Raw genomic sequence first — 57,671 nt, 5'->3', positions numbered from 1 at the left:
CCTGGGGGACGACGCCGAGGCGTCCGCGGTACGCGCCGAGCGGGTACCGGCGGAGGTCCACGTCGTCGACGAGCACCGCGCCGGACGTCGGGTCGTAGAAGCGGGCGAGCAGTTTCACGATGGTCGACTTGCCCGCGCCGGTCCGGCCGACCAGGGCGACGGTGGTGCCGGCGGGGATGTGCAGGTCGATGTGGGTCAGGGCGTCGCTGTCCGCCCCCTGATAGCGGAACCCGACGTCGCGCAGGCACAGCTCGCCGCGCAGGTGCCCGTCGATCGGCTGGAGGTCCTCGCGCGAGGTCGCCCGCTCGATGGAACTGGGTGTGCGGAGCAGGTCCCCGATCCGGAGCAGGCCGACACTGGCCTGCTGGTATCCGTCGAACACCTGCGACAGTTGCTGAATGGGGCCGAACAGGAGCCCGAGGTACAGCACGAAGGCGACGAGCGTCCCGGTCGTCGTGTCGCCGCCCGCGACCTGGCGCGCACCGACGAACACCACGGCGGCCAGGGCGAGGTCCGAGAGGAACGCGATGAACGGGAAGTACAGCGAGATCGCCCGCTGCGACCGCATCCGGCTGCGCCGGTAACTGTCGGCCCGCTCGGCGAACCGGCGGGCGGCGAACCCTTCGCGGCGGTATGCCTGGGCCGCACGGAGCCCGGCGATGTTCTCCTGGAAGTCGGCGTTGACGAGTGAGATGCGCTCACGCGAGACCGTGTACGCCACCGAGGAGATCCGGCGGAAGATCAGCGTCGCGACGACGAGCGGCGGGATGACGGCAAGCGCCACCAGCGCGAGCGTGACGTCGGTGGCGACGAGCGCGACGGTGATACCGAGGACGGTCAGGACGCTCACCACGGCGGTGGACATTCCTGTCTGGATGAACGACGACAACGCGTCGACGTCGGTGGTCATCCGGGTCATGATGCGACCGGACAGCTCGCGCTCGTAGTAGTCGAGTCCGAGCCGCTGCAGGTGGGCGTAGCTGCGCACCCGCAACCCGAACAGCACACGTTCCCCCGCTCGGGCGGTGAGGACCGTCATCAGGGCGACGACGAGCCAGCCGGCGACCACGAGAGCGACGCCCACCCCTGTCGCGGTCCACAGCGTCGCGGAGTCCTGCGGGACGACACCGCGGTCGATCGCGAACCGGACGATCGACGGGAACGCGATCCCCGCGAGCGAGTCGAGCGCGAGGCAGACGGCGACGGCGACGAGGAGGGCACGGACCGGCCGCAGGATCCGCGACAGCCGGAAGTCGGGCTCGGGCAGGCGCAGGTTCCGGGTGTCGATTCCCGGGCTCTCGACGGCGGGCGGAAGCGCCTCCACGGCCTGCCGAAGTTCCGGGGTCGCGGCTACGTTGCCCAGCGCTCCCGCCATCGGTCCGCCGGCGGCGCGGCCGCCGCCGGGTCCCGCGCCGGGAGCCGGGGTGCGGCCGGACGCGGCAGGCACGTCCCACTCCTCGGCGTCCTCCGGCCACAACTCGGACTCGGACGGCATGCGCTGATACGGCATCGGCTCGCTCGGTGCGGGAACGCTGACGTCGATCGGGCCCGCGTTGTCGGGGGAGGCGAACAGTGCGCGGAAGAGCGGGCACCGTTCGTCGAGTTCGGCCACCGTGCCGGAATCGATGATCCGTCCGCGGTCGAGCACGGCGACTCGGTCGGCGAGCGACAGGGTCGAGCGGCGATGCGCCAAGATCAGAGCAGTTCGGCCACGATTCGCGCGCAGCGCCGCGAAGATCGACGCCTCGGTGGTGGCGTCGACGGCGGAGGTCGCGTCGTCGAGGATCAGCACTCTCGGGTCGGTGAGGAGTGCGCGTGCCAGCGCGATCCGCTGCCGCTGCCCGCCGGAGAGGGTGAGACCGCGTTCGCCGACCACGGTGTCGTAGCCGTCCGGCAATGCGGAGACGAACTCGTCGGCGGCCGCCATGTCGGCGGCGGCGCGGATCTCCTCGGCGCTGGCGTCGGGCCTGCCGAGGGCGATGTTGGCCGCAATGGTGTCGGAGAAGAGGAACGGCTCGTCGAACACGAGGCCGACGGCTTCGCGCAACTGCTCGGCGCTCAGCTGCGCGACGTCGAACGACGCGCCCGCCGACGTGAGGGACACGGAGCCCGAGGACGGGGCGTAGAAGCGGGGGAGCAGCAGCGACAGGGCGGTCTTGCCGGAACCGGCCATCCCCACCACCGCGACCGTCTCGCCGGGTGCGATACGCAGGTCGAGTCCACGGAGGATGTGCCGGTCCGATTCGAAGCCGAACGTGACCGCGCGCAGGTCCACACCCAGCGGTCCGCCGGGCAGGGCGGTGGGGTGCGGCGGGTCCGCGACCTCCGGTTCGGCGTCGATCACCTCGTACACACGCTCGACGGCGGCCCGGGACAGCTGGGCCATGATCACGACCGACGACAGCGTGCGGGTGACGCCGGTCATCGTGGCGACGTACGTCGCGAAGGCGAGGAACGTGCCGATCGTGATGGAGCCGTGCAGGGCGAGGTAGCCGCCGACCGCGATGACCCCGACGAGACCCAGTTGGGGCAGTGCCGCCATGGTCGGCGCGAAGCGCGCATTGATCCGGGCGGCTCGCAGGCGTTCCGCGTACAGCATCCGGCTGTGGTCCTCGAGCTGGTCGACGGCCCGGCGCTCCTGGCCGAAGCCCTTGACCACGCGGACGCCGGTGACGGTCTCCTCGACGTGCTGGGCGAGGTCGGCCGCGCGTTGCTGCGCCGACCAGGTGGCCGCGAACAGTTTCGGTCGCATCGCGTAGACGACGAGGCACACGGCGGGGACGATCACCAGCGCGACGACGGTCAGCAGCGGCGACAGCCAGGCCATGATGGCGAGCGCGAGGACGAATTGGAGCAACGCGCCCGCCGACAACGGGACCATCGCGAGCAGGCCCTGCACCAGCTGGAGGTCGGTGATGGACCGGGAGACCACCTGACCGGTGCGGATCTGATCCTGCCCCCGCCCGTCGAGCCGTTGCAGCGCACTCAGCAGTCCCAGCCGCAGATCGTGCTGGACGTCGAGCGACAGCTTCCCGGCGAGCATCCGGCGGCCGTACTGACAGCCGAAGCGGACGCACGCGAGCAATGCGATGAGCAGCGCGGCGATGCCGATCACCTGGGTGTCGTGACCCGAGCCGGCGGCGTCGACCGCGTACTTGGTGAGGAGGGGGAACGAGATGTCGATACCCGCGGCGACGATTGTCACGGACAGGGCGCCGAGTGCGACGCGGCGGTGCGCCCAGCACTCACCGCTCAGCCGTCGAATCCAGCCCGGCCGTGCCTGATCCTGCTCCAGCGTCTGCTCCCGTTCGATCACCGAACCGGATGCACTCTCACTTGCCACTGGATCCACGTTAGCGCCGGGTACCGACAGGGACGGCACCCGGCGCCGTGTCAGGTGATGTCGCGCTGCCGGGTGAGCGCCCAGCCGCCGCCGACGAAGACCGCGGTCCACACGAGCAGGGCGAGGGGTGCCGTGGGCCAGAACGTCAGCCAGTCGATCTCGTTGCCGGCGGCCGCGTTCGCGACCGTCCCGAGGGTGGCCGACACGGGGAGGACACTGCCGACGGCGCCGATGCCGATCCCGCTGAGGATCGAGCGGAGGATCATCTCGCCGAGGGTGTACCAGACCACCAGGGCGATGCAGCTTCCGACGGACGAGCCGGTGAGCATCGACACCCCGCCGCCGATGAGCGCCCACAGCGCCCCGCAGATCAGGGCGGCCCCGAGCATGGCGAACAGGGATCCGCGCAGTTCGAAGGTGTCACCGCCGAACGTCAGCAGCAGGGCGACGCTGACCACCTCCACCACGAGGCAGTAGAAGAAGCCGAAGGCCGCGGTGACGGCGAGCTTGGTGCCGATCACCCCGTCCCGGCCGCGAGCGGTGAGGAACGTGGTGGTGAGCGTCTTGTACCGGAATTCGGTGCCCACGTTCACCGCCCCGAAGAGCGCGGCGAACAGGACGACGAGGGCGACCGCGACCGCCAGCCCGAACAGGGTGGCGGCGAGGTTGGCCTCGCTCGGATCGGCCTCGAACGCGTCGGTGAACGCACGCATCACCGGCAGGGTGATCGCGCTCGAGAACATCCCGACGATCAGCGGTGCGAGACCGAGCATCCACCAGAACCGCAGGGTGGTGACCTTGCGGAATTCTGCGGTGAGCAGCGCTGTCATCGCGGACCTCCGGAGATCGGACCGTGCTGAGGGTGTGCGGGTGGTGGACCGTAGCCCGGTGGTGGGGCGTACCCGGGAGGCGGACCGTAACCCGGCTGTGGGGCGTACCCGGGAGGTGCGTACCCGGGCTGGGGTGAGTACGTCGGCGGTGGGCCGTACCCCGAGGGCGCCGCGGCGCTCGCTCCGGCCACGTACTGACCCGCAGTCATCGACAGGAAGAGTTGCTCGAGGTCGATGTGATCGCCGACCGCGCCGAAGATCGTGACCCCTGCTTCGGCGGCGACGGACTCGACGAGTTCGAGGGACGCGCCGACGACGGCGAGGCGTCCGTCCGCGAGCGACCGGGCATCGACGATGCCCTTGGCGGCCAGGGCGGTCGCCAGCGCGGGCGGGCTCGAGGACGCGACGAGCAGCCGGCTCTGCTGCGACTTGCGCAGTTCCTCCATCCGTCCCTGATAGACGAGGGAGCCGCGGCTGACGATCACGAGATTGTCGACGGTCTGCTCCACTTCGCGGAGGATGTGACTCGAGATCAGCACGGTCCGGCCGGATGCGGCGAAGCCCTTCAAGAACTCACGCAGCCAGGCGATGCCCTCGGGGTCGAGTCCGTTGGCCGGTTCGTCGAGGATCAGGATGCGCGGATCACCCAGCAGCGCCGTCGCCAGCGACAGCCGCTGACGCATGCCGAGGGAGAAGCCGCCCGCCTTGCGCCCGGCGACGTCCTCGAGCCCGACGAGCGCGAGCACCTGCAGGGCGCGTGCGTCCGGTACCCCTATCGCGGACGCGTACACCTTCAGGTGGTCGAGTGCCGTCCGGTTGGGGTGCAGGCTCTGCGAATCCAGGACGGCGCCGACTGTGCGCGCGGGGTCGACGAGGTGGCGAATCGGGACACCGGCGACCGTGGAGGCGCCGGACGTCGGCTTCACGAGACCGAGGATCATCCGCAGGGTCGTGGTCTTGCCGGACCCGTTGGGCCCGAGGAATCCGGTGATCGATCCCTGCGGCACGGTGAAGCTGAGGTCCGTGACCGCGTCGACGTTCTTGAAGCGTTTCGACAGCCCCCGCACCTCGATCGGTGCTGTGAAACTTCCCGGGATTGCTGTGGTCAACCCGTCCTCCCCTGCCACAATCGAATGGAACTGTTTCGACCCTACTGGGCTGCCGTGCCGAGATTCACCAACTGACGTACAGGGCGTCTGCGACGGCGCATGCTGAAACCAATCGATTGGGGACGCACATGAGCAAGCACCACCATCACCATCGCGACGTCATTTCTCCCGCCTACACGGGGCGCCTCTCGATCGATCCGTTTCCGGCGCTGCGGCTGCCGGACGAGGAAACCGATCCCGAGGCCGCGTACCGGTTCATCCACGACGAGTTGATGCTCGACGGCAGTTCGCGGCTGAACCTGGCCACGTTCGTCACCACGTGGATGGATCCCGAGGCCGACAAGCTGATGGCAGAGACGTTCGACAAGAACATGATCGACAAGGACGAGTATCCTGCGACCGCGGCGATCGAGTCCCGTTGCGTGTCGATGGTGGCCGATCTGTTCCACGCTCCCGACCTGTCGACCACCGACCCGTCCAGCGCCACCGGCGTCTCGACGATCGGTTCGAGCGAGGCGGTCATGCTCGGTGGTCTCGCGCTCAAGTGGCTGTGGCGGGCGAAGCGGGAGGCGGCCGGGAAGGACACTGCGCGACCGAATCTGGTGCTCGGCAGCAACGTCCAGGTGGTGTGGGAGAAGTTCTGCCGGTACTTCGACGTCGAGCCGAAGTACCTGCCGATGGAGAAGGGCCGCTACGTCATCACGCCGGAGCAGGTTCGGGATGCGGTCGACGAGAACACGATCGGAGCGGTCGTGATCGTGGGCACCACCTATACGGGGGAGCTCGAGCCGGTGGCCGCGATCGCAGACGCTCTCGACGAACTTGCCGCGTCCGGCGGCCCGGACGTGCCGATCCACGTGGACGCGGCGAGCGGTGGCTTCGTCGTTCCCTTCCTGCAACCGGAGTTGCTGTGGGACTTCCGGGTTCCGCGCGTGGCCTCGATCAACGTGAGTGGTCACAAGTACGGATTGACGTATCCGGGGATCGGGTTCGTGGTGTGGCGCGACAAGGAACACCTTCCCGAGGGGCTGGTGTTCCGGGTGAACTACCTGGGCGGCGACATGCCGACGTTCACCCTGAACTTCTCGCGGCCCGGCAATCAGGTGGTGGGTCAGTACTACAACTTCCTGCGACTGGGCCGGGCCGGCTACCGGTCGATCATGGAGACGTTGCGCGACACCGCAGTTCGCGTGGGCAGACGCATCGCCGAGATCGACGGCTTCACCCTGATCACGGATGGCACCGACATTCCGGTGGTGGCGTTCGAACTCGTCGGCGACCCCGGGTTCACGGTCTTCGACGTGTCACACGAGCTGCGGGCGCGGGGGTGGCAGGTGCCCGCCTACACGATGCCCGCCGACGCGGAGGACGTGGCGGTCCTGCGCATCGTCGTGCGCGAGGGCTTCAGCGCCGATCTCGGATCCCTCGTCGCCGAGGCGATCGAGGAAGTGTGCGCCGAACTCCGCGAGAAGGGTGGCGGGCGTTCGACGGAACAGCACTTCGCCCACTAGGTCAGGCCTCGATCGCGCGGAGTTCGTCCGGCCAGCGGGCCGGGGCGGGCCCGAACGCTTCGCGCGCGTTCTTGACGACACCCTTGCCGATGGCCCGGTTGCCTGCGCCGCCGATGGCCGCGCCGATGCCGGCGGGCACGAGTTTGCCGAGGACCAGCGCGCTGCGGCGGGCGGCGTACTTGGTGATGAACTTGCGCACCAGGGTGTTGTTCATGCCCTTCATCGTGGGGCCGGGGATGCGGCTGGTGATGGCGCTGGCCCAGTTCTTCGCGGTCACGCCCGTCGCCTTCTGGACAATTTCCATGCCCGATTCACCGAGCGCCACAGACAGGACGAGTGCGCGCCGCTGCTGGTGGTCGACGGCGGAGACGCCGTGCACCGATGCGACAGCGAGAGTGAGCAGCGCCGCCGCTTCCAGGAAGAACGCCGATTCGGCGCCCACCGCCGCGATGGACGCGATGGTGCCGACTCCGGGAATGGCGGCGGTGGCCCCGACCGCGCTGCCGCTGCCCGTCACGGCCAGCAGGAACATCTTCTCCATGCGCTCGATGATCTGCGCGGGCGACTCACCGGGGTGCGAGCGCCGGACCCATTCGACGTACCTGGCCACCGCGGGAGCCTGGAGACGGCTTCCGTTGTCGAGGACCGAGACCAGTACCTTCTCCACCGGTCCACCATTGCCAGCCATCGGGACTCCCGTCTCGCCGTGTGTTTCGAGTGTGCTGGCACCGACTGTAGGTGAGTGAACGGTGTGGCCGGTGCCGGCACCGGTGCCTAGGCTGGTTTCGTGAGCGTCGCCGACAGCGATACCGCGGTGTCGTCCGGGGCCTTCCGGCGCCCGGCGGCACCGTTACGCGCGCTGGTCACGGGATACGACGGCTATCGGCTGGCCGGTTTCGAGCCCGGAATCCACCTCGGTCTGCCGTCGCCCTGCCTCACGGTGATCGTGACGATCGACGAGCCGCTCGACATCGCCGCCCAGGCGACGCCCGAGCAGGCGCCCGGTCGTTACGACACACTCGCCAGCGGCATCGCCACGGCACCGGTGACGATCCGGCACGACGGCAACCAGCACGGCGTCCAACTGGCGCTCAGCCCTCTCGGCGCCCGGGCGCTACTGAGGGTGCCCACCGCCGCCCTCGGCTCCTGGGTCGTCGGGCTCGAGGAACTGCTCGGTCCCGACGCGCGGGAACTGACCGAACGGCTGTCCCTCGAACCGGGCTGGGACGAGCGGTTCGCGATCCTCGACGACGTCCTGACTCGCCGCGCGGCGCCGGCCGAGATCGACCCGCACCTCACCCGCGCCTGGCATCTGCTCGTCGCCGGCGAGGGCACCCGGGTCGGTGACGTCGCGCACGAGGTCGGCTGGAGCCGAAGGCATCTGGTGAACAAATTTGTCGCAGAGTACGGCGTGACGCCCAAGGATGTGGTGCGGTTGTCGCGTTTCCACCGTTCGCACCGGATGCTCAAGGGTGCTGCCGGGGCGACGCTCGCCGACGTGTCCGCGGTGTGCGGCTACTACGACCAGGCCCACATGGCGCGGGACTGGCGCGACCTCGCGGGCGTCGCACCGTCGCGGTGGCGCGAGATCGACCCGTTCTCATTCGTCCAAGACCCCTACCACGACGACGGCGCAGAGTGATGACATGACTACTTCGACGCAATCCACATGTGTGTGGCCCACCTTCGTCTACCGCGATGCGCGGGCCGCGATCCGCTTCCTCGTCGACGCCTTCGGATTCGCCGAGAAGGCGGTGTACGGCGAGGGCGACCGGGTCGATCACGCCGAACTCGGCTGGCCGAAGGGCGGCGGGATCATGCTCGGCTCGCCCAGTGAGGACTCGGTCATCAGCGACCTGCCGCCGGGGACCGGCTCGGTGTACCTCGTGGTCGACGACCCCGACGCCCTCCACGAGCGCGCGGTGGCCGCCGGTGCCACGATCGTCCGCGGACTCCGGGACGAGGACTACGGATCGCGCGGATTCACCTGCCGCGACCCCGAAGGCGTGTTCTGGAGTTTCGGCACCTACACCGGCTCGTAGACCGGCCCATCACGCCCCGTGCCCGGCCGGGACGTCCTCGCCGGGCTTCGGCGGAGGTGGCGGTGTGCCGTCCCCGAACGGCCTGCCGCCCAGCTGTTCACGCCCGTGTGGTTCGAGCCAGCCGGACAGGTCGGGACCCTTCGGCACGATCCCGGTGGGATTGATGTCGGTGTGCACGATGTAGTAGTGCTGCTTGATCTGGGTGAAGTCGATGGTGTCGCCGAACCCGGGTGTCTGGAAGAGATCGCGCGCATAACCCCACAGCACGGGCATCTCGTCGAGTTTGTTCCGATTGCACTTGAAATGTCCGTGGTAGACGGCGTCGAAGCGGGCCAGGGTGGTGAACAGGCGCACGTCCGCCTCGGTGATCGTGTCCCCGACGAGGAACCTGCGGTCGGTCAGTCGGTCCTCGAGCCAGTCGAGGCGGGCGAACAGGCGGTCGTACGCGGAGTCGTACGCGTCCTGTGATCCGGCGAAACCACACCGGTACACCCCGTTGTTGACGTCGCGGAACACGAGATCGGCGACCTCGTCGATCTCGTCGCGCAGCGGCTCGGGGTAGAGGTCGGGCGCGCCCTCACGCTGGTACCGCGTCCATTCCGAGGACAGATCCAGGGTGATCTGGGGGTAGTCGTTGGTGACCACCTGCCCGGTGGGGACGTCGACGATCGCGGGCACGGTGATGCCCCGCGAGTAGTCGGGGAAACGCGCGAAGTACGCGTCCTGCAGGCGCGGGATCTTCAGCACGGGGTCGAGCCCGCCCGGATCGAGATCGAAAGTCCAGCTGCGCTTGTCGTGGGTGGGGCCGCACAGCCCCATCGACAACACGTCCTCGAGTCCGAGCAGTCGCCGCACGATGATCGCGCGGTTGGCCCACGGACACGCACGGGCGGCGACGAGACGGTAGCGGCCGGGTTCGACGGGATAGCCGTCGCGGCCGTCGGCCGTGATGCGGGTGGGGATGTAGTGGGTGTCGCGCGTGAACTCGGCGCCGGATTCGACGTAGGCGCCTTCCGTGCTGTGCGGTTCCGCCGTTCGGTCTGTCATGGTCGACTCGTCCCCGTCTTTCGATGTGTCTCAGAGCGTACTTCGGGAGATCGTGACCGCAGCGTACGTTCCCAGTTCCCGGTACCCGGCGCGGGCGGCGAGCGCGCGCGAGGCCAGATTGTCGCGGGGTGAACGGCATTGGGCGATCAGGCCGCTGTCGAGCGCGTCGTCGGTGGCGATCCCGGCGACCGTGGCGCCCAGTCCCCGGCGCCGGAACTCCGGCGCCGTCAGCACGCCGACATCGGCGAGGAAGCCCTGGAACTCGGCGTACCCGGCGGAACTGACCGGTTGCTGCGCGTCGTCGAGAATCGTGAACCATCGGTCGCGGTCACCCAGATGGGCCTCGGTAACGTCGTCCGGGGGACACGCCTGCTCGACCTGCCGGACGTGGTCGTGTTTGTGGGAGACGAGCGGTGGCTGCCCGGTCGCGGGATCCTGGTAGTCGGTGCCGAACGCGAGCACCAGGGGACCGGCGCACCGTCCGGACCGATCCTGGGTGAGGGCGAGCAGGGTCGCGGATTCGGTCAGTTCCGCCGACGTGTGCCCGTCGGCACGCTCGATCGCCCACCGCGGTCCGACGAGCGCGGACGTATCGCCCAGGCGCAGGAATCGGATCGTGTCCGTGTCGTCGTCCACCCGGACGGCGCGGTCGTCGGCACCCGGCCGGGTGGACAGTGCGTCGTCGGGCAATCCCAGTTCGCGTGACCAGGCGAGTCGAATGATGTCGAGGTGATGGGAGTCCACGGGACCCACGGTAACCGCTTGTTCCCCATCGGCCCGGACGGTATATTCCACGTGGAGTATTCGCCTTGGAGGAGTGGAAGGTGGTGACCGTGACACTCACCCCGCTCGGTGTCACCATCCTCGGTCTGCTGTGTGAGCGCACGATGCATCCGTACGAGATGTACCAACTCGCGGCCGCCCGGCGTGGACGCGTCGTGAAGATCCGGCCGGGTTCGCTGTATCACACCGTGAGCAGGCTCGAAGGCGAAGGGCTGGTGCGCACCACCGGTACCGACCGGGCGGGAAACCGGCCCGAACGCACCATGTACGAGGTCACGCATGCGGGCCGGGAGGCGCTCGTCCAACGGGTGAGCGACATGCTCGCCACTCCGGTGCACGAGTACCCGCAGTTTCCCCTCGCCCTGGCGGAGGCGCACAACGTTGACGCCCCCGCCGTGGTGGAACTGCTCCGGGAACGGCTCGATCACCTCACCCGCGAGATCGACGAGCTCGAGACCGCCGCCGCTCTCGCCTGTTCCACCGAGACTCCCAGAATCTTCCTCCTCGGCAACGAATTTCTCGTCACCGTCGCCCGCGCGGAGCACGAATGGCTCAGCGCCCTGGTGGCCGACATCGACTCCGGAGCCCTCCCGTGGCTTTCGCCGGAACTTCTCGAACGACTGACACACTCACGCCGGATCCCATCCGGTTCAGCAAAGGATTGACGATGGACACCGAGCGCACCGCACCACCCACGTCGCCACCCGAGCATCGAAATCCGTGGCCGGCCCTGTGGGCCCTCGTCATCGGCTTCTTCATGATCCTCGTCGACAGCACCATCGTCGCGGTGGCCAACCCGGCGATCATGAACGACCTGCACACCGACATCAACAAGGTCGTCTGGGTCACCAGCGCGTACCTGCTGGCCTATGCGGTGCCGCTGCTGGTCACCGGTCGACTCGGTGATCGGTTCGGTCCCAAGAACATCTACCTGATCGGGCTCGTCCTGTTCACCGGGGCGTCGCTGTGGTGCGGCCTGTCCGGCACCATCACCATGCTCATCGTCGCCCGGGTCTTCCAGGGACTGGGCGCCGCACTGATGACGCCGCAGACGATGGCCGTCATCACCCGCACGTTCCCGCCGGACCGCCGCGGCACCGCGATGGGTCTGTGGGGTGCCGTCGCCGGTGTCGCCACCCTGGTGGGACCGCTCGCGGGCGGCGTGCTCGTGGACAATCTCGGCTGGGAGTGGATCTTCATCGTCAACGTGCCCGTCGGCGTGATCGCGTTCGTGCTGGCCTGGCGGCTGGTGCCCGCGCTCGAGACCCACGAGCACAAGTTCGACATCCCCGGTGTCGTACTCAGTGCGCTCGGCATGTTCTTCCTCGTGTTCGGAATCCAGGAAGGCAGCTCCTACGACTGGTCGGCGACCGTGCTGGCGTCGATCGGCGCCGGCCTCGTCCTACTCGGCATCTTCGTCTGGTACCAGTCCTGGAACAAGAACGAGCCGCTCCTGCCGCTGGGCCTGTTCACGGACCGCAACTTCTCGCTCGCCAACGTGGCGATCACCGCGATGGGGTTCGCGATCACCGCGATGGTCCTGCCGCTGATGTTCTACACGCAGGCGGTGCGGGGTCTGTCGCCGACGAAATCGGCCCTGCTCCTCGTGCCCATGGCCGTTCTCACCGGTGTGTTCGCCCCGTTCATCGGCAAGCTCGTGGACCGCACCCACCCGCGGTACATCGCGGGCGCCGGATTCCTGCTGTTCTCGATCGCACTCGGCTGGCTGGCCATGGTCATGTCGCCCGACGTGGCGATCTGGGAACTGCTGCTGCCGATCGGTCTGATCGGTCTCGCCAACGCGTGTATCTGGTCGCCGCTCGCGGCCACCGCCACGCACAACCTTCCGCCCCATCAGGCGGGCGCCGGAGCCGGCGTCTACAACACGACCCGCCAGGTCGGCGCCGTCCTCGGCAGCGCCGCGATCGGCGCGCTCATCACGGCCCGCCTGTCCGCGCAGGGGCTGAACAGCGACAGCCAGGAGGCCGGCGTCGGCGAGATGCCCGAATTCGTGAAGGAGCCGTTCGCGACGGCGATGTCGCAGTCGATCTGGCTGCCCGCCGCCGTCCTGCTGATCGGGTTCATCGCCTCGGTGTGTTTCGCGCGACCGTTGCGCGAGAAGAGGCCTGGAGTCAGTGCGGGCGACGCAGCCAGTCGGGAAACATCACTGCAGGGTTGAGGTAGTCGGCGGGATCGAACGCCCGCTTGATCGTCCACATCGCGGTGATGTCCTCGCGGCTGAGGGCGAGGTCGAGGTAGTTGCGCTTGTGTGCGCCGACACCGTGTTCGGAGGCGATGTTGCCGCCGTGATCGCGGATCAGTTCCGTGACCGTCCGGTACAGCACGGACTCGTCGGGGCAGCGCAGCACGTTGAGGTGGACGTTGCCGTCGGCGACGTGCCCGAACAGCACCGGGATCGCGTCGGGGGCCCGGCTCGTCACCAGCGCGACCGCGTCGGCGACGAACGCGGCCAGGGTGTCCAGCGGGAGGGCGGCGTCGAACTTCAGCGGGGGCCCGAACAATCCGACCACCTCCGCGAACGCATCCCGCGCCGCCCACACCCGGGCGCGGCCTGCGGGATCGATCCCGACGGCGGGTTCGTCGTCGGGAGCGCACTGCGCCAGGGCCTCGGCCAGTTCGTCGGTGAGATCGCGGTGGCCGGCCAGTTCCACGAGGAGGTACCACGGCAGACCCGTGGGGACCGCGAAACCCAGCCGCGAGGAGGCCAATTCGAGCCCGCGGCCGTCGAGCATCTCCACGGCGTCGACCCCCTCGAGCCGCCGGACGACGCGAGCGGCGTCGATCAATCCGGGCAGTTGCGCGAAGCCGGCAAGGGCGGTCACTCGGAACTCGGGCACGGGGCGGAGCGTGAGGTCGACAGTGGTGACCACACCGAGAGTCCCCTCGCTGCCGACCCACAGCGCGGGCAGGTCGTATCCGCAGTTCTCGGCGCCCACCCGCATGCTGCGCCGCACGATCGCCCCGTCGGGGAGCACGACCTCCAGGCCCAGCACCTGCGCCGACATGTGTCCGTACCGCACGGTGTGCAGCCCACCGGCATTGGTCGACACCATGCCGCCGATCGTCGCGGAATCGCGGGACGCGATGTCGACGCCGAACAGCAGTCCGGCGTCGGCGGCGGCGTTCCGGAGCGTCGAGAGGGTGACCCCGGCGCCGACGGTGACGCGCAGGTTCTCGCGGTCGACGGCGCCGACCGCGGTCAGCCGTTCCATCGACAGCAACACGTCGTCGTGCTCGGGCACCGTCCCTGCTTCGAGTCCGGTGCGGCCACCCTGCACAGTGACCTTCACCCCGGCTCGGCGGCAGATGCCCAGCACGGCCGAGACTTCCGCGGCATCCGCGGGCCGGACGAGTGCGCTCGCCCGCCCGCTGTAGCGCCCCGTGTGGTCGATGGCCCGGGCGGCGAGCACGTCCGCGTCCACGGTCACGAACCGTTCTCCGACGACGTCGGCCAGCGCCGCGCGCAGCGAGTCCACACCCCGATCGTAGGCGGAACACGTGTGGCAGTCTGGCGGCATGACTGAGCCTGCAGCCGCGCATCCCACCCGACTCGAGCGTGTCCATACGGACGCCGGCGCCGAGATCGCGATCCTGACGTTCGCCCACGGCGCACTCAACCTCTTCGATCAGGCGATGTTCGACGCCGTGCAGGCCGACGTCGCGGCGCTCGCCGAGGATCCGCCGCGCGCGGTGCTGCTGCGCGCCGAGGGCAAGGTGGTCTCCGCAGGAGTGGACGTCCACGTGTTCGACGGGCTCACGGCGGAACAGGGCGCGGACCTGTGGCAGGAGTTGTTCGCCGAGATCTGCCATCCGCTCGAGGCGCTGCCGTGCCCCGTCGTGTACTCGGCGCACGGACTGACGCTGACCGCGGCCTTCGAGATCGCGCTCGCCTGCGACATCATCCTCGCCGCACCGAAGGCGAAGTTCGGACTGGTCGAGACGGTGGTGGGGCTGACCCCGTCGATGGGCGGACCGCAGCGGCTGGCCGAGCGGGCGGGGTCGGGCCGCGCCCGGGAACTGGTGATGACCGGCGACCTGTACGACGCCGCGACGCTGCGCGACTGGGGCGTGGTCAACGCCGTCCACGAGGACGTCGACGCGGAGGCCCGCGCCCTCGTCGCACGCCTGGCGGACGGGCCGACGCGCGCACACGACGCCACGAAGCAGATCATCTCCGCGTGGCGGTCGGGTGGGGTCGCGCACGCCGACTCGATCACGCCCGACGTGTCGGGTGCGCTGTTCGAGACCGACGACCTCCGGGGTGCGGTACGCAGCTTCCTCGACGTCGGTCCGGGCAAGGCGACGTACCGCGGGCGGTAGGCGTCGGCGAACTGCTCCCCGCAACTGTGACGGGCGTCATATAGTCGTGGCAACGTCCCGGTCGCGCAGCAGTGTCGTCAGCGGAGGTGCAGATGCCGTCGTCCCTCGTCGAGTACCCGAGTAGTGGTCCCTTCTTCCACGACGACCGGGTGGTCCGTGGTCGCGACGGCCTGCTCCGGTACGGCGGGCTCAACCCGTCGCTCACCGAGCTGCTCGACATCTCCGTGCACCGCTACGCGGGCCGGGTCGCCGTCGAGGAGGACGGTGGCCGGTCGCTCACGTTCTCGCAACTGTGGACGTCCGCGGCGCGGGTGGCCGGCGGGCTGAAGTCGAAGGGCGTCGAGATCGGCGACCGCGTCGCCGTCCGGCAGCCCATGGGGGTCCGCTGGGTCGAGGCCTTCCTCGGGGTGTTGCTGGCCGGCGGCGTGCCGGTCGGGGTGAGCCCGGCACTCGACGACGCGCGAACCGGTGAGGTGCTCGCCGACAGCGAATCGGTACTGATCCTCGACGGCGAACTGCCGGAGGGCATCTCGTTCATCGACGACGGAGCGAGCCCCGACGAGCTGGTGCTGCTGTCGTACACGCCCGGGCCGTCGGAGTCCCCGAAGGGGGTGGAGCTGAGTAACGAGAACGTCCTCTCGACCATCGAATCCGTGCTCCATGCGCGCGGGTTCAGCTCCGAGGGACTGCGGAATCTTCTCGTCGAACCCGAACTGCACACCGTCGGATCGCTCGTCGAACTGCTCTCGACGCTGGTGGTGGGCGGAACGGTCCTGCTGACCGGGAGCACCGACGCGGCGTCGTGGCGCGGCACCGGTGCCGACGTGCTCACCGCGGCGCCCGCCGTCCTCCTGCGGGCCGTGGAGAACTCGCGGGTGACGAGTTTCGGCCGGCGCGCGGTGCGCTGGATCGACTATAGCGGCTCCGGCCTGTCCCTGGAGCAGTCGCAACTGCTCCGGCGGACGTTCCCTGCGGCCAGGCACTTCCTCGGGTGGGGAATGACCGAAACGTGCGGGGCGGGCCTGGCGCTGCCCGACGAGTGCGCTCTGACACACGCGGGCAGCGTGGGCGTCGCGTTCGGCGGGATGGAGGTGGCCCTCCTCGGTCCCGACGCCGGCCGCGGTATCGGCGAATTGCTGTGCCGCGGTCCGGGAGTCAGCCGCGGCTACTGGAACCGGCCCGAGGTCACCGCGAAGACCTTCACGGGTGGCTGGTTTCACACCGGCGACACCGCGAATATCGACGGCGACGGCTTCGTCCGTATCGTCGACCGCGACACCGCTGCCTAGGTGGTGCGAAAGGCAGGTATCCACCCGTGAGCTCTCCCGTCGCCGAGCTGCACATGCACATCGAGGGTTCCCTCGAACCCGAGCTGATCTTCGCGCTGGCCGAACGGAATTCCGTGCAGCTGCCGTACACCGACCTCGACGATCTCCGCTCGCGGTACGAGTTCACCGATCTGCAGTCGTTCCTCGACCTGTACTTCGCCAACATGCAGGTGCTTCGGACGGCGCAGGACTTCGCGGACCTCACTCGCGCCTATTTCGCCCGGGCGTCGGCGGGCGGCGTCGCGCACGTGGAGTTCTTCTTCAACCCGCAGGCCCACGTCAATCGTGGTGTGCCGCTGCACGAGGTGCTCGACGGGATCATGGACGCGGTGGGAACCAGCGAGCGGGAGTTCGGCCTCAGCAGCGCCGCGATCGCCGCGATCCTGCGGGACCGTCCCGTGCACGAGGCGGAGGAAGTGTTCTCGGAGATCATCCGGTTGCAGACGCCGATCGTCGGGCTCGGCCTGGACTCGGCCGAGGTGGGCAACCCGCCGTCGCTGTTCGAGGACGTGTTCGCCCGCGCCCGGTCGGAGGGGCTGCACGTGGTCGCCCATGCAGGCGAGGAAGGCCCGCCGGAGTACATCTGGCAGGCGCTCGATCTCCTCGGTGCCGAGCGCATCGACCACGGGGTGCGGGCGCTCGAGGACCCGGCGCTCGTGGCGCGTCTGGTGGACGAGGAAGTGCCGCTGACCGTGTGCCCACTGTCGAACGTGCGACTGTGTGTCGTCGATTCGCTGTCCGAGCATCCGCTGCGGACCATGCTGGAGGCGGGTCTGCTCGTCACCGTGAACTCCGACGACCCCGCGTACTTCGGCGGGTACGTCGACGACAACTTCGCCCAGTTGCGGGATCAGCTCGGCCTCACGGATGCCGAGCGGGAAACCCTCGCGCGCAACTCGATCACGGCGTCGTTCGCGAGCGACGCGCGCAAGGCGCAACTGCTCCGCGGCTGACGGTTCCGGCCGTCAGTCGATCAGCCCCGTGTCGCCGAGACTCGCGACGACCGCCAGGACGTCGCGGTCACGGCCGTGCGGGCCGACCAGGCAGAGACCGACGGGAACTCCGTCGTCGGTGCGCAACGGCACGGTCGCGTTGGGCAGTCCGGAGATGCTCGCGAGGCAGGTGAGCATGCCGGTGGCGCGCATCGTGTTCCGGAACCGGTCACCGCTGGGGTAGCTCGTCCGCTCGGGGGCCGTGGAGGAGGTCGCGGGCAGCAGGAGCAGGCTGTCGCCCACGTACGCGGTGATCGTCTGCGACGCCTCGGCGAGCTTGATCAGTTTCCGGCCGTACGTGGATTCCCAGATGCGGCTCGCGGCGGCGAAATTGCGGCCGGGTTCGTCGCCGAGCGACGTCATCGCCCCGCTCACCCAGTCGCCGTGCAGCCGCCACGCCTCGTAGCCCTGCACGGCGACGACGGCGTCGTACCAGTCGGGAAGCCGGCCGATGTCCGTGTCGGTCCACGTCAGCCGGGGGAGGGAACTCTTCTCCCACGCGGTGAGGGCGCGCCGCACAGCGCCGAGCGCCCCCGCCTCGGCGACGCCGTTGATGCCGTCGGAGGTGAGCGCGCTGCGGAACGGGGTCTCCGCCGTGAGCGGGAGAAGCGCGCCGGAGACCGCGACGAGGGTGTCGAGGTCGCCGCAGACCCATGCGGGGGTGTCGAACGTGGGGGACAGCGGAAACAGCCCGTCGGTGGAGACGGCGCCCCGGGACGGCGCGAAGCCGTACAGGCCCTGATACGAGGCGGGGATGCGGACGGAACCGGTGGTGTCGACACCCAATCCGATGTCGGCGGAACCCTGCGCGACTGCACTCGCGGCACCCGAGGTCGCACCGCCGGGCAGGCAGTCCTCGGCGCGGGGGTTGGGCGGCGTACCGAACTGCTGGTTGATGCCGGAATGCCCGTAACCGAGGTCGTCGGTCTGCGCCAGGCCGACGACGCGGGCGCCCTGACCGAGGAGGCGCGCCACCACTGCGGCGGTACCGGTTTCGACGGGTGCCTCGGCGAGCCGCCGTCCGCTGCCCGCACCGATCTGCTGTCCCGCAACGGCGTACAGGTCGGTGACGGCGAGTCGCTTGCCGGCGAGGGGCCCGTCACCGGTCGGCGCGACCAGCGGATCCCCCTGCACGCGCCACGTCGCCTTGTCGACGGGCACGAACTCGGACACCGCTCCGCCGCCCGGAGCGGACAGGCCGTCGGGAAGCGGCGGAACCTCCGGGTCGTGCAGGCGTTCCCCGCACGCGCCGAGCATCACGGCACCGAGCGCCGCCGCCCCGGAGGCACCCGCGACGCGAAGGAAGTCGCGACGGTCGAAAGATCGACTGGGGGCCACCTAGCTCACGTTAGCGACCGAGGACCTGCTGGAGGTACGCGTTGCCGAACATTCGCTCGGGGTCGTACTTGTCGCGCACTGCGACGAACTCGTCGAAGTTCGGATAGGCGGGCCGCAAGTCGTCGGCGGTGCGGCCGTGCATCTTGCCCCAGTGCGGTCGCCCGTCCGCTTCCCGGGCGATGGCCTCGACCGCGGAGAAGTACGGCTCGTGATCGCGGCGATGGTACTGGTGCACCGCGATGTACGCCGTGTCCCGACCGTTCGCCGTCGACAGCCACACGTCGTCGCCCGCGGCGAACCGGACCTCGACGGGGAACGCGACCGTGAAACCGGACTTCTCCACCCACGAGTCGATGGCCGCGAGAGTGTCGGGGAGGGCCTCGGTGGGAACCGCGTATTCCATCTCCCGGAACTTGACCCGGCGCTCCGACGCGAAGACGCGGTAGCTGCGATCGGTGAATTCGCGCGCGCTCAGCATGCGCGACGACAACCGGTTGATCTTCGGGATCGTCGTCGGCGCAAGGCCGGCGACCCTGTTGATGCCCTCGAACAGGACGTTGGCGAGCAATTCGTCGTCGACGTAGGCGCGGACCGGGTGGAGGGGAGAGACCGGGGTGTCACCGGGTAGCCGGGTGTTGCGTTTCGTCAGCACGCGGCGGGTGTGCGGAAACCAGTAGAACTCGAAGTGGTCGATCGTGGTGCGGTCGTGGTCGAGCCGGTCGAGGGTGGCGTCCAGTGACTCGGGCTTCTCGACGGCGTGCATCACGTAGTGCGGCACGCACTGGATCGTGACCTTCGAGATGATGCCCACGGCGCCGAGTCCCAGCCGTGCTGCCTCGAACAGTTCGGGGTTCTCGGTGGGGGAGCAGTCGGCCACCGAGCCGTCCGCCAGCACCACCTGCAGGGCGCGGACCTGAGTGGCGAGACCTCCGAAACGCGCTCCGGTGCCGTGGGTTCCGGTGGACAGCGCACCCGCGATGGACTGCACGTCGATGTCGCCCAGGTTGATCATCGCCAGGCCACGGTGCCACAGTTGCTCGCTCAGGTCGTGCAGCCGCGTGCCGGCGAGGACGGTGACGAGGGCGCCCGCCGGTTCGTCGAGGGTGACGGATTCGATCCCGGTGAGGGCGTCGAGGCTGACGAGGATCCCGTCGGTGACGGCGACCCCGGTGAAGGAGTGCCCCGACCCCACGGCCTTGACCCGCTGTCCGTGCTCCGCGGCACCGCAGACGAGCGCGCTGAGTTCCTCCACCGAGCGCGGTGTCGCGAAGCGCAGCGGGTTCGCCGTCTCGGTGCCCGCCCAGTTGCGCCATGTGTCCTGTGCCATTCGCCCATCATGAACCTGGACGCTCGTCCAGGCAAATGGCGGGTTGGTCGGGCGTCCGTGTTGGTCACAGGCGAGGCTCCCGCAGGTTCTACGATCAGAGGATGCTGAACAGGCTTCCTGCGGATGAACGTCGTGCCCAACTCGTCGAGTCGGCGCTCGCCATCGCGGAGCAGCGCGGCGTCGCGTCGGTCACGGTGCGTGCCGTGGCGGAGGAGGCGGGCGTCTCGCTCGGGGTGGTGCACTACTGCTTCGAGAGCAAGGAGGAGCTCCTCGCGGCGATGGGCGAGAGCCTGGTTCTGCAGCTCAGCGCGTCGATGCGACTGGCGTTCGGTCAGGTTCGGCACGCGCCGGACCTGCGCGGGATCGACGGTCTGCGCGAACTCCTCCACATCGGGATCAGCGGAATGTGGCCGATCATCGAGGCCACCCCGGACCGCCAGTTGCTGACGTACGAGATCACCGCGCAGGCGTTGCGGCACCGGGCGTCCGGGAGCGAGCGGGCCGGCGACATCGCCGGTCAGCAGTATCGGACCATGGACGAGGAGGCGATCGAGTTCCTCGCCGAGTGCGCCCGCATCGCCGAAGTCGGCTGGGCCACCCCGGTCGAGGCGATCGCGCGGTTCGGGCTGGCCATCCTGGACGGGCTCGTGCTGCGGTGGCTGGTCGACCGCGACAGTGAGGCGATGATCGCGGCGCTGGACGACATGGTGCACGTGATCGCGTCGAAGGCGGTCGAGCAGGCCTGAGCGGGCCCGTTTGATCTGGACAATCGTCCAACTCGATGGTTGACTGGCGTCGCAGACCGATGGAGAAGATTGGACGAACTGTGACGCCCACGCTCGACCGTCTCATCGCCTCGACGACCGAGGTCGACCCGCCGTTGGCCGCACTCGACCTGACCACGCTGCGCGCCAACGCCGCCGACCTGGTGCTGCGTGCGGGCGGCACCCCCGTCCGCGTCGCCAGCAAATCCGTCCGCTGCCGCGCGGTACTCCAGGTCGCACTGGGGGAGAATCTCACCGGGGCCGGCGGGTTCCGCGGGATCATGGCGTATTCGCTGCGCGAGGCGATCTGGCTCGCCCGGCACGGCGCGGACGACATCCTGATGGGCTACCCGACGGCCGACCGCGGGGCACTCGCAGAACTCGCGGCCGATCCCGAACTGCTGAACAGGATCACGTTGATGGTCGACAGCGACGACCACCTCGACTTCGTTCTCGCCGCGGCAGGCACCACGTCCCTCCCGGCCCGGCTGTGCATCGACGTCGACGCCTCGTTGCGGCTCGGGCCGGTCCACATCGGGGTGCGCCGTTCCCCGCTCCGCGAACCGTCCGCCGTCGCCGCGTTCGCGAAGCGCGCCGCGGGGCGGGGATTCGCCGTCGTCGGTGTCATGTTCTACGAAGCGCAGATCGCGGGTCTGCCCGACTCCAGTCCGCCGATCGGCTGGATGAAGCGGGCGTCCGCGAAAGAACTCGCGACCCGTCGCGCTGCCGTGGTGAACGCCGTGCAGTCGGAGGTCGGGGTGCTCGAGATCGTCAACAGCGGGGGCACCGGCTCGGTGGAGGTGAGCTCCGCGGACCCGGTCGTGACGGAGGTGACAGCCGGCTCCGGTCTGTACGTCCCGACGCTCTTCGACAAGTACCGCGCGTTCCGTCCGCACCCGTCGCTGTACTTCGCCCTGTCGACGGTCCGGCGGCCGGCACCCGGCATCGCGACGCTGTTCGGCGGCGGCTACATCGCCTCCGGTCCCGCCGGGGGCAGTCGCGTGCCCACGCCGGTGTGGCCGCCGCGGCTGAAGCTACTGCGCAACGAGGGCGCAGGTGAGGTCCAGACCCCGGTGACCGGAAAGGCGGCAGCGGATCTCGGCATCGGCGACCGGGTGTGGTTCCGGCACGCGAAGGCCGGCGAGCTGTGCGAGCGGTTCACCGAGGTGCACCTCGTCGAGTCGGACGGCTCCCGCACCGTGGTGCCCACCTACCGCGGCGAAGGTCAGTGCTTCGGCTGACCGGTGAGCCGCATGAAGGCACCCAGCTCGGTCAGACCTTCCGGGGTGCTCGGCATGTACCGCGTCAGCGATTCCGACCGGATGATGATCGCAGCCCACTTGCCGCGGGACACCGCCACGTTCATCCGGTTCCGCGACAGCAGGAACGACATGCCGCGCGGCACGTCCTCGATCGCCGACGCGGTCATCGACACGATGGCGACGGCCGCCTCCCGCCCCTGGAACTTGTCGACCGTACCCACCTCGACCTTGTCGAGGCCGACCGCGGCCAGATCGCGTTCGATCAACCCGACCTGCGCGTTGTACGGCGCCACGACCAGGATGTCGGACTCGCCGAGTGGGCGGGTGCCCTCGAACTCGCTGGGGTCGGTCCAGCCGGAACCGAGCAGCTTCGTGATCCGGTTGACCACCTCCCGCGACTCCTCGGGGGATTGGGTGGCGTTGCCCTGGTGGTCGACGAAGACGGTGTGCACGCCCGGTTCCATGCCGTCGAGTCGTCGTGCGGCACTGGCCGATTCCTGTGAACGCAGCTTGCCGTCGTAGGACAGTGTCGATACGGGCGCGCACAGTTCCGGGTGCATCCGCCACGTGCGTTCGAGGAAATATCCCCGGCTCGCGGGCAGCGCCCCGTGCCCCTCGGCGAGCCACCCGAGGGCCGACGCGTCCACCGGTTCCGGGTGGGTGCCCTGGCTGACCTGCGGAAGTTGCTGAGGATCGCCGAGAAGCAGGAGATTGCGGGCCGCGCCGCCCACCGCGATGGTGTTGGCGAGAGCGAACTGCCCGGCCTCGTCGATGACCAGCAGATCGAGGCTGCCCGGCGGAACCCGGTCGGTGTTCGCGAAGTCCCATGCGGTCCCGCCGATCACGCAGCCCGTTCCCTCGGCCTGGTCGATGAAGCCGGGGTAGTCGTTGGAGCTGATGTCGGTCCACGTCGCGGCGCGATGCCGCCCGTCCTTCTTCGCGACGAGTTCGGCGGGGAGCCCGGCCTTCACGACGCCGCCGAGCATGTTCTCGATCACCGAATGCGACTGTGCGACTACGCCGATCCGCCAGTGGTGCTGCTCGACGAGCGCCTTGATCACCCGGGCCCCGGTGTACGTCTTGCCGGTGCCGGGAGGCCCCTGCACCGCGACGTACGAGTCGTCGAGGTCGAGTAGTGCCGCGGTGATCGCGCCCGCGTAATCCGTGCCGTCGACGGGTGGGAGCGGATTCCCGCTCCGGGTGCGCGGGTCGGACCGCCGCAGGATGTCCACCGACGCGCACAGCGGGAGGGCCGGCAGCGGCGAGCACATGCCGTCCGCGGCCACCGCGATGGACGATTCGATCCGGTCGGTCGTGATCGGCGGCCCGGGGGTGATCGCCGTCGGAAGTTGCACGTACTCCTCGCCGTTCAGGAGTTCCTCGACGATCACCACGTCGCGGCGGCGGCCGTCCTTCCCGACGTCGAGCACGTTGACCGTGCACGTTCCCCGTTGCTGCGGATTGTCGCCCGCGACCGCCTCGGGTGCAGGGGTGTCGTACAGCGCGTACATCGTGGTCTTGGGCCCCACCGTGCTCCCGGTCCCGAAACGGCCGGTGAGCTGAAGTCGCCGGCGCAGCTTGCGCTGCCGCGGGCTGCTCTTGTGCCAGTTCTCCTCGACGACCGCGGACGACACCACCAGAACGTCCCGGATGTCCGACAGTTCGTCGTGCGGCACGACCAGCCGGTCGAAGTGCGCCCACCAGAACGGTTTCCGCTCACGGCGGTGATAGCCGACCGCCGCCGCCATGAGCGCGGCCGCCTGCTGGTCGTGTTCCCGGTGCTCGCTCGGTCCGTGCCCGGCGAACTCGCGTAACGCCGCCTCCGTGGGGGTGCATTCCTCGGTCACCGGGGTGGGCCCGTCGCCGGGCGGCCGGAGGGCGACGCCGTGGGTCTCCGCCTGCCCGATCAGCCAGTCGCGCAGCCGCAGCGTGGAATCGCAGTCGTACTCGTTGTAGTCGGCGATGCCCTGCAGCAGCGCGCGTGCCTCGTCCTCCCGGCCGTTGTCGCGGTGATCGCAGTAGTCGGCGTACGCGACCACCGATGCGGCGGCGTTGGTGACGTCGCCGTCGCGCGGCTGCTCCGGCATGTACAGCGGTTCGAGCTTCTTGATGCTGTAGGACCGTTCGCCGATGCGCAGGCACCCGCGCACCACCGGATACAGATCGACGAGGACGTTGTCGCGCAGCAGGGTGTCGACGGTCTCCTCGCCGACGCCGTGCCGTCCCGCCAGCCGCAGCAGCGCCGACTTCTCGTACGCGGCGTAGTGGTAGATGTGCATGTTCGGATACTGCTGACGACGCGTGGTCACGTAGTCGAGGAAGTCGACGAGTGCCTGCCGCTCCTCGGCGCGGTCGTGTGCCCAGAACGGCCGGAACACGGCGGCGTCGGCGGGACCCTCGACCACGCCGAAGAGGTATTCGAGACCCCAGTCCGTGGATCCGTTCTCGGCCCAGAGCGGGTCTCCCTCGAAGTCGAAGAAGATGTCGCCGTCGTCCGGTTCCGGCAGCCCGCCCAGCGCCTGCGGGGCGTACACCTGGAACTCGGGGGTGCCCGAGGACTCTTGGCGCAACTGCAGGGCGGCCTGCGCGCGAAGCGATTCCAGGGTGCGCTCGGGCAGGCCCTCGACGCTGCCCGTATGCGCGACGAGGGCGTCGAGAGTGCCGATCCCGGCCGCGATCAGCCGGCTCCGCTGCGTCGTGCGCATTCCGGCCACCAGCAGGAGGTCGCGGTGCTGCTCCACCTCCGGGGTGCACGTGTCGCACCGGCCGCACGCCGTGTACCGGGGGTCGCCCCACTCCGCGAGGGACTGCTCGTCGCGGTGCTCGTCGAGAATTCGCTCGAGCGAGGAGCGTCGCGCGGAGTACACGGGAACGATGTCGCCGAGCGAGTGCGCCGAGTCGCTGTCGTCGCCGAGCAGCAGGTGGACGTCCGGTGAGGTCGGGATCCCGTTGTCGGCCAGTGCTTCCGCGTACGCGGCGAGCTGGAGCAGGGCCGACACCTTCGCGTGCCGGGACAGTTTGGTGTCGTGGACGGCATACGTGTCGCCGTCGCGAACGAGGAAATCGCAGAAACCCAGGAAGCGGCCGTCGAAGAACGTCCCCTGGTACACGACGTCGGCGCCGCCGCGGATCGCCTCCACGGTGGCCAGGTTCGCCTCGAACAGTCCCACCGCGGTGTACTCGGGACGGTCCATCGTGACCACCCCGTCGCCGTACTCGGCGCGGAACTGCTCGAGCCGGCGATGTTCGTGAGCATCGCCCAGGCTCGACGTCCGTTTCAGCATGGGGTCGTCGTCGACGGACATGGTGGCGGAACCGGCCCCGGCGAGCCCGAGCGTGGCGTCCAACCGGCGCAGCAACGCGAACTCGCAGGTGGCGGCCGCGGAGAGGTCGCTGGCGCTGTAGACGATGGTGTCGTCGAGGAGGAACACAGCTACGTCCCCAGTTCTGCCGGTGAGTTCACCCGGCCGATTGTGCCATCGGGGTGCGACAGAGCCAGAATGGCAGCCATGCCCTTCTTCGACGGCCACTCCGGACGAGTCCACTACCGGCACTGGAGCGCGGTGGGAGGACCCGCCGCGCAGCTGGTGTTTCTCCATGGCATGGGGCAGCACACGGGTCATTACCACCGGTTCGCGCGCGGACTCACGCCCGCCGGAATCGGGGTGTGGGGAATCGACCAGGCCGGTCACGGACTGTCCGAAGGCGACCATCCGGGATCCGTGGCGGACCTGGCGGAGGACGCCGCGCTTCTCACCGGCCTCGCCGGCAGGCACGCACCGGATGTTCCGCTCGTGCTCATGGGGCATTCGCTCGGTGCCGCGGTCTCGATGGAACTTCTCGCGTCCGGTGACGCCGGTTTCCGGTGCGCGATTCTGTGCGGGACACCGAAGACCGCAGCCGTGCAGCAGACGGCGGATGCGCTCGAATCACTCGGGATACCGCTGCTCGCGGTCCACGGCGTGGACGACCGCATCGCACCGATCGACCCCGTCCGGGACTGGGCGGCGGGGATACGAGGCCTCGAATTCCGGGAGTTCGACGACGCCGGACACGACCTGCTCCACGAGAAGGTCCACGCGACCGTGACCGCGGTGGTCCGCGACTTCATCCTCGGCGCTGCGCGCCCGTGAGTGGTCGAGGAGTCTCCGGACTCCTCGACCACTCACGGGCGGCGGAGCCGCCTACGCGTAGATGGCCTCGATGGCCGCGCCGTGCTCCTTGTGGATGACGTTCCGCTTGAGCTTCAGCGTGGGCGTGAGCTCACCGGTCTCCTGCGTGAAGTCGACCTCGAGGATGCGGTACTTCTTGATCCGCTCCGGGTTGGACACCTTCGTGTTGCCCTCGGCCACGGCCTCGTCGATCTCGGCGACCAGGTCGGGGTTCTTCACCAGTTCGGACACCGGGGTGTCGGCGGCCAGTCCGTGGCGTTCCTTCCAGCCCGGCAGGGTTTCGGAGTCGAGGGTGATGAGCGCGCCGATGAACGGCTTGCCGTCACCGACGACGAGGCACTGGCTGATCAGCGGGTGCGCGCGGAGTGCGTCCTCGAGGACCGCAGGCGCGACGTTCTTGCCGCCCGCGGTGACGATGATTTCCTTCTTGCGGCCGGTGATGGAGATGTAGCCCTCTTCGTCGATCGAGCCGAGATCGCCGGTGTGGAACCAGCCGTCCCGGATCGAATCCGCGGTGGCCTGCTCGTTGTGCCAGTAACCGCCGAACACCACGGGACCCGTCAGGAGCAGTTCGCCGTCCTCACCGATCTTCGCGGCATGGCCGTCGATCGGCTTGCCGACGGTGCCGACCTTCTGTGCGCGGGTGGTGTTCACGGAGATGGCGGCGCTCGTCTCCGTGAGGCCGTAGCCCTCGTACACCGGGACACCGATGCCGCGGAAGAAATGACCGAGGCGTGCACCGAGTGCGGCGCCACCGGAGACGGCGCGGTCGCACTCGCCGCCGAGGGCGGTGCGCAGCTTCGAGTAGACGAGCTTGTCGAACAGGGCGTGCTTGAGCTTGAGGCCCAGCCCGGCGCCGCCGTTGTCCTGCGCCTCGCTGTACGCGATGGCCGTGGCGGACGCCTTCTCGAAGATGCTGCCCTTGCCGCCGTCGTACGCCTTCTGCTTGGCGGAGTTGTAGACCTTCTCGAACACCCGCGGCACCGACAGGATGAAGTGCGGCTTGAACGCGGCGAACTGGTCGAGCAGCGTGGTGAGGTCGGCGGTGTGCGCGACCGTGACCTTGGCGTCGAACGCACCGAAGGAGATGGCGCGGGCGAAGACGTGCGCGAGGGGCAGGAACATCAGGGTGCGCCTGCCTGCGTACATCGCGTCGCTGAGCGCCAGCTTCACGGCCGCGGACTCCGCGTAGAAGTTGGAGTGCGTCAACTGCACGCCCTTGGGGCGGCCCGTGGTGCCCGACGTGTAGATGAGGGTCGCGGGGGAGGACGCGCGCACCTGGTGACGACGCTCGTGCAACTGCTCGTCGGTGACGCCTTCGCCGCGCTTCGACAGTTCGTCGATCGCGCCGCCCTCGATCTGCAGAACCTCACGCAGGTCCGGCGCGGCGTCGGTGACGACCTTCAGCGCGTCGGCCTGCTTGGCGTTCTCGACGACCAGCAGCGACGTGCCGGAGTCTTCGAGGATCCACTTGGCCTGATCGGGTGCGGACGTTTCGTAGATGGCGACGGTGCACCCGCCTGCCGTCCAGATCGCGTAATCGATGACGACCCACTCGTACCGGGTCGCCGACAGGATCGCGACGCGGTCACCGAGCTCGACGCCGGAAGCGATGAGGCCCTTCGCGACGGCGGAGACCTGCTCCGCGAACTCCGCGGCGGTGACGTCTACCCACCCACCGTTGCCGGGGCGCTTGAACGGAACGAACTTCGGGTCTTCCTCGGCATGACGGAAGACCGTGTCCGCCATGGAGGCGTCCTCCGGAATTGAGAACGACTGCGGTACCGAGAATTCACGCACTATGACCCCTCCACTGAAACGACATGACGGATGTGCATTCGATCACATTTGTCCCAGTTTCGCACCAGGGTCGATGTCCGTTATGTGTATTTCGTGTCTGACCAGCGGAGATAAGTGTAACTCGGCGTAAACTGATAACTCAGGCGGCCTCTTCCAGACGGCGCGAGTTGGCCGACAGCCAGCGCCGGATCGCGTAGTTCAACTGGTCCGGATCGACACCGAGTTCGGTGGCGGTCGCCTCGAGAATCTCCTCGGCGAGGCCGTCGTCGGTGGCTTCCGAAATGCCGAGCGCGCCGCTGATGAACACGTCCGCCACCCGATTCGGCCGGACCCCGGGGATCCCGGCGAGCATCAGGAAATGCGCCCACGTGACGTCGCTGCTCTCACCGCACACCTCGATCCACGCGTCGTGGATCTGCTCCAGGGCGGCTTCGTCCCGGGCGGCCTCGAGAAGGTCGTCGATGCTGTTGATCCGGAGCTGGTGTAGTCGCTCCGCCGCCAGCTGGATGTGGCGCGCTTCGATCGGCACACCGGTCGCGGAGTACCGCCTCTTGTACGAACCGACCTTGCCCGCCCACTGATCCGAGCTGCCCGCCTCCTCGAACGTGCGGAGAAGGTCGCGCGCGCCGTCGGTGAGGGGCTGATCGGGGTGCGCCCGCCGGTACGCCAGATAGCGGTCGACGACGGCGACCTCGCTGTGCCCGGCGCTCGACTGCACCGATTCGATGATGCAGAGAGCGAGGCTGTGCCGGTAGGCATCGGAGGTGACCCAGCCGGACGGGTCTCCCAATCGGTCGAGGCACGCGGTGACGACGGTTTCGACGGTATCGGCAGAGACGGTCACGAGATCCTCCAAAGGCAGTCTGTTCTGTGCTCTGTCCGGTGTATCGACAGGGCCTCCGGGAACGTTGCACTGGAGCTGAAGATTCCTCGAGAACCACCGTCAGTGGTGGGCCAAAAGGTCTGTGACCTCGCTGTCCGAGAGTTGATGGAAATCGTCGTACGCGTTGCCGACTCCGCCGAGATCGGCCGGGATGTACGGGCAGACCACCTCGTCGGCGGTCACGCGCAGACGTCCGACGGCCTCCGGGGCCGCCACGGGGACCGCGACGATCACGCGTGCCGCGCCCAGCTTCTTCACCGATTGGCAGGCCACCGCCGCGGTCGCGCCCGTGGCCATGCCGTCGTCGACGAGGACGGCCGTGCGGCCCTTGAGCGACACGCGCGGTTTCCCGCCGCGCAGCACCCGCGCCCGCCGTTCGAGTTCGCGGCGCTCCTTCGCCTCGACCATGGCGAGTGCGGTCTTGCTGATCCGGGCGATGCGGATGACGTCGTCGTTGATCACCCGGGATTCACCCTCACCGATGGCGCCCATGGCGAGTTCCGGCTGCCACGGGACACCCAGTTTGCGGACGAGGACCACGTCGAGGGGCGCAGACAGGGCGGCAGCGATCTCGAACGCGACGGGGACGCCGCCCCGCGGCAGACCGAGCACCACCAGATCGGTGCCGCGCAGGTGCTCCAATGCGGCGGCCAGTCTGCGGCCGGCGTCGGCGCGACTGGTGTACAACATCGAACGCTCCGTGATCGAGGAGAACGGTTCGTCTCCGACGCTACTCCCGATCGGGCCGTTCAGATCTCGCTGACGGTGAATCGGCGCAGGGCGAGGGCGGGGTTCTTCTCCCGCACCTCGGTGATCCGCTCCGCGCTGACCGCCGCGACCGCTGTACCCACCCGCTCACCGAGGGAGGCGAGGGTCACGCCCATCGGATCGACGATCATGCTGTTGCCGGCCCCGGTGCGCGCGCTCTGGTCGGCGGCGGCCACGTACACGGTGTTTTCGATGGCGCGTGCCCGCACGAGAGTGGACCAGTGGTCCTCCTTCAACGGTCCGGGCACCCACTGTGCGGGCAGCAGCAGCACGTCGGCGCCCGCGTCGACGATGCGGCGGGTGACCTCGGGGAACCGGAGGTCGTAGCAGGTCTGCATGCCGAACGTGAGGCCGTCGACGGCGAAGGTCTCCGGGGCGCCGATCTCCCCGGCGCGGATGACGTCGGATTCCTTGTAGCCGAACGCGTCGTACAGGTGGAGTTTGCGGTAGGTGGCGACGATGTCGCCGCCCGGTCCGAGCGCGACGAGGGTGTTGGAGATGTGATCGTCCCCGGGCAACTGCTCGTTGACCCCGGCAATCAGGTGGACCTCGAGTTCCTTCGCGGTCGCGGCCAGCCCGCTGACGAACTCGCCGTCCAGGCCCTCGGCCGACTCGACGATCCGCTCGTCCGTTCTCGGCGCCGTGAACATCGCGTACTCCGGCGCCACCACCACCTTCGCGCCGCGGCCCGCGGCCTCGGCGGCGAGCGTGCGGAGGGTGCGCAGGTTCTCCTGCTTGTCCTGACCGGGAGCGAACTGAATGACAGCGACATCGACCATGCCGTCCACGCTAGGCGACGAGGTGCGGCAGGTGTCTCCCGTCCCGGTCGCCGCGTATTTCCGCGGCGTGGCGATGCACTGTGGACTCGTGCACTAAACTGCTGGTCAATGAGTGATATCGAGCGTGACCCCGAACCCCCCACTTTTGCCGACCTCGACATCGATGATCGGGTCTTGAAGGCACTGTCCGATGTGGGCTACGAGTCGCCTTCGCCGATCCAGGCAGCCACCATTCCGCCCCTCCTCGCCGGCAACGACGTCGTCGGCCTGGCGCAGACCGGCACCGGCAAGACCGCTGCGTTCGCGGTACCGATCCTCTCGAAGATCGACCTGACGCAGAAGTCGCCGCAGGCGTTGGTTCTCGCGCCGACGAGGGAACTGGCGCTGCAGGTCGCGGAGGCGTTCGGCAAGTACTCCGCCCATATTCCGGGCCTGCACGTCCTGCCCATCTACGGCGGTCAGAGCTATGGCGTCCAGTTGTCGGGGCTGCGGCGCGGCGCTCACGTCGTGGTGGGCACGCCCGGTCGGGTGATCGACCACCTGGAGAAGGGCACGCTCGACCTGTCCAAGCTCTCGTACCTCGTCCTGGACGAGGCCGACGAGATGCTGAAGATGGGTTTCCAGGAGGACGTCGAGCGCATCCTCGCCGACACTCCGGAGTACAAGCAGGTGGCGCTGTTCTCGGCGACGATGCCGGGGGCCATCCGCAAGATCTCGAAGCAGTACATGCACGACCCCGTCGAGATCACGATGAAGTCGAAGACGTCGACGGCCTCCAACATCTCGCAGCGGTACGTCCAGGTGGCGCACCAGCGCAAGCTCGACGCCTTGACGCGTGTCCTCGAGGTCGAGGACTTCGAGGCGATGATCATCTTCGTGCGCACCAAGCAGGCCACCGAAGACCTCGCGGAACGACTGCGCTCGCGCGGATTCTCCGCGTCGGCGATCAACGGCGACATCGTGCAGGCGCAGCGTGAACGGACCATCGGCCAGCTCAAGAGCGGCGCCCTCGACATCCTCGTGGCCACCGATGTGGCCGCGCGTGGTCTGGACGTGGACCGCATCTCCCACGTCGTCAACTACGACATCCCGCACGACACGGAGTCGTACGTCCACCGGATCGGCCGCACCGGTCGCGCCGGGCGCGCCGGCGAGGCGCTGCTGTTCGTGGCGCGGCGCGAGCGTCACCTGCTCAAGGCCATCGAGAAGGCGACCCGTCAGCCGCTGGCCGAGATGCAGCTGCCCAGCGTCGACGACGTCAACGCGCAGCGTGTGGCCAAGTTCGGCGACTCGATCACCGAGAGCCTCACGTCCGACAACCTGGCGTTGTTCCGCAAGATGATCGAGGACTACGAGCAGGAGCACGACGTCCCGCTCGCCGACATCGCCGCCGCGCTCGCGGTGCAGTCGCGCGACGGTGAGGCGTTCCTCATGGCGCCCGAACCGCCGCCCGCGCCCCGCCGCGAGCGTGAGCCCCGCGAACGCCCGGCGCGCCGTTTCGACGACGGCCCCCCGACGCGGTCGCGTGGACCGGAGGGCCAGGAGCTCGCGACGTACCGCATCGCGGTCGGCAAGCGGCACCGTGTGGTGCCCGGTGCGATCGTCGGTGCCATCGCGAACGAGGGTGGGCTGCGGCGCAGCGACTTCGGGCACATCAGCATCCGCCCGGACCACAGCCTGGTGGAGTTGCCCGCCGACCTGTCCAGCGAGACCCTCGAAGCCCTGCGCCGTACCCGGATCTCCGGTGTGCTGATTCAGCTGCAGCCCGATTCGGGTCCGCCGTCGGGTCGGCCGCGCGGTGGCCGCGACGATCGGGCAGGCGGAAAGTTCCAGCGCGACCGGGACAGCCGGAAAAGGCCGCGCGAGTAGTTCTCGCGCGGCCGTCCCGAACGGGATCCCCCGGCGATTACGCCGGGGGAGCGGGAGCCGGGGCGGGCTGTGCCGCCTCGGCGGGCAGCGGCCCCTCCTCGGGAACGAAGAACGAACCGACGGTCGGCAGCACGTAGCACGTCGCGTTGGTGTAACCGACGGTGCCGAAGATCGATGCCACGACGGTGCCCGGCCCCGTCGTCACGACCTTGTTCAGCGCCGGGTAGCCGCCGTCGGTGACGCCGTCGAGGGGCAGGATTCCGCTGGCGCCGGTGTTGGTGTTGATCCACGCGACGTTGAGTCCCGACGACTTCACGACACCGGGGTACGCGGAGAGAGCCTGGAAGCTGATCTCGTTGGCCTTCACCTCGGCGGTGGGCCCGGTGGTGCCCGACGCCAGCGTCAGCGTGACCGGTGCGACGGTGCCGCAACCCACGGTCGGTGCGGTGTAGAGGAACGGCGTGTACGCGCCCGCGACATCATGCAGCACGGTCGACGTGGCCAGCGCCTCGACCGCGGCCTTCTCCTCGGGCTTGTCGGCCTGGGTGCGCAGTTCGGCGAGTCCGGGGACGTCCGGGGTGGCCGGTTCCGCCGCTGCCGTGCCCGAGAGGCCGAAAGTCGCCGCGATACCGACCGTTGCCGCCGCGATCGTGCGTCGCATCACGCTCATACCGTCCACCTGAACTCCTCGTTGTCTCGTCCGGGCAGCTCTGCAGCGCGCCCGAGCGGAGAATTTACCCGAGAGAGTGGAAACAGTCAGGACCAGCTGCCGCCGCCGGCCAGCGTATCGGCGCGTGCACCGTCGAGGGATTGCCGGATGATGTCGGCGTGACCGGCGTGCCGGGCGAGTTCCTCGATCTGGTGCAGCAGCATGTAGCGGACCGTGAAGGTGACTCCCGACGCCATCCACTGCGCCACGTCGGCGGGCAGGTCGACGTCGCGATCCAGATCGGTTTCGGCTGCGACCGCGGCCTCGGTGGCGCGCTGTGCGTCGTCCAAGCGGGCGAGGAGAACGTCGACGGTCTCGTCCTCGGCGACGTTCCATGCGGCCATCCACGCTGCCACCGGATCGTCGCCGACATCGCGCGGGGCCCCGGTGATGCGGGAGGTCATCGCCTCCTCGCCGTCGATCACGTGCTTGAGGAGTGACGCCAGGCTCAACTCGCTGGCGCTGGGCACACTGCGGGCCTGCTCCTCGGTCAGCCCGGACAGCGCGTTGCGGAAGGCGGTGCGCTGGTTGTCCAGCATGAGGAGAAGGAGTCCGCGCTCGTCGGAGATGAGGTTCTGGGTGCTGGGTGATTCGGTCATGCACCCAGTGTGGCGGCAATAGCGGACACCTACTGTCCTCGATCGACACGCTGCGCGCGTCCCCAGCGGTTCGGGCAGGACCGACCTACGATCGAGGCACGTGTCCGGGGAACGCCCCTGTTCCTGTGATCGAGTCGCGAACCGAGGTGCTTATGCCCCTGGAAGATTCGTCGTCGGCCTTCGCCGACCCGTCCGGGGAGGGCGCGGCCCCGCCGGAGCACGACCTGGAAGGCCACATCATCGAGGCCCGGTCCGAGGACTTCTTCCACGCCAGAGAACTGCAGGTGGACAGCGAGTGGTTCAAGACCGCGGTGTTCTACGAGGTTCTGGTCCGCGCGTTCTTCGATTCCTCCGGCGACGGAACGGGCGATCTCCGGGGGCTGACGTCCAAACTCGACTACCTGTCCTGGCTCGGCGTCGACTGCCTGTGGCTGCCACCGTTCTACGATTCGCCGTTGCGCGACGGCGGATACGACATCCGCGACTTCCGCGCCGTGCTCCCCGAGTTCGGGACGGTCGACGACTTCGTCCAGCTGTTCGATCAGGCGCACCGTCGCGGGATCAGAGTCATCACGGACCTGGTCATGAACCACACGTCCGACACGCACGCATGGTTCCAGGAGTCGCGCGCCGACCCCGACGGCCCGTACGGCGACTTCTACGTGTGGTCGGACCGTGACGAAGGGTATCCGGAGGCGCGCATCATCTTCGTCGACACGGAGACGTCCAACTGGACGTGGGATCCGGTGCGCAAGCAGTACTACTGGCATCGCTTCTTCTCCCATCAGCCGGACCTGAACTACGACAATCCCGACGTCCAGGACGCGATGATCGACGTGCTGCGGTTCTGGTTGGACCTCGGAATCGACGGCTTCCGGTTGGACGCCGTGCCCTATCTGTTCGAGCGGGAGAGCACCAACTGCGAGAACCTGCCCGAGACCCATGCGTTTCTCAAGAAGTGCAGGGCAGTCATCGACGCCGAGTACCCGGGGCGGGCACTGCTCGCCGAAGCCAACCAGTGGCCGTCGGACGTCGTGGAGTACTTCGGGGAACCGGACGTGGGCGACGAGTGCCACATGGCGTTCCACTTCCCGCTGATGCCTCGCATCTTCATGGCCGTGCGGCGGCAGAACCGGTTCCCGATCTCCGAGATCCTCGCGCAGACCCCACCGATTCCGAGCTCGTGCCAATGGGGAATCTTTCTCCGGAACCACGACGAGCTGACGCTCGAAATGGTGTCGGACGAGGAGCGCGACTACATGTATTCCGAGTACGCACAGGATCCGCGGATGAAGGCGAACATCGGCATCCGCCGACGTCTCGCTCCGTTGCTCGAGAACGACCGCAACCAGCTCGAGCTGTTCACCGCGCTGCTGCTGAGCCTGCCGGGTTCGCCCGTCCTCTATTACGGGGACGAGATCGGCATGGGCGACAACATCTGGCTCGGCGATCGGGACTCGGTGCGCACGCCGATGCAGTGGACTCCCGACCGCAACGCCGGATTCTCCCGCGCCGACCCGGCGCGAATGTACTTGCCGGTCATCATGGATCCCACGTACGGCTACCAGTCGGTGAACGTCGAGGCGCAGATGAACTCGACCAACTCGTTGCTGCACTGGACCCGGCGCCTGATCCAGGTCCGCAAACAGCATCCGGCGTTCGGAACGGCGTCGTTCACCGAACTCGGCAGCGCGAACCCGGCCGTCCTGTCGTATGTTCGGGAGACGCCGCCGAGCCAGGACCGGCCGTACAGCGACGTCATTCTGTGCGTCAACAACCTGTCCAGGTTCCCGCAGGCGGTGATCCTGGACCTCACCCAGTTCGCCGGCCGAATTCCCGTGGAGCTCACCGGTTCCGTTCCCTTCCCCTCCATCGGGGAGGACGGGTACATGATCACACTCCCCGGTCACGGATTCTTCTGGTTTGCGCTGGAACCGGATCCGAAGTCCGACGGCGCGGTGAGCGGCCACCCGGTCAGCAGCGAAGCGGAACAGGCGGTGCAGCAGTGAACGAACCCAGCAGTGAACGCATTCCCGACGAGACCCTCGAGCGGCAACTCGTCCGTTGGTTGCCGGACCGGCGGTGGTTCGCCGCCAAGGGCACCACCATTTCGGCGGTGCGGATCCTGCTGCGCCACGAGCTGATGGCGGTCTCCGGCTTCTCCGCCGAGCATCTCCTGGTGTCGGTGGAGTTCGAGGCGGGGCCGCCGCAGGTGTACCAGATACCGCTGGGGTTCCGCAGTCATCTACCCGAGGACCTCGAGCCGTGGGCGCTGCCGGACGGCGACGGAAACATCATGATCGCGTACGACGGCCTGCACGATGCCGAGATCATCACCCTGTATGCCGACTTGCTGTCGGAGGCCGAGGGTTCCGGGCCGGTGCAGTTGAAGACCGTGCCGGGCACGGTGATCGAAGCGGGGCTCCGCGGGCGGACGCTCGGCGCGGAGCAGTCGAACACGTCGGTGGTGCTGGGGGAGAAGCTCCTGATGAAGATCTTCCGTCTGGTCACGCCGGGGGTGAACCCGGACGTCGAACTCCACCTCGCGCTCGCCGAGGCGGGCTGCGAGTACGTGGCGACGCTGCGGGCGTGGATGGAGACGGACGTGGCCGGGATTCTGACCACCCTTGCGATGGTGCAGGATTTCGAGGCCAACTCGGCGGACGGGTGGAGCATGGCGCTCGGCAGCGTCCGCGACCTCCTGATCGAAGCGGATCTCCACGCCGCGGAGTTGGGGACGGACTTCGCCGGTGAGTCCTACCGGATGGGCGCCGCGGTCGCCGAGGTGCACGCGACCCTGGCGCGTGCGCTCGGGGCGGAGGAACGACAGGTGGCGTCGACGACCGTGGAGGCGATGACGCGCAGGCTGGACGCCGCCACCTCGATCGTTCCCGAACTGGGAGAGGTGGCCTCGGCGGTGCGGGGCAAGTTCGCCGAGGCGGAAGCTCTGGGCGCCACCACCGTCCAGCGGATTCACGGCGACCTCCACCTCGGTCAGGTGCTGCGGACGCCGGAGCGGTGGCTGCTGATCGACTTCGAGGGGGAGCCCGCCAAGACGCTCGACGAGCGCCGGGAACGGGACAGTCCGTTGCGGGACGTCGCGGGAATGCTGCGGTCGTTCGACTACGCCGCTCACCACCTGCTGGCCGATTCGGTGCCGATGGGAGCGATGGGGGCGGCGTCGCAGCGGGACTTCCGCGCGAGGGAGTGGGCACAGCGCAACGCCGACGCCTTCTGCGAGGGCTATTCCTCCGTGTCGGGCACCGACCCGCGTGAGGCGGCGGCGTTGCTGCGGGCTTACGAACTCGACAAGGCGGTGTACGAGACCGTGTACGAGGCGCGGAACCGCCCGCATTGGATCGGCCTGCCCCTCTCGGCCATTCGCAGACTCACCGGAGTACCTCGGTGAGGGTGGGGGACGACACCGTGCCCGTGTCGAACTGAGTGCGATACAGCTCCTCGTACCGGCCGCCCGCGGCGAGCAGTTCGGAGTGGGTGCCGCGTTCGACGATGCGCCCGGCCTCGACCACGAGGATCAGATCGGCGGCGCGGACGGTTGACAGCCGGTGCGCGATCACCACCGCGGTCCGTCCGGCGAGGGCTTCGCCCAGCGCCTCCTGGACGGCGGCCTCGGACGTGGAGTCGAGGTGCGCCGTTGCCTCGTCGAGGATGACCACCCGCGGATGCGCGAGCAGCAGGCGCGCGATGGTCAGCCGCTGGCGTTCGCCTCCCGACAGCCGGTAGCCGCGTTCGCCGACCACTGTGTCGAGGCCGTCGGGCAGGGCGGCGACGAGGTCGGTGAGCCGCGCCCGTTCCAGCACCTCCGCGAGTTCGGCCGGCGTGGCGCCCGGGCGGGCGAGCAGGAGGTTGGCACGCACGGTGTCGTGGAAGAGGTGCCCGTCCTGAGTCACCATGCCGACGGTGGCCCGCACGGAGTCGGCGGTCAGGTCGCGCACGTCCACCCCGCCGAGTTTCACCGAGCCGGCGTCTGTGTCGTAGAGCCGGGGAACCAGTTGGGCGATGGTGGACTTGCCTGCTCCGGACGATCCCACCAGCGCGACCATCTGCCCGGGTTCGGCGCGGAACGACAGCTGGTGCAGCACGTCGACGCCGCCGCGGGTGTCGAGGGTCGCGACCTCTTCGAGCGACGCCAGCGACACCTTGTCGGCCGAGGGGTATGCGAACTCGACGGAGTCGAACTCCACCGACACGGGGCCCTCGGGCACCGCGACCGCGTCGGGCTTCTCCGCGATCAGCGGCTTCAGGTCGAGGACCTCGAAGACGCGCTCGAAGCTCACCAGCGCGCTCATCACGTCCATGCGTGCGCTGGCCAGTGCGGTGAGGGGCGAGTACAGCCGGGTCAGCAACATCGCCATCGCGACGACGGCACCCGCGTCGAGTTGTCCGCGCAGTGCGTAGAACCCGCCCAGCCCGTAGACGAGCGCCAGCGCGAGAGCGGACACGAGAGTGAGCGCGGTGACGAACACCGACTGCAGCATCGCCGTGCGGACGCCGATGTTCCGTACCCGCCGGGCACGGACCGCGAACTCGGCGGACTCCTCGGACGGGCGGCCGAACAGCTTCACGAGTGTGGCACCCGGTGCCGAGAACCGCTCCGTCATCTGAGTGCTCATCACCGAATTGTGGTTGGCTGCCTCACGATTGAGTTGCGCCAGCCGCGCTCCCATCTTGCGGGCGGGCAGGACGAAGATCGGCAACAGCAGCAGCGCGCACAGCGTGATCTGCCAGGAGATCCCGATCATCACGATGAGCGTGATGCCGAGCGTGACGAGGTTGGACACCACGCCCGACAGCGTGTCGCTGAACGCGCGCTGCGCACCGATCACGTCGTTGTTGAGGCGGCTGACCAGCGCGCCGGTGCGAGTGCGGGTGAAGAACGCGATCGGCATCCGCTGCACGTGGTCGAACACGGCGGTCCGCAGGTCGAGGATCAGGTTCTCACCGATGCTCGCGGACAGCCACCGCGTCCACAGGGCGAGTGCGGATTCGAGTACGGCGATGACCGCGATGAGCGCCGCGAGGCGCACGACGACGGACACCGCGTCGCCCCCGACGATGGCGTTGACGACACGGCCCGCCAGCACCGGGGTGGCCACGGCCAGCGCGGCCGTGACGACGCTGAGCAGCAGATACCACCCGAGGCTGCGTCGATGCGGCAGGGCGAATCGGGCTATCCGCCGCAACGTCGTGCGGGAGAAGGGTCGACGATCCTCTTGGGCGTGCATCGCGTTGTACATCGCGTTCCACGCCGTGACTTCCATGCTCATGCCAGCGGCCTCCTGTCGCTATCCCCCCACGGTAGAGCCGGGGTATGACACGACGGTAGAACCTCAACGTTACTCGAGGTCAAGCTGCGGGCGGGAAGCGCTACTTCGCGACGTCCACGACCACCCGCGTCGGATCGGACAGGGCCGACACCGTGAAGGGACGGTCCGGTCGGGTCACGCCGATGAACGACTGCGTGACACCTTCGAACACGAGCGCGCCGTTCACCTCGGTCACCGTGCCGCCGGGAACACCGGGCACCGGGTTGGGGCCCGAGTACCCCTCCACATCGCTGTCGAACGGGTACGCCGAGCCGTCGATCTGCACCTGCAGGATGCCGTTGCCCGACACCGGGATCGTCTTGCCGCTGCCGTCCTGCACCGCCTTGTCCACGTATGCGACCCGCCAGCCCGGCGTGCCCTTGCCGCCGAGTTCGTACACCACGCGGTCGAATCCCTCGTGCTCGCCGACGCGGACGTCGGTGACCGTGAGCTTCGCGGACTCGGACGCCGCGGACGATTTCGGCGACGCGTCCGTCGGGATCGGCGCCGACTCGGATTCGAGGGCGCTGCTGGTGGTGGCGGCCGCGGCCGGTGACGTCGCCGCCACACTGCTGGCGGAGTTCGACTCCGAGCATCCGGTGAGCGTCAGGGTCAGGGCGCAGGCGGCGAACGCGGCGAAAGGACCGATCCGGTGGTTGATCATGATCCGATCGTAAGCCGGGGCCGATCAGACACGAGGAAGCCCCTGGCGTGGCGTCGCGATCGCGTCCAGGTACAGCCAATTGCCGTCCTCCCGGACGAATCGGCTGTTCTCGTGCAGCGATTCGCGGTGGCCGTCCAGTACGTAGTGCGCCCGGAACTCGACGGTGCCGGTGGTGTCGAGCAGTCCGCCGCCGCTCGTGCCCAGGATGTCGAGGCGGGTCCAGCGCTGCTCCGGATCGAGGTCGAGAGTCCTGGGCCGCGTGCTCGGATGCCACGTCGCGAGCAGGTAGTCGGCATCCAGCACGGCGAACGCGCTGAACCGTGATCGCATGAGGCGTTCGGCGGTGGGCGCCGTGGTCTCGCCGCGGTGATACCTCCCGCAGCACTCGTCGTACGGTTCACCGAGCAGGCAGGGGCATCGAGCGGTCACGGTTCCAGTATGGACGGCGGTCACACGAGTTTGTGGGCGCGGTCCTTCCAGTACGGCGCGCGGAGTTCCCGCTTGAGGATCTTGCCGGTGGGGTTGCGGGGCAGCAGATCGACGATGTCGACCGTCGTCGGGCACTTGAACTTCGCCAGACGCTGGCGGGTGTAGTGGATCAGCTCGTCCGGTTCGATACTCGTCCCGGTCACCGGCACCACGACAGCCTTGACCGTCTCACCCCAGTGGTCGTCGGGCACGCCGATCACCGCCACCTCCGCCACCGCCGGATGCTCGACGAGCACCCGTTCGATCTCGGGGGAGTACACGTTCTCACCGCCGGTGATGATCATGTCCTTCAGCCGGTCCTCGATGAACACGAAACCGTCGGCGTCCGCGCGTCCCATGTCGCCGCTGCGCAACCATCCGTCGGCGGTGACGGCCTCCGCCGTCGCCTCGGGCTTGCCAAGATACCCGGGCGTGCGTTGTTCCGAACGCCACCACAATTCCCCCGTCTCGCCGGGGGCGACGTCCTCGGCGGTGGCCGGGTCCACGATGCGCATCTCCACACCGGGAATGGGCTGGCCCGCCGACGCCATCCTCTCCTCCTGCGCCGGGTCGCGATGCACCTCGGGCAGCAGAGCGGTGACGACACCCGCGCACTCGGTCATTCCGTAGACCTGGACGAACTCCGCCTCCGGCCAGGCCGCGAGCGCGCTGCGCAGCAACGGCAGCGGCATCGGCGCCGCGCCGTACGTGATGCGATGCAGCGCGCTGAACGCGGCCACGGCCTGCTCGCCCGCGGCCAGCACTCCGGCGATCACCGGCGGCACCAGGAACGCGATGTTCGCACCCGCCGCGAGCGCGCCGAACAGGGACGGGGCGTCGGCCTCCCTGGTGAAGTGGCATCGGGCGCCGGCGTGCACGCCCATGATCGCGTAGCAACTGCCGCCGACGTGGAACAGCGGCATGGCGACAAGCAGGCAGTCGTCGTGCCGCGCGGGCAGGATCTCGAGCACGGCGGCGCTGTGGGCGATCAGGTTGCGGTGGGTCAGCTGAACCCCCTTCGGCCTGCCGGTGGTTCCCGAGCTGTACAGGATCAGGGCGGTCGCATCCGCTCCGACCTCCGGTGGCGACGACAGCACGGACGCCTCGGCGAGCCACGGCTCGAACTCGTCGTGCTCTCCGCCGACGGTGATGATCTGCTCGATGCCGGTCAGCCGGTCGCGCAGTGCCATGACCTGTTGCAGGAACTCGTTGCCCACGAACAGGATCCGCGCCCCGGAATCGTTGATCACGTAGTCGAGTTCCTCACCGGCCAATCGCCAGTTGGGGACTGCGGCGGCCGCGCCGAGGAGCGAGGCGGCGTAGGTGACCTCGAGGCAGGACAGATGGTTCTTGTCGACGAACGCGACCGTGTCGCCCGCCCCGATTCCGCCCTCCGCCAAGGCTCCCGCGATGTGCAGGATCCGGTCGTGCCATCCGGACCACGTGTATTCGGTGCCCTGGAACTGCACGGCGACGTCATCCGGTCGGACCTGCGCCCAGTGCGCGAGTCGGTCGAAGATGATCTCGTTGTCGGCGTCCGACATGCGCCCACCTCTCGTCTGTGACGTCAGTCACATCAGGCTAATAGTCGGTGATCCGATCAGTGACGTTTTGCCTCACGCGGCCGAACTGCTTCGGCTCTGTGTGTCCGCGCGTCGCAGCGCGGCGGTGCCGACGGCGCCGACCACGATCAGAGTGATGCCCAGCCAGTCGGGGTCGTTGTCGGTGACGAGCATCGCGATCCCCACGCCGACCACGAACGGCGGCAGGAAGTCGAACAGTTTGACGAGGGGCGGTGCCACTTCTTCCGGTTCTCCGGGCGCCCGCGGCGCCTGCGTGCTCGCCACGTCCGGATACCACTCGGTGAAGGACAGCGCGAACAGCAGCGCTCCGATCGGGATGATCCAGCCCGTCCAGAAATTGTCCGGCTGGTCGAGGACCAGGTCGCCGTACAGTCCGGCCGCCGCCGATACCGTGAAGGACAGCGCCCACACCAGCGTGATGAGCTGGTTGACCTTGAGGAACAGCGGCGAGGTCCAATATTCCTCGGGCGTGGTCTCTTTCGCGTACGGCAGGGTGAACGGACTGCGTAGCAGCAGCGAGCCGAACGCGAACGCGACCAGCGCCAGGCTCGACATCTCGCCCGACCACTTCTCCAGCCACGTGATCAGGTCGTCGGACGCGAACAGTCCGATGGCGGCGAGACAGCCGAAATAGAGGATGTCGAACACTTCGAGGGGTTTGAGGGTTCCGCCGCGGCGGTGGCTGAGGAACAGGAACAGAATCGACAACCCGAGAGCGGTGGCGACCGATTCCTCGAACCGCCCGGGACCGGACAGCAGCGACATCAGGATCCACGGCGCCAGGCCGGCGAAGGGTGATTGCAGGAACGCGTCGACGAACCGCGATCCCGCCCGGGGTTTGGGGGATTCGTTGGCCATGAGGCTCTCCTTCGCACCGGCGATACCGGAATTCTCCCAGGTCGGTACTTCCGTCGTGGGCGTTTCCGCGCGGGTCTCCGTGTCCGAGATCACGGCCGCGGGGACCCAAGATCAGGGTGGTCCCTGATGGCGGGCCGCCGCGGGTGTCGACAAGATGGAGGAGTGCGCCGCGCGTGCACCGTCCCGGCCCGTCACCACGGGGCCGGACCGCCACAAGAGGAATGACGAAAGGCGATCATGAGCACGCATGCCCCCGCTGTCGCTGCCCGTGCTGTCGAGCTGTCCAAGACGTACGGCACCGGCGACACCCAGGTTCACGCGCTCAGCGCGGTATCCGCCGAGTTCGCCCGTGGTGAGTTCACCGCGATCATGGGACCGTCCGGTTCCGGTAAGTCGACGCTGATGCACTGCCTGGCAGGTCTCGACGCGGCCAGTTCGGGTTCCGTCCTGATCGGCGACACCGAGTTGACGACGCTGACGGACAAACAGATGACGCAGCTGCGACGCGACCGCATCGGTTTCGTATTCCAGGCGTTCAACCTGGTGCCGACGCTGACGGCACTGGAGAACATCACCCTTCCGCTGGACATCGCGGGCCGCAAGCCGGACGCCGCGTGGCTCGAGAACGTGCTCACCAAGCTCGGACTGCAGGACCGTCTCGAGCATCGCCCCGGCGAGTTGTCCGGCGGTCAGCAGCAGCGGGTCGCGTGCGCCCGCGCCCTGGCCGGGCAGCCGGAGATCATCTTCGGCGACGAGCCCACCGGCAACCTCGACTCGAAGTCGTCGGGTGAGGTGCTGGCGATCCTGCGGGCGGCGGTGGACGAGTTCCACCAGACCGTCGTCATCGTCACGCACGATCCCCGCGCGGCGGCCTACGCCGACCGGGTGGTCTTCCTCGCCGACGGCAAGATCGTCGACGAACTGCGGGACCCGACGGCCGATTCGGTCCTCGACACGATGAAGCGACTCGACGAGCCCGCCCACGCCCTCGCGTCCGACGCGGCGGTCTGACCGCATGGCGTCCACATCCAGCGCTCCGATGCGCAAGGTGTCGCTGCGCAATCTGGCGGCACACAAGGTTCGGCTGGCACTGACGGTGCTGTCCGTGGTGCTCGGCACCGCGTTCGTCGCAGGCTCCTTCGTCTTCACCGACACACTCCAGAAGACGTTCGACTCGATCTTCGAGAACACCGCGCAAGGGGTCGACGTCCGCGTGTCGAGCGAGGAGCGCAACTCCAGCGGAGTGCCCCTCGCCGACCTCGACACCATCACCGCGCTCGACGGAGTGCGCGCGGTGGCACCAGCCGTCAGCGGGCAGATCGTCCTCATCGACTCCGACGGCGCCGCCGTCCAGACTGGTGGTGCGCCGAGCATCGGCGAGTCGTACCTCCCGCCGGGTCAGGCGCTCGGTGAACCCGACGAATACGTTCAGGGCGGCCCGCCGGCCCAGGTCGGTCAGATGGCCGTCAACGCCAGTGCCGCCGAACGCGCGCAACTGGCGGTCGGCGACACCACCAAGGTTCTCGTGCCCGCTCGCGGCATGGTCGACGTCACCGTCTCCGGCATCTACGACACCGGCAACGAGACCGGTGGATTCATCGGCGCGACGTTCGTCGACTCGCAGGCCCGCGAACTGTTCACCGACGGCAAGCACGTCGAGTACATCGACGTCGCCGGAACGGGTCCGTCCCAGACCGAATTGCGCGACGAGATCGCCGCGGCCCTTCCCGACGCGAAGGTCCAGACCGGCGACGAGGTGCGCGAGGAAACCAAGGCGCAGGTGACGGAGGCGCTGAGCTTCATCAACTACTTCCTCCTCGCATTCGGTGCGATCGCCCTGCTCGTCGGCACGTTCATCATCTACAACACGTTCTCGATGATCGTGGCCCAGCGCCTGCGCGAACTGGCGCTGCTCCGCGCGATCGGTGCCAGCCGCAAGCAGGTGGGCCGTTCCGTGGTCTTCGAGGCCCTCGTGGTCGGCGTGATCGGCAGCGCGATCGGGATCGCCGCCGGCGTCGGCCTGGCCTACGGTCTGCGCGGACTGCTGAACGCGTTCGACGTCGGTCTGCCCGAGGGGCCCCTGCAGGTGGGGCCGCGCACGGTTCTCATCGCCCTCGTGGTCGGGGTGCTGGTGACGACGATCAGCGCGTACGCGCCCGCCCGGCGCGCGTCCAAGGTGCCGCCGGTCGCGGCGATGCGGGAGGAATTCGCGTCCACCGGTGACTCGCTGCACGTGCGGACCGTCGCCGGCGCCGTCCTCGGGGTACTCGGCGTCGTGGGACTCGTGATCGGTTCGCGCGGCACGGGTGGGGGCGCGGCCGCCGTCGTCGGTGCCGGCGCGCTCGGTCTGATCCTGGCCGTGCTGTTCGCTGCGCCTGCGTTGTCCCGGCCGATCGTCGGGGCGCTCGGAGCGGTACTGGCCAAGCCGTTCGGCCCGGTCGGGCGCCTGGCCCGCACCAATGCCGTGCGGAATCCGCGTCGTACCGCCGCCACCGCGTTCGCGCTGACGCTCGGTCTGATGCTCGTGTCCGTGATCGGCGTGTTCGGCGCGTCCGCGAAGGCCAGCGTCAACCAGCTCGTCGACTCGGGGGTGTCCGCCGACTACGTGCTCACCGGCCCCAACCAGATCGGTGTGCCCAGCGGCGCGGCGAGGGCCGTGCGGAACCTCGACGACGTCCAGAGCGCCGCCGCCCTGCATCCGGTGTCCGTGAAGGTCGACGACGAGCAGCAGCAGGGCGCGTCGCTGGACGGCCCGCTCGAGGGCGTCCTCGACTACAAGCTCGTCGCGGGCGGCGCCGATCTGACGGGTAACCACCTCATCGTGTCCCAGACGACGGCCGCGCAGAAGGGCTGGACACTGGGGACAACCGTCCCGATGACGAGCGCGGACGGCAAGGTCGTCGACGCCGAGGTGACAGGTGTCTTCGAGGACAACCAGCTGGTCGGCGACTGGCTCGTCTCGGACGACGTGTACCGCCAGGTGATGCCCGCCGCGACCATTCCCGATCTGGCTGTCCTCGTCGACGCGAAGCCGGGTGCAGATCTGACGCAGCTGCGCGCCGACCTCGAATCCGCGACCAAGCAGTTCGTCGTGGTTCAGGTGCAGGACCGCGAACAGTTCAAGGGAACACAGGGGCAACAGATCGACACACTCCTCGCCATCCTCTACGGATTGCTCGCACTCGCCGTCGTGATCGCGATTCTCGGCATCATCAACACGCTCGCGCTGTCGGTGGTCGAGCGTCGGCGGGAGATCGGCATGCTCCGCGCGGTCGGAATGCAGCGGTCCCAGATGCGTCGCACGATCTACCTTGAGTCGATGCTGATCGCGGTGTTCGGTGCGGCCGTCGGCGTGCTGCTCGGCATCGCATTCGGCTGGGGTTTCGTGAGCACCCTGAAGGACCAGGGGCTCGACCAGGTGACGGTGCCGTGGGGGCAGGTGATAGCGATGCTCCTCGGATCCGGCGTGGTCGGCGTCCTCGCCGCGCTGTGGCCGGCGAGCCGGGCCGCCCGCACCCGGCCGCTGGAGGCCATCGCCGATCTCTGACCCGTGAGTACTTGTCAACCGCCCGCGGTTGACAAGTACTCACGGGTGCGGAGCGCGTTTGATATGACTTGTGCCAGAGATGTGATGGCGGTCATGTTCGTCGCAGGGGCAGATTGGGCGGGTACGGGGACAGTGCAGAGAATTGTGATCGTCGGAGCGGGCCTGGCAGGTCTGCGCACAGCCGAGGAACTCCGGCGGGCCGGATACGAGGGTGACCTGGTGCTTCTCGGCGGTGAACCGCACCTTCCGTACGACCGCCCGCCGCTGTCGAAGGAAGTGATGCGCGGGGAGAAGAGCGACACCACACTCAAGCCGCGCGAGTTCTTCGACGAGAAGAACATCCAGTTGCGTCTGGGGGTCGAGGCGGCCTCGGTGGACACCGGTTCCCGCATCCTGAGACTCGCGGACGGCACCGAACTCGGCTACGACGAACTGGTGATCGCCACCGGCCTCGTGCCGCGGCGGATACCGGGTCTGCCCGAGCTCGCGGGCGTCCACGTTCTCCGGTCCATCGACGAGAGCCTGGCGTTGCGCGCGGACCTCGCCGAGGCCAAGCGGGCACTGATCGTCGGCGCGGGCTTCATCGGCTGCGAGCTGGCGGCGAGCATGCGGGCCGGTGGTCTCGACGTGGTGGTGGTGGAGCCGCAGCCGACACCGCTCGCGTCCGTGCTCGGCGAGAAGATCGGCGGACTCGTCGCCCGGCTGCACACGGACGAGGGAGTCGACCTGCGTGCCGGTGTCGGGCTCACCTCGCTGGTGGGCACGGACCGCGTCACCGGAGCCGTCCTCGGCGACGGAAGCGAGGTGGACGTCGACGTGGTGGCGATCGGAGTCGGCTCGGTGCCGGTCACCGCGTGGCTCGACGGCTCGGGCGTCGAACGGGACAACGGTGTGGTGTGCGACGGCGTGGGACGCACGGCGGTCCCGCACGTATGGGCAGTCGGCGACGTGGCCGCGTGGCAGCTGAAGGTGGGCGGTCGCAAACGCGTCGAGCACTGGAGCAATGCCGGTGAGCAGGCCAAGATCCTCGCCGGGGCGTTGACCGGGACCGGCGACGAGAACGCCGCCGCTCAGGTGCCGTACTTCTGGAGCGACCAGTACGACATCAAGATCCAGGCACTGGGCACGGTGGCGGCCACCGACGAGGTGCACGTGATCAAGGACGACGGCCGCAAGTTCCTCGCCTACTACGAGCGGGACGGCATCCTGGCGGGTGTCGTCGGCGCCGGCATGGCGGGGGGCGTTATGAAGATGCGGGGCAAGATCGCGGCGGGAACTCCGATCGGGGAGGTCCTCGAGGCCGCGTCGGCGTAGGCCGCCGGGCGGGGGCGCGATAGATTCTCCGGGTGATTGTTGCGCTCATCGACTCGGGTCTCGGCATGTTGCCGACGTCGGCGTGGCTGCGCAAGTTGCGACCGGAACTGGATCTGATCCTCGCTCTGGATCCGGACGGGGCTCCGTGGGGTCCCAAGCCGGAACAGTGGGTGATCGACCGCGTTCTCGCGACCGCGCAGCGCTGCCTCGACCGCGGAGCCGAGGTGATCGTGCTGCCGTGCAACACGGCGAGCGTCACGGCGCTCGACCACGTCCGGGAGTTCGTCGGACCGGCTGTTCCGGTCGTCGGCACGGTTCCGGCGATCAAGCCGGCGGCCGCCGCGTGTCCGTCGGTGGCCGTCTGGGCGACCGCGGCGACCACGGCGAGCCGGTATCAGGCCGATCTGATCGAGAAGTTCGGGAACGGCAGTTCCGTGGTGGGTGTCGCGTGCCACGGTCTCGCCGAGGCGATCGACCGCGGCGAGCGGGACGCGGCCACCGCTGCCATCGCCTCCGCCGTGGAGCGCACACCCGACGACGTGGGCGGGGTGGTGCTGGGCTGCACCCACTATCCGTTGATGGCCGACGAGATCGCGGCGCAGCTTCCCGCCGGGGTGCGGTTGTTCGACAGCGCGGAGGCGGTGGCGGCGCAGACCCTCCGCCGTATCGATGCGTTGAACCGTCCGAGCGCGGGGGAGGGCACCGTCGAGGTCTTCCTCAGCGGCAGGCCCGGGCGGCTGCCCGCGAGCGCCGAGGCGTTCCCCGCCGGTCAGCTGTTGTCGGCGGGGCGTTCTCAGCCGAGCTGAACCATCCCGGCCGCCACGACGCGTGCGACGTTGTCGAGTTCCTCGCCGTGCCGTCGCGGCAGGTCGTCGAGGTCGTGGAGGCGGTCGTTGCCCGCCACGGAGAACATCGCGGCCACCCACGCCGTCGCGCAGGCCCGGAGCGTCCCGGGTTGCACGGGGTAGGGCGAACTGGCCTGCAGGAGACGCTCGGTGATGTCGCTGAGGTAGTCGCGGAACCGCCGCAGGTGTGCACGGACGTCCGGGTGGGTCTCGGCCTCGCGCCAGATGATCACGCGCATCACCGACGAGTGGTGATCGCGCAGATTCAGCGCGTTGTCGAGGTTGACGAGGCTGGCGGCGGGGTCGCCCGGAGTCACCAGGGGGGCCACGTCGCCGAAGGGTTCGGTGGGCAGTCTCTCGGACAGCAGCGCCAGAAGGATGTCGGTTTTGGAGGGGAAGTAGTAGAACACCAGTCCTTTCGGGACGTGCGCGGCAGAGGCGATCGATGCGGTGGACGTGGCATCGAATCCGTGTACGGCGATGAGGGATTCGGCGGCGTCGAGAATCAGTTCCCGGGCGTCGCCGTCGATCTTCGCGCTGCGCCGCCGCCGGCCTTTCCGCGGTTGGAGGCCACCGGGCTTACCGAGATGAGGTGCTGGCATGGGCCTTTCCGGACGTGAACGGCGGGGCGCAGGCCGTAAGCCTGCGCCCCGCCCCAATCGATGTTCTCGGTGCTGTGGTTCACAGATCAGTGATGTGTCGCCAGACCTCCGTGTCCGTGCATCCGGGAACTCATCATCGGCAACCCCGTGACAGCCACGACGACTGCCAGGACACCGACGACCCATGCGGTCCACGACGCGCCCGTGAATGCGTCGAAGTTCATCACCCACGGGGAGAGGAACAACAGCACTCCGAAGACGGCCATCGCGTACTCGGCCACGGTCATCTCCGGGCGGCTCATGTGGACGAGACCGGAGAGGGCCACGAGTACACCGAGCACGATGAGTGACCACATCGCGGCGTTGTTGGTGTCGAGCCACAACGGCGAGAGCGCCGCGAAGGCTCCGATCACGATCGCCACCACATCTTGCATACGACTCCACGATCTCATGTCCAGCCTCCTCGAAATGGATTGTGTCCACCTCGAGTACACGCCAGATTGACCGACCGATCAATACCTGGCTCGTTGCAGTCGGATAACGCGAACTGCAGGTCAGAGTATGTTTCGTGATTTTTGCCCGTGCTGTCGCGGCGGCTGTCGGCCCCCTGTGGGACAGTGCCTTCGTGACTTCCACCGCGGACGACGTGAAGCGCGCACTCGACGAGTTGTCGGACGAGACCGACGCCGTCAATCTGGCACGGTTCTTCAAGACCGGTCCGGGGGAGTACGGGGAGGGCGACGTCTTCATCGGCGTGCGGGTTCCCGGGACGCGCAGCGTGGTTCGTGCGCACGCCGATCTGGACCTTCCGGAGGTGACGGTGCTCCTCGACAGTCCGGTGCACGAGCATCGACTGGCGGGGCTGCTGGTGCTCGCGACGCAGTTCGACCGGGCGGCGAAGGCAGACGACGACGCCCTGCGCGAGAAGATCGCGACCTTCTACCTCGACGTGGTGATGCGGGGACGGGTGAACAACTGGGATCTGGTGGACTCGTCCGCCGACCGGATCCTGGGCGCGTGGCTGTACGACCGGCCGCGCGCCCCGGTGTTCGATCTGGCCGCGGACGACGACCTCTGGCGGCGCCGTGTCGCGCTGCTCAGTACGTTCGGTTTCATCCGCCGAGGTGACGCCTCCACGACGCTCGAGGTCGCGGAGCGTGTTCTCGGTGATCGCCGCGACCTCACGCAGAAGGCGACGGGCTGGATGCTGCGCGAGGTCGGCAAGCGGGTCGACCGCGACCTGCTCACCGGTTTCCTCGACCGGCACGCCGCGGCGATGGGCCGCACCGCCCTGACGTATGCGTGCGAGCATCTGACCGCAGAGGAGCGTGCGGGCTACCGCGCGATGCGGTGACCGGATACCCGCTACATTCGGTGGCATGACTGCTCCCGCGCCCACTCGCCGCCGCCGACGTGCCGGGGTGATCCTCGGCGCCGTCGTCGCTGTGATGGTCGTCGTGGCGGGAGGGGTGTTGTGGCTCGCGCCGGACCGCTATCTACCGTGGGACACCGCAGAATTCCCGGCCGTCGACACATCCGCGTTGTCGCCGCAGCAGGCACGGATCGTCGGGCTGCTCGAGGCCGAACACGACAGGCAGCGGCCGGGCACGTTCTACTCCGAAGGGGTCGAGGAGCCCTGGTGCGCGGACTTCGTCAGCTGGATCATGCGGGAAGCCGGCCTGCCGCTGGCGAATCCGAATTCCGGGCACTGGCGGATTCCCGGGGTCTACACGTTGCAGGAGTACTACGAGTCGCAGTCGCGGTTCGAGGAGGTCGGGGGCGGATACCGCCCGACCGTCGGGGACGTGGTGCTCTACGACAACAGCAGCTGGGTCGGCCAGCACACCAATGTCGTCGTCGCGGTGGACGGGGACACCGCTACGACGGTCGGCGGCAACGAGTTCGGCCGTATCCGCGTCCACACCGTGGACTGGACGAGCGACTCCGCCGTCGTCGGCTTCGGCCGGCTCGGGTGAGCGGAGTCAGAATTCGATCTTGAGGTGGTCGGTGACCGGCCGGGCCTGGCAGCCCAGGATGTAGCCGCTCTCGATGTCCTCGGGGTCGAGGATTTCGCTGTTCTCCATCTCGACCTTGCCCTCGAGCACGGTGCACGCGCAGGACCCGCACTCGCCCTCCTGGCAGGAGTAGGGCACGTCGATTCCCTTGGCCAGCATGATGTCGACGAGGGTCTGCTTGCGGGGCCAGCTCAGGTTGTGGATCTCGCCGTCGAGTTCCACCTCCACGGTGGCGGCGTCGGCGGCCTCGTCGTCGGTGACCTCCACGACGTCGGCGTCACGGAACGGGTCGCCGGCCAGCGAGTTGAACACTTCGGCGTGCACCTGGCTGCGGGGCATCCCGGCGTCGGCGAGCGCCTTGTGGATGGTGTCCATGAACGGCACCGGTCCGCACATGAATGCTTCGTGCCCCAGGTAGGGCGCGACGGCGGAGGCGAGTTGATCGACGCTCGGCAGTCCCTGGACCGTCTCGAGCCAGTGGATGGACACGAGCCGTGACGGGTACCGGCTCGCGAGCGTGCGGAGTTCCTCCGCGAAGATGACCGACTTCTCGTCGCGGTTGGCGTAGAAGAGCACGACCTTGCCGGACCCCTCGGTGAGGGCGGACTTGAGGATCGAGATCACCGGCGTGACGCCACTACCTGCCGCGAACAGCAGGAAGTCGTGGTCCAGTGACTTGGGGGTGAACACTCCCGACGGGGGGAGGACCTCGAGGGTGTCGCCGACGGCGATGTTGTCGCAGAGCCAGTTGGACCCGTAGCCCTCGGCCGTCCGCTTGACGGTCACCTTGGGGGCGTCGTCGGTGAACGGTGAGCTGGCCAGCGAGTAGCACCGGGCGACCGAGCCCGTGCGGTCGCTGGGGATGCGCAGGGTGAGGAACTGGCCCGGCTTGTAGGCGAACTTGTCGGCGAGGTCTGCCGGGACGTCGAAGACCAGTGACCGGGAGTCGGGTGTTTCCTCGACCACGCCCGACACGGTGAGCACCACCGATCGTGAGCTGTGCGGCACCTCGACAGTCGTCATCGTGTGTGCAGTCCTTCCGTACTTCGCAGCGCCGGAACGCTCGCTTGCCTGCTCCAAATATAGAACAGGTTCTAGTTTTTGCCTAGCGGGTGGACTCCGCGTGAAGTGGACATCCTATCGAGTGCCGCCCCCTCCGGCTCGGCCCGGCCGCACCTGCCCGTTCGGGCAGTTTGTGCGCCGCGGTCGGACGGTTCGGCCCCGCAGGCCTGTAACCGGGGCCCGAACTAGGTCACAGTGGATTCCAGGTGAGACGCCGATCACATCGAGTGCGTCCCCTTCCGCAACGCTTCAGATCCGACATCGACTAATCGAGGAGACGGCCATGGCCATCGAGCTCAACCAGATCTGGGACTTCCCCATCAAGGAATTCCACCCGTTCCCGCGGGCACTGATGGGAGTGGGCGCCCACGACATCATCGGCGTCGAGGCGAAGAACCTCGGATTCAAGAGGACCCTGCTCATGACCACGGGCCTGCGCGGCTCGGGCATCATCGAGGAACTGGTCGGCAAGATCGAGTACCAGGGCGTCGAGGTCGTGCTCTACGACAAGGTCGAGTCCAATCCCAAGGACTACAACGTCATGGAAGCCGCCGCGCTCTACCAGAAGGAGAAGTGCGATTCGATCATCTCCGTCGGCGGCGGCTCGAGTCACGACGCCGCCAAGGGCGCCCGGGTGGTGGTCGCGCACGACGGCCGTAACATCAACGAGTTCGAGGGATTCGCGAAGTCCACCAACAAGGAGAACCCACCCCACATCGCCGTATCCACCACGGCCGGTACGGGTTCGGAGACATCGTGGGCGTACGTCATCACCGACACGTCGGACATGAACAACCCGCACAAGTGGGTGGGATTCGACGAGGCGACCATCGTGACCCTCGCGATCGACGACCCGCTGCTGTACTACACCTGCCCCCAGCACTTCACGGCGTACTGCGGATTCGACGTTCTCGCGCACGGCAGTGAGCCGTACGTGTCGCGTCTCGACTTCGCGCCGTCGCTCGGCAACGCGCTGTACTCGGTGGAACTGGTCGCGAAGAACCTGCGGGAGGCCGTGTTCGAGCCGCGCAACCTGAAGGCCCGCGAGGGAATGATGAACGCGCAGTACATCGCCGGCCAGGCATTCAACTCCGGCGGCCTCGGCATCGTGCACTCCATCTCGCACGCGGTCAGCGCGTTCTTCGACAGCCACCACGGCCTGAACAACGCCATCGCCCTGCCCCGCGTCTGGGAGTACAACCTGCCGTCGCGGTACGAGCGCTACGCTCAGCTGGCTGGAGCGCTGGGCGTGGACACCCGCAACCTCACCACGGTGCAGGCAGCGGACGCAGCGGTCGAGGCGGCCATCCGCCTGGCGAAGGACGTCGGCATTCCGGACAACTTCGGTCAGGTGCGCACCGACTCGTACGACAAGAACCAGATGAACACCAAGAAGTACGAGGGTCGCGGTGACACCATCCGGGGCGACGAGAAGACCGTGCGGGCCATCTCCGAGCACATCCAGGGCGACTGGTGCACACCGGGCAACCCGCGCGAGGTGACGGTCGAGTCGATGCTCCCCGTGGTCGATCACGCGATCAACAACGCGTACTGACCGACCGCAGAAGACTCGCGTCCGGGGCGGGCGCCTCACCCCAGCCCGGCCCCGCCCCGGACGCGTTCCCACCACCACACCGCTGACGAAGGACGGACGCCCCGATCATGACTGCACCGCACACAGCCCCGGAACCGGAGGACATCCGCTTCGCCGACGGCGCGGAACTGAAGGAGGCGTTGCGCGAGGTCGACTACATCGCCGACGACGAGTTCGCGGTGGTCGTCCACCTGGCGACCGCGCTCGAGCGCCCGCTGCTGCTGGAGGGGCCTGCCGGCGTCGGCAAGACGGAGCTGGCGAAGTCGCTGGCCGAGGCGTCGGGGCGGAAGCTCGTTCGGCTGCAGTGCTACGAAGGTCTCGACGACAACCGGGCCCTGTACGAGTGGGACTACGCGAAACAGCTTCTGCACGTGCAGATGTTGCGCGACCGCATCGGTGAGAAGATGGCCGCGTTCGACGATGTCGCCGAGGCGTCGCAGTTCCTGGCCGCGCAGGATTTCGGATTGTATTCGGAGAAGTTCCTGTCGGTCCGCCCGCTGCTCGAGGCGATCCTGTCACCGGAACCGGTGGTGCTGCTCGTCGACGAGGTGGACCGCACCGAGGAGTCGATGGAGGCGCTGCTCCTCGAAGTTCTCGCGGAGGGACAGGTCACCATCCCCGAAGTGGGGACGTTCACCGCGCGGTCGGCGCCGTGGGTGATCCTGACGTCCAACGACACTCGTGAACTGTCGCCCGCACTCAAGCGTCGTTGCCTGCACTACCACCTCGGCTACCCGACACCACAGCGCGAGCGGGACATCGTGACGGCCAAGGCCCCCGAGGTCGAGGAGGCCGTCGCGGCGGACGTGGTGGATCTGGCTCGCACGCTGCGGCAGTTGCCGCTCCGCAAGAGTCCGTCCATCGCGGAGGTCATCGATGCGGCCCGGGCGGCGGTGGTCCTGAAGTCGACGGGAGTGGCCGTGAGTTCGCAGGCCGAGGTCCGCGACATCCTGCTCACCGCCCTGCTGAAATACACCAGCGACGTCGAACTGGTCCGCACCCGGCTCTCCGGCGAACAGCCTGTCCCGGCGGACGACGGCGAAACCGCTCCGGCCGGGCCGGTGGAGCGGGTGACGGTCGCATCGCGGCCGGCCAACACCACCACGGCCGTCTTCCGCGGGCACGGTGGCCGCGACCGGGGCGGCGTCGGCGCGGGTCGGCAGGGCAGGCGCTGACGATGCTCCGCCCGCAGCCCGACCCCTCTCCGTCCCTGCCCGCGCAACTTCTCGACGTGCTCGCGGCGTCCTTCGGAAAGGTGTTGCGCCGCTACGGCGTCGCCGCGTCTCCTGCTGAGGTCATCGAGGCTCGCCGGGTGTTCGGCCTGGTCGGCGGCCGCGACCTGCCCACACTGAGGGCGTCGCTGCGAGCGGTGTGCGCGAAGTACACGTACGAGCAGGCGGGTTTCGACCGCGCCTTCGACGTGTTCTTCGCATCGGTCGCCGACGCCGCACCCGACGCGCGTCCCCCGTACCGGACCGAGTTCGCGGAGGGCCTGCCCTCCGCGCTGGAGGTGGCGGACAACGCGGAGACCGCCCGGTACGCGGAGTACAACGAGCGCGCCGCCGAGGTGGGCGACCACTTCGACACCCCCGAAGCGCAGAAGGGTTTCAACCCCCACAAGGACGACGACGACGTCAGCATGACGTCGAGCGACGCGGATCTGTCCGTCGATTCGGAAGCCGAGTCCGGACGACGCGGTGTCACCTACACGGTGGAGGTCGAGCGGGCGGCGAGCACCGCCGTCGGTGACCTGGCGTCGTCGACGAGCGGTGCCGTCGTCGGATCGTTGTCCTGGGACGATCCGGAGTCGATTCTCGCGTGGCTCGACGCCTACGACCCGAGCACGGTCTACGCCGATTCCGATGGGGCCGAACCACTCACCGCGGCCCAGCTGAACCGGCTGGCGGAGGCGGTGGAGGCCTTCGTCGGCGCGCTGGCGGACGCCCGCGACCTGACCGCCGGACCCGCAGAAGCACCGGGGACCACGGGCGGCGCGGTGTCGGCCACGTCCCGTGCCGAAGTGAATCAGGCGTGCTACGAGGTGCTTCGGCGGATGCGCGGACCGTCACGCCCCCGCCCGCGCGAACTGGCGCGGGGCCGGCTCGACATGCGCCGGACCGTGCGCGCGAGCCTGCGGACCGAGGGCATACCCTTCCACCTCATGGTGAAGGCGCCCCGCCCGGACCGGGTGCGGGTGCTGATTCTCGCGGACGTGTCGCTGTCGGTGCGACCCGTCACCGCCTTCACCCTCCGGCTGGCACAGGCCATGCATCGCCGGGCGAGCCGCTGCCAGGTCCTGGCGTTCGTGGACCGGCCCGTCGACGTCACGGACACTCTCCTCGCCGGGGCCGACGACGACGCGCTCGCGTCGGTGCTCGCCGACCCGCGCATCGATCTGGAGGCGAGCAGCGACTACGGCCGGGTGTTCTCCGACGTGCTGACCGCGTTCGGCACCGACGTGAACTCCCGCACCTCGGTGGTCGTCGTCGGCGACGGGCGGTGCAACGGCCTCCCACCGGGTGTCGACGAATTCGCCGAACTGCGTCGCAAAGTGCACCGGCTGGCCTGGATCACCCCGGAACCCGAGCGGTACTGGAACCAGGCATCGTGCGCGATGCCGGAGTACGCCGAGATCTGCGACCGTGTCGTCGTCGCGCGGGATGCCGCCCAGCTGATGTCCCGCGCGGCCGAGCTGGGGCACGCGTTGCGGTGAAGATCCCGTCTACCTACCCGATCGGGTAGGTACGTACCTGTCCTTCGGTGGGTGTGGGAGCTCGTCCCGGACCGTAGGGTCTAGGTCAGAGTCTTGTAATCTGGATCACATGCACGCAGGTGTCGGGAGGAGTGTCGACTTGTCCGTATCCTATCCGTCCACCCGCACCACCGCCCCGGGCAGGCTGGTCAAATTCCATGCGCCCGAGATCGTGTTCGGTATCGGATCGATGGTCGAGGCCGCGCACGCGGTACTCCGCCTCGGCGGATCGAGGCCGATGCTCGTCACCGATCCGGGTCTGATCGACGCCGGCTGGGCGACCGAGCTTCAGGATCAGCTGCGCGAGCAGGGCCTCACCCCGGTCGTGTGGAGCGCGTTGACGCCCAACCCCAAGGACCACGAGATCGCGGCCGGGCACGACGCGTATCGCGAGGGTGAATGCGACGTCCTCGTCGCCCTGGGCGGCGGCTCCGTCATCGACGCGACGAAGGGCATCGCGGTGCTCGCCGCGAACGGGGGCAACATCCTCGACTACGAGGGAGTCGACCAGGCCACCAGTCCGATCCCGCCGCTGGTGATGGTGCCGTCCACGTCGGGCACAGGCGCCGACGTGTCGCAGTTCTGCATCGTCACGGACACGAAGCGGGGCACCAAGATCACCATCATCGGCCGCGCGCTCGTACCGGACGTGACCGTGATCGACCCCCGGCTGCTGACCACCATGCCGGAGTGGCTCAATGCGGCGACCGGCCTGGACGCCCTCACTCACGGTATCGAGGCGTTCGTGTCGCTGGCCCACAACCCGCTCACCGACCACCATGCGCTCCGCGCGGTCGGGCTGGTCACCGACACCCTCGTCCGCACCATCGAGGAGCCGATGGAGATGGAGTCGCGCGCCGTCATGGCGCAGGCGAGCCTCGAAGCCGGCCTCGCGTTCACCAATGCGATCCTCGGTGCCGCCCACGCGATGAGCCATCAGGTCGGGGGACTGCTCGACCTGCCGCACGGAGTCATCAACGGCATCCTTCTCCCGCACGTGATCCGTTTCAACGCCACCGACGACGCCACCCCGTTCGTCGCCATCGCCGCTGCTCTCGGTCTCGAGGAGCGTCGCGGAACACCCGCGGAGGCTGCTCTGGCGGTCGCGGACCGGGTGGAACGCCTCGCCCGCGAGGTCGGAGTTCCGAAAGGTCTGGGCCAGTTGGGGGTTCGCGAAGCCGACCTGTCACGCCTGGCCGAGTTCGCGCTCCGCGACGCCTGCATGTCCACCAACCCGCGCACGGCCACCCAGGAGCAGATGGTGGCGCTGTTCCGGACTGCGCTGTGAGCGCATGAACGTCCCGGACCTGTCGACGCTCACCGGACTGCGGTCCGGCAAGCCGACGTTCTACCCCCAATATCGTGGCGCCGCAGAACGTCTCGAACGTGTCGTCCACGCACTGGAGCTCATCTCGCGTGCCCTCGTCCGCACGGTGGAAGGCCC

49 protein-coding genes (2 of these 49 running past the window's edge) are annotated in these 57,671 nt (G+C 68.6%); 25 read left to right on the top strand and 24 right to left on the bottom strand.

Annotated elements, in window-relative coordinates:
- The 3 genes in view from HGB39_RS14970 to HGB39_RS14960 are tightly spaced (at most 50 nt apart) and all read right to left on the bottom strand, a layout consistent with a single transcriptional unit that may run on beyond the window.
- Positions 1-3,343: the 5' portion of an ABC transporter ATP-binding protein gene (locus tag HGB39_RS14970; protein ID WP_081276557.1), read on the bottom strand. The gene continues 530 nt to the left of window position 1, outside the view; only the first 3,343 of its 3,873 coding nucleotides appear in the window; it begins with the start codon at positions 3,341-3,343; its stop codon lies off the left edge, out of view.
- 50 nt (positions 3,344-3,393) lie between these two features.
- On the bottom strand, positions 3,394-4,173 hold the full coding sequence (locus tag HGB39_RS14965) for an ABC transporter permease (RefSeq protein WP_005575286.1): 780 nt from the start codon (positions 4,171-4,173) through the stop codon (positions 3,394-3,396).
- Positions 4,170-5,282, bottom strand: coding sequence for an ABC transporter ATP-binding protein (locus HGB39_RS14960; RefSeq protein WP_043794334.1), 1,113 nt, complete (start codon positions 5,280-5,282; stop codon positions 4,170-4,172). Before HGB39_RS14960 ends, HGB39_RS14965 begins: the two co-directional genes overlap by 4 nt.
- Positions 5,283-5,410: 128 nt before the next feature.
- On the opposite strand from HGB39_RS14960, the gene gad reads away from it, so the two are divergent.
- Entirely contained in the window at positions 5,411-6,793 is a 1,383-nt protein-coding gene (gene gad / locus HGB39_RS14955; RefSeq protein WP_064080489.1) for a glutamate decarboxylase, read from the top strand.
- 1 nt (position 6,794) lies between these two features.
- Here the strand turns inward: gad and HGB39_RS14950 are convergent, their stop codons facing one another.
- The gene (locus tag HGB39_RS14950; protein WP_043794080.1) at positions 6,795-7,481 is read right to left on the bottom strand and encodes a hypothetical protein; all 687 of its coding nucleotides are present in this window, start codon (positions 7,479-7,481) and stop codon (positions 6,795-6,797) included.
- 99 nt (positions 7,482-7,580) lie between these two features.
- On the opposite strand from HGB39_RS14950, the gene HGB39_RS14945 reads away from it, so the two are divergent.
- Together HGB39_RS14945 and HGB39_RS14940 are read left to right on the top strand one after the other, a co-directional pair.
- Positions 7,581-8,435 (top strand): AraC family transcriptional regulator, encoded by an 855-nt coding sequence (locus HGB39_RS14945; protein WP_005574834.1) that lies wholly within the window; start codon positions 7,581-7,583, stop codon positions 8,433-8,435.
- Between the two features lie 4 nt (positions 8,436-8,439).
- Complete coding sequence (locus HGB39_RS14940) at positions 8,440-8,835, top strand: VOC family protein (protein ID WP_043794081.1); 396 nt, start codon at positions 8,440-8,442, stop codon at positions 8,833-8,835.
- 9 nt (positions 8,836-8,844) lie between these two features.
- Here HGB39_RS14940 and HGB39_RS14935 read toward each other — a convergent pair whose 3' ends face one another.
- Both HGB39_RS14935 and HGB39_RS14930 read right to left on the bottom strand, forming a co-directional pair.
- The gene (locus HGB39_RS14935) at positions 8,845-9,882 is read right to left on the bottom strand and encodes a glutathione S-transferase family protein (protein ID WP_005574836.1); all 1,038 of its coding nucleotides are present in this window, start codon (positions 9,880-9,882) and stop codon (positions 8,845-8,847) included.
- Between the two features lie 30 nt (positions 9,883-9,912).
- Positions 9,913-10,635, bottom strand: a complete 723-nt coding sequence (locus HGB39_RS14930) for a GNAT family N-acetyltransferase (protein WP_005574837.1) — start codon at positions 10,633-10,635, stop codon at positions 9,913-9,915.
- Between the two features lie 71 nt (positions 10,636-10,706).
- Between HGB39_RS14930 and HGB39_RS14925 the strand changes: the two genes are divergently transcribed.
- Positions 10,707-11,330 carry a PadR family transcriptional regulator gene (locus tag HGB39_RS14925; RefSeq protein ID WP_039950392.1) on the top strand — a complete coding sequence of 208 codons (624 nt, stop codon included), beginning with the start codon at positions 10,707-10,709 and terminating at the stop codon, positions 11,328-11,330.
- A 2-nt stretch (positions 11,331-11,332) separates the two neighbouring features.
- Entirely contained in the window at positions 11,333-12,844 is a 1,512-nt protein-coding gene (locus HGB39_RS14920) for an MFS transporter (protein WP_005574839.1), read from the top strand.
- Here the strand turns inward: HGB39_RS14920 and HGB39_RS14915 are convergent.
- Positions 12,798-14,162, bottom strand: a complete 1,365-nt coding sequence (locus HGB39_RS14915; protein WP_005574840.1) for an FAD-binding oxidoreductase — start codon at positions 14,160-14,162, stop codon at positions 12,798-12,800. The two genes, HGB39_RS14920 and HGB39_RS14915, sit on opposite strands and share 47 nt — an antisense overlap.
- Before the next feature lie 40 nt (positions 14,163-14,202).
- Here HGB39_RS14915 and HGB39_RS14910 point away from each other — a divergent pair, with 40 nt between their 5' ends.
- The 3 genes from HGB39_RS14910 to HGB39_RS14900 all read left to right on the top strand — a co-directional run bounded on the left by HGB39_RS14910 (position 14,203) and on the right by HGB39_RS14900 (position 17,287).
- Positions 14,203-15,006 carry an enoyl-CoA hydratase/isomerase family protein gene (locus HGB39_RS14910; protein WP_005574841.1) on the top strand — a complete coding sequence of 268 codons (804 nt, stop codon included), beginning with the start codon at positions 14,203-14,205 and terminating at the stop codon, positions 15,004-15,006.
- Between the two features lie 92 nt (positions 15,007-15,098).
- Positions 15,099-16,295, top strand: coding sequence for a class I adenylate-forming enzyme family protein (locus HGB39_RS14905; RefSeq protein ID WP_005253752.1), 1,197 nt, complete (start codon positions 15,099-15,101; stop codon positions 16,293-16,295).
- Between the two features lie 26 nt (positions 16,296-16,321).
- Entirely contained in the window at positions 16,322-17,287 is a 966-nt protein-coding gene (locus tag HGB39_RS14900; protein WP_005253753.1) for an adenosine deaminase, read from the top strand.
- A 12-nt stretch (positions 17,288-17,299) separates the two neighbouring features.
- On the opposite strand, the gene HGB39_RS14895 is transcribed toward HGB39_RS14900, so the two are convergent.
- Both HGB39_RS14895 and HGB39_RS14890 read right to left on the bottom strand, forming a co-directional pair.
- Positions 17,300-18,664: an amidase family protein gene (locus tag HGB39_RS14895; protein ID WP_005564769.1), complete on the bottom strand. Its 1,365-nt coding sequence runs from the start codon at positions 18,662-18,664 to the stop codon at positions 17,300-17,302.
- Between the two features lie 10 nt (positions 18,665-18,674).
- Positions 18,675-19,991 carry a D-arabinono-1,4-lactone oxidase gene (locus HGB39_RS14890; RefSeq protein ID WP_005564768.1) on the bottom strand — a complete coding sequence of 439 codons (1,317 nt, stop codon included), beginning with the start codon at positions 19,989-19,991 and terminating at the stop codon, positions 18,675-18,677.
- A 101-nt stretch (positions 19,992-20,092) separates the two neighbouring features.
- Between HGB39_RS14890 and HGB39_RS14885 the strand changes: the two genes are divergently transcribed.
- Together HGB39_RS14885 and HGB39_RS14880 are read left to right on the top strand one after the other, a co-directional pair.
- A complete protein-coding gene (locus HGB39_RS14885; protein WP_005564766.1) occupies positions 20,093-20,737 on the top strand; it encodes a TetR/AcrR family transcriptional regulator in 645 nt (214 codons plus the stop codon).
- 59 nt (positions 20,738-20,796) lie between these two features.
- Positions 20,797-21,996 (top strand): amino acid deaminase/aldolase, encoded by a 1,200-nt coding sequence (locus HGB39_RS14880; protein ID WP_005564764.1) that lies wholly within the window; start codon positions 20,797-20,799, stop codon positions 21,994-21,996.
- On the opposite strand, the gene HGB39_RS14875 is transcribed toward HGB39_RS14880, so the two are convergent.
- Entirely contained in the window at positions 21,981-25,448 is a 3,468-nt protein-coding gene (locus HGB39_RS14875; protein WP_005564763.1) for a TM0106 family RecB-like putative nuclease, read from the bottom strand. The genes HGB39_RS14880 and HGB39_RS14875 overlap by 16 nt on opposite strands.
- Before the next feature lie 78 nt (positions 25,449-25,526).
- Between HGB39_RS14875 and HGB39_RS14870 the strand changes: the two genes are divergently transcribed.
- Positions 25,527-26,150, top strand: coding sequence for an alpha/beta hydrolase (locus HGB39_RS14870; protein WP_052023948.1), 624 nt, complete (start codon positions 25,527-25,529; stop codon positions 26,148-26,150).
- Between the two features lie 51 nt (positions 26,151-26,201).
- On the opposite strand, the gene HGB39_RS14865 is transcribed toward HGB39_RS14870, so the two are convergent.
- The 4 genes from HGB39_RS14865 to HGB39_RS14850 all read right to left on the bottom strand — a co-directional run bounded on the left by HGB39_RS14865 (position 26,202) and on the right by HGB39_RS14850 (position 30,419).
- Complete coding sequence (locus HGB39_RS14865) at positions 26,202-27,989, bottom strand: AMP-dependent synthetase/ligase (protein WP_005564760.1); 1,788 nt, start codon at positions 27,987-27,989, stop codon at positions 26,202-26,204.
- Between the two features lie 139 nt (positions 27,990-28,128).
- Complete coding sequence (locus HGB39_RS14860) at positions 28,129-28,833, bottom strand: DUF8548 family protein (protein ID WP_005564759.1); 705 nt, start codon at positions 28,831-28,833, stop codon at positions 28,129-28,131.
- A gap of 99 nt (positions 28,834-28,932) precedes the next feature.
- Positions 28,933-29,562, bottom strand: coding sequence for a phosphoribosyltransferase (locus HGB39_RS14855; protein WP_005253762.1), 630 nt, complete (start codon positions 29,560-29,562; stop codon positions 28,933-28,935).
- Positions 29,563-29,621: 59 nt separating this feature from the next.
- Positions 29,622-30,419 (bottom strand): carbon-nitrogen hydrolase family protein, encoded by a 798-nt coding sequence (locus HGB39_RS14850; RefSeq protein WP_005253763.1) that lies wholly within the window; start codon positions 30,417-30,419, stop codon positions 29,622-29,624.
- 108 nt (positions 30,420-30,527) lie between these two features.
- On the opposite strand from HGB39_RS14850, the gene HGB39_RS14845 reads away from it, so the two are divergent.
- Entirely contained in the window at positions 30,528-32,288 is a 1,761-nt protein-coding gene (locus tag HGB39_RS14845) for a DEAD/DEAH box helicase (RefSeq protein ID WP_064080490.1), read from the top strand.
- A gap of 37 nt (positions 32,289-32,325) precedes the next feature.
- Here HGB39_RS14845 and HGB39_RS14840 read toward each other — a convergent pair whose 3' ends face one another.
- Together HGB39_RS14840 and HGB39_RS14835 are read right to left on the bottom strand one after the other, a co-directional pair.
- The gene (locus HGB39_RS14840) at positions 32,326-32,958 is read right to left on the bottom strand and encodes a hypothetical protein (protein WP_005573939.1); all 633 of its coding nucleotides are present in this window, start codon (positions 32,956-32,958) and stop codon (positions 32,326-32,328) included.
- A gap of 86 nt (positions 32,959-33,044) precedes the next feature.
- Complete coding sequence (locus HGB39_RS14835; protein ID WP_005253766.1) at positions 33,045-33,596, bottom strand: mycothiol transferase; 552 nt, start codon at positions 33,594-33,596, stop codon at positions 33,045-33,047.
- 152 nt (positions 33,597-33,748) lie between these two features.
- Between HGB39_RS14835 and treS the strand changes: the two genes are divergently transcribed.
- Together treS and HGB39_RS14825 are read left to right on the top strand one after the other, a co-directional pair.
- A complete protein-coding gene (gene treS / locus HGB39_RS14830) occupies positions 33,749-35,605 on the top strand; it encodes a maltose alpha-D-glucosyltransferase (RefSeq protein WP_005573937.1) in 1,857 nt (618 codons plus the stop codon).
- Positions 35,602-37,005 carry a maltokinase N-terminal cap-like domain-containing protein gene (locus HGB39_RS14825; RefSeq protein WP_005573935.1) on the top strand — a complete coding sequence of 468 codons (1,404 nt, stop codon included), beginning with the start codon at positions 35,602-35,604 and terminating at the stop codon, positions 37,003-37,005. Before treS ends, HGB39_RS14825 begins: the two co-directional genes overlap by 4 nt.
- On the opposite strand, the gene HGB39_RS14820 is transcribed toward HGB39_RS14825, so the two are convergent.
- The 5 genes from HGB39_RS14820 to HGB39_RS14800 all read right to left on the bottom strand — a co-directional run bounded on the left by HGB39_RS14820 (position 36,986) and on the right by HGB39_RS14800 (position 42,589).
- Complete coding sequence (locus HGB39_RS14820) at positions 36,986-38,884, bottom strand: ABC transporter ATP-binding protein (RefSeq protein WP_005573934.1); 1,899 nt, start codon at positions 38,882-38,884, stop codon at positions 36,986-36,988. The two genes, HGB39_RS14825 and HGB39_RS14820, sit on opposite strands and share 20 nt — an antisense overlap.
- A gap of 100 nt (positions 38,885-38,984) precedes the next feature.
- Positions 38,985-39,587, bottom strand: coding sequence for an AMIN-like domain-containing (lipo)protein (locus HGB39_RS14815; RefSeq protein ID WP_005573933.1), 603 nt, complete (start codon positions 39,585-39,587; stop codon positions 38,985-38,987).
- A 24-nt stretch (positions 39,588-39,611) separates the two neighbouring features.
- A complete protein-coding gene (locus HGB39_RS14810) occupies positions 39,612-40,040 on the bottom strand; it encodes a YchJ family protein (protein ID WP_005573931.1) in 429 nt (142 codons plus the stop codon).
- Positions 40,037-41,599 (bottom strand): long-chain-fatty-acid--CoA ligase, encoded by a 1,563-nt coding sequence (locus tag HGB39_RS14805; protein WP_005573930.1) that lies wholly within the window; start codon positions 41,597-41,599, stop codon positions 40,037-40,039. The genes HGB39_RS14810 and HGB39_RS14805 overlap by 4 nt, the downstream gene beginning before the upstream one ends.
- Positions 41,600-41,671: 72 nt before the next feature.
- A complete protein-coding gene (locus HGB39_RS14800) occupies positions 41,672-42,589 on the bottom strand; it encodes a DUF3159 domain-containing protein (RefSeq protein WP_005573928.1) in 918 nt (305 codons plus the stop codon).
- Positions 42,590-42,733: 144 nt separating this feature from the next.
- On the opposite strand from HGB39_RS14800, the gene HGB39_RS14795 reads away from it, so the two are divergent.
- The 4 genes from HGB39_RS14795 to HGB39_RS14780 all read left to right on the top strand — a co-directional run bounded on the left by HGB39_RS14795 (position 42,734) and on the right by HGB39_RS14780 (position 48,163).
- Positions 42,734-43,507: an ABC transporter ATP-binding protein gene (locus tag HGB39_RS14795; RefSeq protein ID WP_005253776.1), complete on the top strand. Its 774-nt coding sequence runs from the start codon at positions 42,734-42,736 to the stop codon at positions 43,505-43,507.
- Positions 43,508-43,511: 4 nt separating this feature from the next.
- Positions 43,512-46,043 carry an ABC transporter permease gene (locus tag HGB39_RS14790; protein ID WP_005573927.1) on the top strand — a complete coding sequence of 844 codons (2,532 nt, stop codon included), beginning with the start codon at positions 43,512-43,514 and terminating at the stop codon, positions 46,041-46,043.
- An 84-nt stretch (positions 46,044-46,127) separates the two neighbouring features.
- Positions 46,128-47,357 carry an NAD(P)/FAD-dependent oxidoreductase gene (locus HGB39_RS14785; protein ID WP_182624080.1) on the top strand — a complete coding sequence of 410 codons (1,230 nt, stop codon included), beginning with the start codon at positions 46,128-46,130 and terminating at the stop codon, positions 47,355-47,357.
- Positions 47,358-47,389: 32 nt separating this feature from the next.
- Positions 47,390-48,163: a glutamate racemase gene (locus HGB39_RS14780; protein WP_005253779.1), complete on the top strand. Its 774-nt coding sequence runs from the start codon at positions 47,390-47,392 to the stop codon at positions 48,161-48,163.
- On the opposite strand, the gene HGB39_RS14775 is transcribed toward HGB39_RS14780, so the two are convergent.
- Positions 48,151-48,804 carry a TetR/AcrR family transcriptional regulator gene (locus tag HGB39_RS14775; RefSeq protein WP_005253780.1) on the bottom strand — a complete coding sequence of 218 codons (654 nt, stop codon included), beginning with the start codon at positions 48,802-48,804 and terminating at the stop codon, positions 48,151-48,153. The genes HGB39_RS14780 and HGB39_RS14775 overlap by 13 nt on opposite strands.
- Before the next feature lie 86 nt (positions 48,805-48,890).
- Positions 48,891-49,256 (bottom strand): SPW repeat domain-containing protein, encoded by a 366-nt coding sequence (locus HGB39_RS14770; RefSeq protein ID WP_025432213.1) that lies wholly within the window; start codon positions 49,254-49,256, stop codon positions 48,891-48,893.
- A 173-nt stretch (positions 49,257-49,429) separates the two neighbouring features.
- Between HGB39_RS14770 and HGB39_RS14765 the strand changes: the two genes are divergently transcribed.
- Both HGB39_RS14765 and HGB39_RS14760 read left to right on the top strand, forming a co-directional pair.
- Positions 49,430-50,158 (top strand): DNA alkylation repair protein, encoded by a 729-nt coding sequence (locus HGB39_RS14765; protein ID WP_242323167.1) that lies wholly within the window; start codon positions 49,430-49,432, stop codon positions 50,156-50,158.
- Between the two features lie 25 nt (positions 50,159-50,183).
- On the top strand, positions 50,184-50,780 hold the full coding sequence (locus HGB39_RS14760) for a CHAP domain-containing protein (protein WP_039950378.1): 597 nt from the start codon (positions 50,184-50,186) through the stop codon (positions 50,778-50,780).
- 6 nt (positions 50,781-50,786) lie between these two features.
- Here HGB39_RS14760 and HGB39_RS14755 read toward each other — a convergent pair whose 3' ends face one another.
- Positions 50,787-51,842 (bottom strand): ferredoxin--NADP reductase, encoded by a 1,056-nt coding sequence (locus tag HGB39_RS14755; protein ID WP_005253784.1) that lies wholly within the window; start codon positions 51,840-51,842, stop codon positions 50,787-50,789.
- A 322-nt stretch (positions 51,843-52,164) separates the two neighbouring features.
- On the opposite strand from HGB39_RS14755, the gene mdo reads away from it, so the two are divergent.
- The 5 genes from mdo to HGB39_RS14730 form a co-directional block, all read left to right on the top strand.
- Positions 52,165-53,436 carry an NDMA-dependent methanol dehydrogenase gene (gene mdo, locus HGB39_RS14750; RefSeq protein ID WP_005573920.1) on the top strand — a complete coding sequence of 424 codons (1,272 nt, stop codon included), beginning with the start codon at positions 52,165-52,167 and terminating at the stop codon, positions 53,434-53,436.
- 107 nt (positions 53,437-53,543) lie between these two features.
- Entirely contained in the window at positions 53,544-54,650 is a 1,107-nt protein-coding gene (locus HGB39_RS14745; protein ID WP_120659364.1) for a MadB family AAA-type ATPase, read from the top strand.
- Positions 54,651-54,652: 2 nt separating this feature from the next.
- The gene (madC, locus tag HGB39_RS14740) at positions 54,653-56,188 is read left to right on the top strand and encodes a MadC family VWA domain-containing protein (protein ID WP_043791200.1); all 1,536 of its coding nucleotides are present in this window, start codon (positions 54,653-54,655) and stop codon (positions 56,186-56,188) included.
- A gap of 139 nt (positions 56,189-56,327) precedes the next feature.
- The gene (locus tag HGB39_RS14735; protein ID WP_052024022.1) at positions 56,328-57,515 is read left to right on the top strand and encodes an iron-containing alcohol dehydrogenase; all 1,188 of its coding nucleotides are present in this window, start codon (positions 56,328-56,330) and stop codon (positions 57,513-57,515) included.
- A gap of 4 nt (positions 57,516-57,519) precedes the next feature.
- A protein-coding gene (locus HGB39_RS14730; protein ID WP_005569462.1) for a MadS family sensor histidine kinase crosses the window boundary here: on the top strand, positions 57,520-57,671 show its 5' portion. It continues 1,189 nt past the right edge of the window; 152 of the gene's 1,341 nt are visible here — the first part of the coding sequence; it begins with the start codon at positions 57,520-57,522; its stop codon lies beyond the right edge, outside the window.

It is taken from the genome of Rhodococcus opacus (assembly GCF_012396235.1).
Taxonomy (GTDB): Bacteria; Actinomycetota; Actinomycetes; order Mycobacteriales; family Mycobacteriaceae; genus Rhodococcus_F; species Rhodococcus_F opacus.
The sequence above is the reverse complement of the archived record's forward strand: the minus strand, read 5'-3'. Positions and strand labels throughout refer to the sequence as shown.

What these genes read in the sequence shown, in the direction of transcription:
- HGB39_RS14965 (WP_005575286.1), bottom strand. Translation starts at nt 4,173, where the DNA reads ATGACAGCGCTGCTCACCGCAGAATTCCGCAAGGTCACCACCCTGCGG.
- gad (WP_064080489.1), top strand. Translation starts at nt 5,411, where the DNA reads ATGAGCAAGCACCACCATCACCATCGCGACGTCATTTCTCCCGCCTAC.
- HGB39_RS14950 (WP_043794080.1), bottom strand. Translation starts at nt 7,481, where the DNA reads ATGGCTGGCAATGGTGGACCGGTGGAGAAGGTACTGGTCTCGGTCCTC.
- HGB39_RS14940 (WP_043794081.1), top strand. Translation starts at nt 8,440, where the DNA reads ATGACTACTTCGACGCAATCCACATGTGTGTGGCCCACCTTCGTCTAC.
- HGB39_RS14935 (WP_005574836.1), bottom strand. Translation starts at nt 9,882, where the DNA reads ATGACAGACCGAACGGCGGAACCGCACAGCACGGAAGGCGCCTACGTC.
- HGB39_RS14920 (WP_005574839.1), top strand. Translation starts at nt 11,333, where the DNA reads ATGGACACCGAGCGCACCGCACCACCCACGTCGCCACCCGAGCATCGA.
- HGB39_RS14910 (WP_005574841.1), top strand. Translation starts at nt 14,203, where the DNA reads ATGACTGAGCCTGCAGCCGCGCATCCCACCCGACTCGAGCGTGTCCAT.
- HGB39_RS14905 (WP_005253752.1), top strand. Translation starts at nt 15,099, where the DNA reads ATGCCGTCGTCCCTCGTCGAGTACCCGAGTAGTGGTCCCTTCTTCCAC.
- HGB39_RS14890 (WP_005564768.1), bottom strand. Translation starts at nt 19,991, where the DNA reads ATGGCACAGGACACATGGCGCAACTGGGCGGGCACCGAGACGGCGAAC.
- HGB39_RS14885 (WP_005564766.1), top strand. Translation starts at nt 20,093, where the DNA reads ATGCTGAACAGGCTTCCTGCGGATGAACGTCGTGCCCAACTCGTCGAG.
- HGB39_RS14880 (WP_005564764.1), top strand. Translation starts at nt 20,797, where the DNA reads ATGGAGAAGATTGGACGAACTGTGACGCCCACGCTCGACCGTCTCATC.
- HGB39_RS14870 (WP_052023948.1), top strand. Translation starts at nt 25,527, where the DNA reads ATGCCCTTCTTCGACGGCCACTCCGGACGAGTCCACTACCGGCACTGG.
- HGB39_RS14855 (WP_005253762.1), bottom strand. Translation starts at nt 29,562, where the DNA reads ATGTTGTACACCAGTCGCGCCGACGCCGGCCGCAGACTGGCCGCCGCA.
- HGB39_RS14850 (WP_005253763.1), bottom strand. Translation starts at nt 30,419, where the DNA reads ATGGTCGATGTCGCTGTCATTCAGTTCGCTCCCGGTCAGGACAAGCAG.
- HGB39_RS14845 (WP_064080490.1), top strand. Translation starts at nt 30,528, where the DNA reads ATGAGTGATATCGAGCGTGACCCCGAACCCCCCACTTTTGCCGACCTC.
- HGB39_RS14840 (WP_005573939.1), bottom strand. Translation starts at nt 32,958, where the DNA reads ATGAGCGTGATGCGACGCACGATCGCGGCGGCAACGGTCGGTATCGCG.
- HGB39_RS14835 (WP_005253766.1), bottom strand. Translation starts at nt 33,596, where the DNA reads ATGACCGAATCACCCAGCACCCAGAACCTCATCTCCGACGAGCGCGGA.
- treS (WP_005573937.1), top strand. Translation starts at nt 33,749, where the DNA reads ATGCCCCTGGAAGATTCGTCGTCGGCCTTCGCCGACCCGTCCGGGGAG.
- HGB39_RS14820 (WP_005573934.1), bottom strand. Translation starts at nt 38,884, where the DNA reads ATGAGCATGGAAGTCACGGCGTGGAACGCGATGTACAACGCGATGCAC.
- HGB39_RS14815 (WP_005573933.1), bottom strand. Translation starts at nt 39,587, where the DNA reads ATGATCAACCACCGGATCGGTCCTTTCGCCGCGTTCGCCGCCTGCGCC.
- HGB39_RS14805 (WP_005573930.1), bottom strand. Translation starts at nt 41,599, where the DNA reads ATGTCGGACGCCGACAACGAGATCATCTTCGACCGACTCGCGCACTGG.
- HGB39_RS14795 (WP_005253776.1), top strand. Translation starts at nt 42,734, where the DNA reads ATGAGCACGCATGCCCCCGCTGTCGCTGCCCGTGCTGTCGAGCTGTCC.
- HGB39_RS14790 (WP_005573927.1), top strand. Translation starts at nt 43,512, where the DNA reads ATGGCGTCCACATCCAGCGCTCCGATGCGCAAGGTGTCGCTGCGCAAT.
- HGB39_RS14785 (WP_182624080.1), top strand. Translation starts at nt 46,128, where the DNA reads ATGGCGGTCATGTTCGTCGCAGGGGCAGATTGGGCGGGTACGGGGACA.
- HGB39_RS14775 (WP_005253780.1), bottom strand. Translation starts at nt 48,804, where the DNA reads ATGCCAGCACCTCATCTCGGTAAGCCCGGTGGCCTCCAACCGCGGAAA.
- HGB39_RS14770 (WP_025432213.1), bottom strand. Translation starts at nt 49,256, where the DNA reads ATGAGATCGTGGAGTCGTATGCAAGATGTGGTGGCGATCGTGATCGGA.
- HGB39_RS14760 (WP_039950378.1), top strand. Translation starts at nt 50,184, where the DNA reads ATGACTGCTCCCGCGCCCACTCGCCGCCGCCGACGTGCCGGGGTGATC.
- HGB39_RS14755 (WP_005253784.1), bottom strand. Translation starts at nt 51,842, where the DNA reads ATGACGACTGTCGAGGTGCCGCACAGCTCACGATCGGTGGTGCTCACC.
- mdo (WP_005573920.1), top strand. Translation starts at nt 52,165, where the DNA reads ATGGCCATCGAGCTCAACCAGATCTGGGACTTCCCCATCAAGGAATTC.
- HGB39_RS14745 (WP_120659364.1), top strand. Translation starts at nt 53,544, where the DNA reads ATGACTGCACCGCACACAGCCCCGGAACCGGAGGACATCCGCTTCGCC.
- madC (WP_043791200.1), top strand. Translation starts at nt 54,653, where the DNA reads ATGCTCCGCCCGCAGCCCGACCCCTCTCCGTCCCTGCCCGCGCAACTT.